The sequence below is a fragment of the Allobaculum fili genome (assembly GCF_020969955.1).
Taxonomy (GTDB): domain Bacteria; phylum Bacillota_I; class Bacilli_A; order Erysipelotrichales; family Erysipelotrichaceae; genus Allobaculum; species Allobaculum fili.
In genome coordinates this window covers 1-45,336 of the sequence record NZ_JAHDSX010000017.1, presented here as the reverse complement: position 1 = coordinate 45,336, position 45,336 = coordinate 1, and the positions used below count along the sequence as shown (strand labels likewise).

Annotated in this window: 34 protein-coding genes, 2 pseudogenes and 1 other annotated feature; of the genes and pseudogenes, 31 read left to right on the top strand and 5 right to left on the bottom strand. The window is 52.3% G+C overall.

Annotation, left to right across the window (positions count from 1 at the left end; all coding sequences use genetic code 11):
• Nucleotides 1-298: 298 nt before the first annotated feature.
• From Afil_RS11365 to Afil_RS05490, 14 genes and pseudogenes are all read left to right on the top strand, one after another.
• Nucleotides 299-364 (top strand): annotated as a pseudogene (locus Afil_RS11365) (zinc-ribbon domain-containing protein); the annotation flags it as partial.
• 75 nt (nucleotides 365-439) lie between these two features.
• Nucleotides 440-1,234 (top strand): hypothetical protein, encoded by a 795-nt coding sequence (locus Afil_RS05550; protein WP_230267576.1) that lies wholly within the window; start codon nucleotides 440-442, stop codon nucleotides 1,232-1,234.
• Nucleotides 1,235-1,339: 105 nt separating this feature from the next.
• Nucleotides 1,340-1,639, top strand: coding sequence for a hypothetical protein (locus tag Afil_RS05545; protein ID WP_230267575.1), 300 nt, complete (start codon nucleotides 1,340-1,342; stop codon nucleotides 1,637-1,639).
• Nucleotides 1,640-1,645: 6 nt separating this feature from the next.
• Entirely contained in the window at nucleotides 1,646-2,215 is a 570-nt protein-coding gene (locus Afil_RS05540) for a hypothetical protein (protein ID WP_439647321.1), read from the top strand.
• Nucleotides 2,216-2,559: 344 nt separating this feature from the next.
• Complete coding sequence (locus Afil_RS05535) at nucleotides 2,560-3,183, top strand: gamma carbonic anhydrase family protein (protein ID WP_230267573.1); 624 nt, start codon at nucleotides 2,560-2,562, stop codon at nucleotides 3,181-3,183.
• Nucleotides 3,184-3,509: 326 nt separating this feature from the next.
• The gene (locus Afil_RS05530; RefSeq protein WP_230267572.1) at nucleotides 3,510-4,007 is read left to right on the top strand and encodes a GNAT family N-acetyltransferase; all 498 of its coding nucleotides are present in this window, start codon (nucleotides 3,510-3,512) and stop codon (nucleotides 4,005-4,007) included.
• 334 nt (nucleotides 4,008-4,341) lie between these two features.
• Entirely contained in the window at nucleotides 4,342-5,535 is a 1,194-nt protein-coding gene (locus tag Afil_RS05525; protein ID WP_230267571.1) for a helix-turn-helix domain-containing protein, read from the top strand.
• A gap of 181 nt (nucleotides 5,536-5,716) precedes the next feature.
• Nucleotides 5,717-6,313, top strand: coding sequence for a CDP-diacylglycerol--glycerol-3-phosphate 3-phosphatidyltransferase (gene pgsA, locus Afil_RS05520; protein WP_230267570.1), 597 nt, complete (start codon nucleotides 5,717-5,719; stop codon nucleotides 6,311-6,313).
• Nucleotides 6,314-6,379: 66 nt separating this feature from the next.
• Nucleotides 6,380-7,021, top strand: a complete 642-nt coding sequence (locus Afil_RS05515; protein WP_230267569.1) for a CinA family protein — start codon at nucleotides 6,380-6,382, stop codon at nucleotides 7,019-7,021.
• A 306-nt stretch (nucleotides 7,022-7,327) separates the two neighbouring features.
• A pseudogene (gene recA, locus Afil_RS05510) lies at nucleotides 7,328-8,356 on the top strand (recombinase RecA); the annotation flags it as partial.
• Between the two features lie 577 nt (nucleotides 8,357-8,933).
• Entirely contained in the window at nucleotides 8,934-13,943 is a 5,010-nt protein-coding gene (locus tag Afil_RS05505; RefSeq protein ID WP_230267568.1) for a glycoside hydrolase family 2 TIM barrel-domain containing protein, read from the top strand.
• A gap of 324 nt (nucleotides 13,944-14,267) precedes the next feature.
• Nucleotides 14,268-14,888: a cysteine hydrolase family protein gene (locus Afil_RS05500; protein WP_230267567.1), complete on the top strand. Its 621-nt coding sequence runs from the start codon at nucleotides 14,268-14,270 to the stop codon at nucleotides 14,886-14,888.
• 6 nt (nucleotides 14,889-14,894) lie between these two features.
• Complete coding sequence (locus Afil_RS05495) at nucleotides 14,895-16,340, top strand: nicotinate phosphoribosyltransferase (protein WP_230267566.1); 1,446 nt, start codon at nucleotides 14,895-14,897, stop codon at nucleotides 16,338-16,340.
• A gap of 240 nt (nucleotides 16,341-16,580) precedes the next feature.
• On the top strand, nucleotides 16,581-17,357 hold the full coding sequence (locus Afil_RS05490; protein WP_230267565.1) for a uracil-DNA glycosylase family protein: 777 nt from the start codon (nucleotides 16,581-16,583) through the stop codon (nucleotides 17,355-17,357).
• 99 nt (nucleotides 17,358-17,456) lie between these two features.
• On the opposite strand, the gene Afil_RS05485 is transcribed toward Afil_RS05490, so the two are convergent.
• Entirely contained in the window at nucleotides 17,457-18,146 is a 690-nt protein-coding gene (locus Afil_RS05485; protein ID WP_230267564.1) for an alpha/beta hydrolase, read from the bottom strand.
• Nucleotides 18,147-18,777: 631 nt separating this feature from the next.
• Between Afil_RS05485 and Afil_RS05480 the strand changes: the two genes are divergently transcribed.
• From Afil_RS05480 to Afil_RS05455, 6 genes are all read left to right on the top strand, one after another.
• On the top strand, nucleotides 18,778-19,056 hold the full coding sequence (locus Afil_RS05480; protein ID WP_230267563.1) for a hypothetical protein: 279 nt from the start codon (nucleotides 18,778-18,780) through the stop codon (nucleotides 19,054-19,056).
• Nucleotides 19,057-19,324: 268 nt separating this feature from the next.
• Nucleotides 19,325-19,867: a hypothetical protein gene (locus tag Afil_RS05475; RefSeq protein ID WP_230267562.1), complete on the top strand. Its 543-nt coding sequence runs from the start codon at nucleotides 19,325-19,327 to the stop codon at nucleotides 19,865-19,867.
• Nucleotides 19,862-20,093: a binding site (T-box leader), on the top strand. (Overlaps the previous gene by 6 nt.)
• A 62-nt stretch (nucleotides 20,094-20,155) precedes the next feature.
• Entirely contained in the window at nucleotides 20,156-21,199 is a 1,044-nt protein-coding gene (locus Afil_RS05470; RefSeq protein ID WP_230267561.1) for a methionine ABC transporter ATP-binding protein, read from the top strand.
• Entirely contained in the window at nucleotides 21,183-21,860 is a 678-nt protein-coding gene (locus Afil_RS05465) for a methionine ABC transporter permease (protein ID WP_230267560.1), read from the top strand. Before Afil_RS05470 ends, Afil_RS05465 begins: the two co-directional genes overlap by 17 nt.
• 220 nt (nucleotides 21,861-22,080) lie before the next feature.
• Entirely contained in the window at nucleotides 22,081-22,947 is an 867-nt protein-coding gene (locus Afil_RS05460; protein WP_230267559.1) for a MetQ/NlpA family ABC transporter substrate-binding protein, read from the top strand.
• Nucleotides 22,948-23,187: 240 nt separating this feature from the next.
• The gene (locus tag Afil_RS05455) at nucleotides 23,188-26,679 is read left to right on the top strand and encodes a transglutaminase domain-containing protein (RefSeq protein WP_230267558.1); all 3,492 of its coding nucleotides are present in this window, start codon (nucleotides 23,188-23,190) and stop codon (nucleotides 26,677-26,679) included.
• Nucleotides 26,680-26,880: 201 nt separating this feature from the next.
• On the opposite strand, the gene Afil_RS05450 is transcribed toward Afil_RS05455, so the two are convergent.
• On the bottom strand, nucleotides 26,881-27,429 hold the full coding sequence (locus Afil_RS05450) for a hypothetical protein (protein ID WP_230267557.1): 549 nt from the start codon (nucleotides 27,427-27,429) through the stop codon (nucleotides 26,881-26,883).
• A gap of 998 nt (nucleotides 27,430-28,427) precedes the next feature.
• Between Afil_RS05450 and Afil_RS05445 the strand changes: the two genes are divergently transcribed.
• Nucleotides 28,428-29,120 (top strand): HAD family hydrolase, encoded by a 693-nt coding sequence (locus Afil_RS05445; RefSeq protein ID WP_230267556.1) that lies wholly within the window; start codon nucleotides 28,428-28,430, stop codon nucleotides 29,118-29,120.
• A 104-nt stretch (nucleotides 29,121-29,224) separates the two neighbouring features.
• Here Afil_RS05445 and Afil_RS05440 read toward each other — a convergent pair whose 3' ends face one another.
• Nucleotides 29,225-30,046: a M15 family metallopeptidase gene (locus Afil_RS05440; RefSeq protein ID WP_230267555.1), complete on the bottom strand. Its 822-nt coding sequence runs from the start codon at nucleotides 30,044-30,046 to the stop codon at nucleotides 29,225-29,227.
• Nucleotides 30,047-30,320: 274 nt separating this feature from the next.
• Between Afil_RS05440 and Afil_RS05435 the strand changes: the two genes are divergently transcribed.
• Nucleotides 30,321-31,181, top strand: a complete 861-nt coding sequence (locus Afil_RS05435) for a zinc-ribbon domain-containing protein (RefSeq protein WP_230267554.1) — start codon at nucleotides 30,321-30,323, stop codon at nucleotides 31,179-31,181.
• Nucleotides 31,182-31,500: 319 nt separating this feature from the next.
• On the opposite strand, the gene Afil_RS05430 is transcribed toward Afil_RS05435, so the two are convergent.
• Nucleotides 31,501-32,427 carry a class I SAM-dependent methyltransferase gene (locus Afil_RS05430; RefSeq protein WP_230267553.1) on the bottom strand — a complete coding sequence of 309 codons (927 nt, stop codon included), beginning with the start codon at nucleotides 32,425-32,427 and terminating at the stop codon, nucleotides 31,501-31,503.
• 185 nt (nucleotides 32,428-32,612) lie between these two features.
• Between Afil_RS05430 and Afil_RS05425 the strand changes: the two genes are divergently transcribed.
• Nucleotides 32,613-33,797, top strand: coding sequence for a hypothetical protein (locus tag Afil_RS05425; RefSeq protein WP_230267552.1), 1,185 nt, complete (start codon nucleotides 32,613-32,615; stop codon nucleotides 33,795-33,797).
• A gap of 291 nt (nucleotides 33,798-34,088) precedes the next feature.
• Here the strand turns inward: Afil_RS05425 and Afil_RS05420 are convergent, their stop codons facing one another.
• Nucleotides 34,089-34,820: an SIS domain-containing protein gene (locus Afil_RS05420; RefSeq protein WP_230267551.1), complete on the bottom strand. Its 732-nt coding sequence runs from the start codon at nucleotides 34,818-34,820 to the stop codon at nucleotides 34,089-34,091.
• A gap of 513 nt (nucleotides 34,821-35,333) precedes the next feature.
• On the opposite strand from Afil_RS05420, the gene Afil_RS05415 reads away from it, so the two are divergent.
• From Afil_RS05415 to Afil_RS05380, 8 genes are all read left to right on the top strand, one after another.
• Nucleotides 35,334-37,613, top strand: coding sequence for an ATP-dependent helicase (locus tag Afil_RS05415; RefSeq protein ID WP_230267550.1), 2,280 nt, complete (start codon nucleotides 35,334-35,336; stop codon nucleotides 37,611-37,613).
• A 275-nt stretch (nucleotides 37,614-37,888) separates the two neighbouring features.
• On the top strand, nucleotides 37,889-39,892 hold the full coding sequence (gene ligA / locus Afil_RS05410; protein WP_230267549.1) for an NAD-dependent DNA ligase LigA: 2,004 nt from the start codon (nucleotides 37,889-37,891) through the stop codon (nucleotides 39,890-39,892).
• Nucleotides 39,879-41,000 (top strand): CamS family sex pheromone protein, encoded by a 1,122-nt coding sequence (locus Afil_RS05405; protein ID WP_230267548.1) that lies wholly within the window; start codon nucleotides 39,879-39,881, stop codon nucleotides 40,998-41,000. Before ligA ends, Afil_RS05405 begins: the two co-directional genes overlap by 14 nt.
• A gap of 137 nt (nucleotides 41,001-41,137) precedes the next feature.
• Nucleotides 41,138-41,431 carry an Asp-tRNA(Asn)/Glu-tRNA(Gln) amidotransferase subunit GatC gene (gatC, locus tag Afil_RS05400; protein ID WP_230267547.1) on the top strand — a complete coding sequence of 98 codons (294 nt, stop codon included), beginning with the start codon at nucleotides 41,138-41,140 and terminating at the stop codon, nucleotides 41,429-41,431.
• A complete protein-coding gene (locus Afil_RS05395) occupies nucleotides 41,432-42,811 on the top strand; it encodes an amidase family protein (RefSeq protein ID WP_230267546.1) in 1,380 nt (459 codons plus the stop codon). It begins immediately after the preceding gene.
• Nucleotides 42,796-44,217, top strand: a complete 1,422-nt coding sequence (gene gatB / locus Afil_RS05390) for an Asp-tRNA(Asn)/Glu-tRNA(Gln) amidotransferase subunit GatB (protein ID WP_230267545.1) — start codon at nucleotides 42,796-42,798, stop codon at nucleotides 44,215-44,217. The genes Afil_RS05395 and gatB overlap by 16 nt, the downstream gene beginning before the upstream one ends.
• Nucleotides 44,218-44,397: 180 nt before the next feature.
• Nucleotides 44,398-45,132 (top strand): hypothetical protein, encoded by a 735-nt coding sequence (locus Afil_RS05385; RefSeq protein ID WP_230267544.1) that lies wholly within the window; start codon nucleotides 44,398-44,400, stop codon nucleotides 45,130-45,132.
• Between the two features lie 5 nt (nucleotides 45,133-45,137).
• On the top strand, nucleotides 45,138-45,336 hold a 199-nt coding region (locus tag Afil_RS05380; protein WP_230267543.1), incomplete at its 3' end, for a hypothetical protein.

Sequence of the window (45,336 nt, the reverse complement as noted above, 5' to 3'; positions counted from 1 at the left end):
GTTAATCGTAGTTATGGTCATTGAGCCAGGGGAAAATTAAAAAGAGAGCCTCGGAAAAAGGCTCTCTGATGGGATGAAATTTCAAAAACGAGCGATTTGTATAGTTAAGCTCATTGGGAAAGTTCTAATTGAATAAAACTGGATAGCTAAAGCCGTTTTTGTCTTTTCCTTTTTTCGAAAAACACTCTGTATCAGCCTCTGCTTGTCTGTACAAACGGGAATCGATTTTTACAAAAGGTTAAGAATCGAGACAGAAAAAAGCCCAGATTCATCAGTAATATACAGTTGAGGTGATGCTATGAGATGTCCAAATTGTGGCCGGAACAATCCGGCAAGCGAACGCAGATGCATTCATTGCGGAGCCCCGTTGCCCAGAAAGTCGAAAAATACCAGGGGTGCCCGTATTCGTACCACCCTTTTTAACGCATTGATTCTCCTCATGGCCTTTGGCCTGCTGGCAGCCCTTATGGGCTTTTTCAAGCCGCTCTTTTTCGGAAGCAGCAGCACGCCGGTTTCGGATATCGCCACAGCCGTTTTAGAAGAAAATGAAGAAGCCGTCTATGGCGAAAATGAAGACCAGGCGTACGCCGAATCCGCCGAAGAGGCGGCCAAAGTGCAGGAAAACGAAGCGGATATCGATTCCCTCGAGGATGAGGCAGCCGATTCGGATCTTCAGCAGGAAATTTCGCCGCAAATCCGGGATAAGGCAAACGCCTATGCTAGCGGTGAGCTCAGTGACAGCGCCAAAAAGCTGCTGACGCGCTATGACAAACAGACCGGCATTCTGACGCTGCCGGGAAGCGAGCTGAGGCTCTCGCTTGGCTTAAAGGAAGATGCACGGGTTTCCGTTGCCGATGAAGGCCATATTCTTGTGGTGGAAGGCGAAACGCCGGATGGAAAGCTGATTTCCGTTTCGTGCACACAGACCGAACTGCCGCCCACTACGAAAACCGAGCTGCTGGAAACGTCCGACAGCGCGCTCTATTCCAGCATTGGCGGCCGCGACACGCTTTACTACTACAGTTTCAATCCAGCGGGAACTACGGCTTCCGGCAAGGCGGCGCCAAGCGCCCGCACGGTTTCTGGAAATATCGTCGACTGCGAAAACAGCTGGCTGACCAGTATTTCCATCACAAACCTGAACGAAGAATCCAGTTCTTCATCCAGCCCGAACGAACTGGTCCAGAGCGCCTACCAGAAGCTCAATTCCATTCTGGCCGGCCTGGATTTATAACGGATCAAAGACGGCAGGAGAACCGGGCCTTTTGCCTCTCTTGATTTGGATCCGAACAAAAGCTTTTTTCCATGTCATGTCCTTTAAGAAATGAGGAGGATTCTTATGAACCACAGAAAAAGCTTCGCCCTCGTTTTTATGAGTACCGCATTCGGGCTGTCCGTCCTGGGACTTGGCGGATGTGCTAAGTCGACGGAAAAGATATCCGAAAATCCGGATTCGACGGTTGATGTCAGCCCGACCCGTTTTGAAGTAACAAACCCGGAAATGTACCAGAAACTCTCTCCTGGAATGACCGGGGTATTCCAGATTCGCATCGATGACATCGACGGCGTTGACATGGAAGCCGATTACCATCTGGAATCGGATCCGGAGCTTCTTAAAGTGAATGCCGACAATACGTAGAAAGCCATTCAGCCTGGCACAGGTTCGCTTGCCATTTCCTTCGAATACACAAAAGATTCTCTGGAGCGCCTGGAAAAGGCAAATCCGGGAAAGAATCTGGAGGCCATTGCGATTGCTCCCGTACTGAATGTGATTGTCGGCGAACCGGTTTACCACTTTGAAAATCCGCAAAGCGGCCAGCACATCTTCACATGCTCTGCCAGCGCGCCGCAGGAATCCGATTATCCCGGCTGGACTCTGGCTGGAGCCGTCTGTCTGAACGCCCCATCGCAAAATATTCGGGACGATGAATCTTCGTATTCCGATATTTATACGGCCAGAAACCCGGAAACGGGAGATATCTTCTACTCCGTCAATGCCGCTGAGATCGAACAGCTCGTAAACGAAGGCTGGACAGAAGAGGAGAGCTTTGGAAAATCGTATGCGCAGGGCGAACCGGTCTATCGCCTGTACAATGCCGCTTCCGGTTTCCGTACGTACTCTCCCGAAAACGATGAGCTGAACCGCCTGGAAGAAAACGGCTGGACAAGAGAAGGCGTGGCCTGGTACTGCCTGGCGCCTTCCGTATCCGAATAAAGTATTCGGGTAAAGCGAGTCGAAAAACCGATGCAGAACTCTTTTCAGGATGACCCGATTTCAGGGATGAGCCGCCGGTCTGCACAGATGAATGAATTTGCATGAATGAAATGGAAAGAAAGCCGGGAGCGCTTCAAACGAAGCCATCCCGGCTTTTCCGCGGATTTTTGCCTATGGAAGCAGACGTTTCGCAATGCTGCGTCTGCCGGGCGGTGTCAAATTCTGCTGAAAATGGGAAATCAATCAATATCTGCGCAGGAGCCTGCGGATCCATCTAATATGGATGCAGAAAAGAACCGGACGAAAGCCCAGGGCCAAAGCCAAAAAAGAAGCGGAGGATAACTATGCACAAAGAACATACTGAATATTTCCAGACGGAAAACGACGGGTCACAATGGAAGACGGAGGGATCCCTTCTGGAGAAAAGCGCGAAAGAAAAGCCTACGGCGTTTGAAAAGGAGCCGTTTTATCGCGGCGATTTTGCGGTGATTGACGGCGATGTGCGCTTTGGCGCTGACGTTTCGGTATGGCCGCATGCGGTCATTCGTACCGAAAGCGAACCGATTACGATCGGCGACCGTTCCAATATTCAGGACGGATGCGTTCTTCATACCGATGCAGGCTATCCCATTGTGATCGGGCAGGATGTTACCGTCGGGCATCGGGCGATTATTCACGGCGCCACGATCGAAGACGGCGCGCTGATCGGCATGGGGGCCATTTTACTCAATGGATCTGTAATCGGAAGAGGCGCAATTGTCGGTGCCGGCGCGCTGGTCGGCGAAGGCAAGAAAGTCGAACCGGGAACGCTCTATCTTGGCATTCCGGCTCGAAAAGTACGCCAGCTCAGCAGTCAGGAGATTGAAAACGGGATTTTTTCGGCCCATCACTACGTCGAGCTGGCACATGTAAAAAAGCAGGCTGGCCGGACCGCAGAACCCCAGAAACGTTCTGCAGATAAAAACTAGCGGCCAGACGGCAAAAAAATTCCAGAACGCCATAGGAGGCCGAAAAGAAATCCGTAAAGAATTGCACAAAAAACAAACGCCGAAGTCCAAAAAGTACAAATCTTGCGCGGGACAGGGCAAGTTCGCTTATTCGCTTTGGTATAATCAGCGCATATCACCGTAAAGGGATAAGTTTTCTGTACACGAAGGATCCGTTTTGCGACTGTACGTTTCTGGAGAAGATCTCTCGGCCCAAAAAATGGGATGGGAAAAGAGTCGATTCCAGAAAAAGGTGCAGAGCCGCCTGATGCGGCGACGGAATCTGATGCAAACTGGAGGAAATTAGAATGCTTGAAATTCGAAGTGCCCGTCCGGATGATCTGGATCGGATTTACAGCCTGGAAAAAGAGTGCTATCCGCAAGCGGAAGCCGCAGGCTATGAGGCGCTCAAGGAAAGACTGAATGTATTTCCCAACCATTTCTGGCTGCTCGAACGTGACGGTCAGCTGGTGAGCATGGTGAACGGCATGGTATCCGACAAACCGGATCTGGAAGATGAAATGTATGAGAAAGCGGTACTTCACGACGAAGACGGCAGCTATCAGCTCATTTTCTCCGTAGCCACCAGTCCGGAATTTACCGGCCGCGGCTACGCCTCGATCCTGATGAAGGAAGTCATCAAGGACTGCATCGAAGACTCACGCAAGGGAATCATCCTGCTTTGCAAGGACAAATACCTTCCTTTTTATGAAAAACTCGGGTTCCAGAACCAGGGACGCTCGAAATCCACCCACGGCGGCGAAACCTGGAATATCATGAAAATGGATCTCGAAAATCGTGAATAAACCATCAAAGCATCCGCAGAGATGCTTTTTTATTGGCTTTGCAACGACGCGAAAAAAGCAGAACATCTTAAAAAGAAAAGAGAAGAAACGAAGCGCCGGGCGAAGAACCTGGCGCTGCATCGTGTGGACTGCGCGTTAAAACGGCGTGCAAACGGGACAGAAAAACGGAGAAATTCCGCTCCTTTGGGTCTTCTAAAAAATGGGATATAGGCCAAAAACGCTTTATCTTTAGGTGGCGTCCCAAAATATATTGACAACTTCACATACTGCCACAGCCAATCCCGATCGGATCATGGAAGGTGTTTTGCTATAATTGAGAACCGAGGGAGGAGCTATGCCCTATTATCAGACACTGAAACATCGACGGGAAAGCCTGCACCTGTCCATTGAAAACGTATCGGCACAGACGCGGCTGAAGCCCGAATTTATCCGCGCGATTGAAGAACACAATCTGGATCTGTTTTCAGATGACTTTTCGTATGTCCGCTATTTTATTCATGCGTACTGCGATGCGATCGGTGTCAACTGGGACATGATCCGCAAGGAAGTCGATGAAGACGTTTCCCGCTATGCCCAGGCGCGCGATCAGGCGCTTTATCAGGCCCAGATCCAGATGATCGAAACGATGCCGCAGGCCAAATCGACTAAAGCTACGGTGCGCAAGGGAAAACGCCGCCGCAAGAAATCGTTTCTCGAACGCAGCGCCGGATCGCTCTCGCGAAAGCTCAGCTGGGGCGGCAAGAAAATTTCCAAAGGCATGATTCTTCTGATCGTGGCTGCCGTAGCCGGACTGTTCGCCTTAAGCGCCTATCAGAATTCCGTCGCGCAAAAAGCCTATGCCGCGCGTGCAAAGCAGATGGAAGAAGAGCGGCTGGCCAAGGAAGAAGAAACCCAGCGCCTTGCGCAGGATCTGCAGTCCAAGCGCAGCTCGGATGCGCAGCCGGAAAGTGAAAAGCCGACGCTTCGCATCAGCTCGCTCGAATCCGAAAACACTTACCGCGTTGAAGGCTTTCTGTCCTCCCAGCCGCAAGTGCAAGTACAGTTTTACGCGGTCGGCAGCCAGACCGTGACCATTACGTGGAACGGCGCGCCCGCCTTTTCTCAGGTCGTCAGCGGGGAATATACGTACACCCTGCAGGCGGGACAGAGCGGCACGCTGTCCGTCGTCTTCTCCGGTCCGTCGGTTTATAACTGGCTGCGCATTGACGGCAGTGAAATTCCAGCCGACTATACGCTGTACTCCCAGTCCGGAGGAAACCGCATTGATCTCGATCTGATCTTCTCCGGAACGCCGGAACCAGCCGATTCCACGCAAAGCAGCGACGAAACGGTACCGGAAAGCCAGCCGCTTACCGATCCAGCCGGTCAGGATCTCAATACGCCATACGTCGAGGATGCCTACGATGCCCCGATTAACGAAAACGGCTACTACACCGATCCAAACGCCTACGATCCCAATGTGTACGGTGACCGCACGGAGATCTACGGGGATACGGATGGTGCCGAAGCTTTGCAGTATTTGCAGTAAAGGTTTGGAAACACAGGATTTGTACAGGAAATACGAATATGGCTTTATACTGAAAAGGATCGAATGCCGCCTCATGGCGGGCTGTTCGATCCTTTCTGGCTGTCTGGGGGACGGGCGCGTGTTCGTCTTTGCCCTGGGTTTGTGCAGCCGAAATTTTGAAGTCTGAAGAAGGAGAAATGAAATGAATTTCTGGAAGCAGCTTAATCTGCCCAATAAACTGACTGTGCTTCGCATGGTCATGGTCCCGGTTCTGTGGATCGTCTATCTTTGCATTCCAGCCGACTGGCTGCTCATGTCCAAGGAAGCCGGATTCGGTCTGCGCAATCTGCTTGCGCTGCTGCTTTTTGCGGCCGCCTCGATTACCGATCTGCTCGATGGCAAAATCGCCCGTTCGCGTCATCTGATTACCTCGTTTGGCAAGTTCCTTGATCCGATCGCGGACAAGATGCTCGTCAACAGCACCCTCATCCTGCTCGTTTACACCCATTCGGCAGCCGTGCTTCCGGTTCTGCTGATGATCAGCCGCGACCTCGTTGTCGACGGTCTGCGCCTGAGCGCGGCCTCCAAAGGCAAAGTCGTTTCCGCAGGGTTCCCGGGCAAGCTGAAAACCGTTCTGCAGATGATCTCCATCATTCTTCTGCTTATGGGCAACTGGCCGTTTGTTTATCTGCACTTCCCGCTGGCACAGATTACCCTGTGGGCGGCGGCGCTGGTTTCGCTGTATTCCGGATGGATTTATTTTGTAAAACTGCGCAAATACGTCATGGAGTCAATGTAGAGCGCATCTGATTTCTCTTTTTCCCGGGAATCGTCAAAGATGAAAGAGGAAGAAGGAGAGTTAGATATGAATGCAACACAAAGTGAAGAAAAAGCTATTCAAAGTCACGGTGGTCTGTCCGATGAAGCGTACGAAGAAATCGATCAGCTGACGATCGAGCCTCTGCAGGACGACGGCCTGATTTCGGATGACGATCTGTTCGATGCGGCCAGAGCGCTCGTAGAATGTGCCAGCGCCTTTTCGCAGACGGTATGTTCCTGCGAAAGCTTCACAGCCGGTCTGTTCTGCGCTACCATCGGCAGCGTTCCCGGCGCCTCCAGGGTTCTTCGCGGCGGACTGGTCACGTACCAGACTCCGCTCAAAACGCTTCTTGCCGATGTAAGCCCGGCGCTGATCGAAGAGTTCGGCGTTGTAAGCGCCCCGTGCGCGGCGGCGATGGCTTACCATACCCGTCAGAAACTGCAGGCTGACTACTGCGTGTCCTTTACCGGCAACGCCGGACCGGACGCGATGGAAGGCAAACCGGCCGGACTCATTTACTGCGGGCTGAGCGGTCCAGGAAAAACCGTTGTCTTCAAGGCCCATCTTCAAAGGGAGCGAAACGGTATGCGCAAGCTGGCTGTACGGTCCATGCTGATTACGCTGCGTCAGATGATGGAAGACGATCTTCTCGATGGGGCCGCACAAAAGCAGGATGAGCAGGCCTGAAAAAACACGTTCCCAAGCGGCTGAAAAGCCGCTTTTTTGGTGCATAATGAGTAAAAAATGCGTATAATATCAGAGTGATATGCGCGAAATTGATTCAATTTACGCAACAAATAAGCACTTTACGCAAATCGAAAGAGATTTTAGATAAGCGGCGCGATTCAAAAAGAATACGAAGAATCGCGCTTGTCTGCGTATACTGAAAAGAAGAATCCCTTTTTCCAGAGGCAAGTCTGGAAAACGGCAATTATCCTTGGGATTCAGAATCTTCTGCATCCCCGATCAAGAAAACAGGGAAAGGAGAATTTTATGGCTGTAAAAAAAGCATCTGTAAAAACGATCGCGCAGAAGCGATCGGAAAAAATCAAGAATAAATCGAAAGACGAACTTTTAGGCGATGTCGTCAAGGCGATTGAGAAAGAATACGGAAAAGGTTCGATCATGAAGCTGGGCGATCGCTCGAGCGTCGACGTTGAACCGATTCCATCCGGCTCGCTGCTGCTCGACCAGGCGCTGGGCATCGGCGGCTATCCAAAAGGCCGTATTATTGAAATTTACGGTCCAGAGTCTTCGGGTAAAACGACCCTCGCGCTGCACGCGATTGCGGAAGTGCAGAAAAAAGGCGGACGCGCGGCGTTTATCGATGCCGAAAACGCGATCGACCCGGTTTACGCTAAGCATCTGGGCGTCAACATCGATGAGCTCATTCTCTCCCAGCCGGATTCCGGTGAACAGGGTCTGAACATCATGATGATGCTGATTGAAAGCGGCGCCGTGGATCTGGTCGTTGTCGACTCCGTTGCGGCTCTCGTTCCGCAGACCGAACTGGACGGCGAAATGAACGAGCTGCAGGTCGGCGCGCAGGCGCGAATGATGTCCAAGGCGATGCGTAAAATCGCCGGTATCATGAACCAGTACGACTGCACGGCGATTTTCATCAACCAGCTGCGTATGAAAGTCGGCAGCATGTACGGCAACCCGGAAACGACCCCGGGCGGCGTGGCGCTGAAGTTCTACGCTTCGGTACGTATCGATATCCGCAAGAGCGAAACGATCAAGGCCAACGGCGAATCCATCGGTAACAAAGTCAACATCCGTGTCGTTAAAAACAAGGTGGCCCCTCCGTTCCGTACGTGCCAGCTGGAAATCATTTACGGTGAAGGCCTCTCGGCCATTTCCGAGCTGATCGATCTGGCTTCCGAATACGATGTCATTAAGAAGTCCGGTTCCTGGTATTCCTATCAGGGCGAAAAGATCGGCCAGGGCAAGGAAGCGGCCAAGGCATTCCTGAAAAAGAACCCGGAACTGTACGAAGAAATCGTTAAGAAGGTTCAGGAAATCATGCGCGGCACAACCCTTTCGGACGATATCGACAAGGACGATCAGAAAAAGGAAACCGACAAAAAAAACAAGACGAAAAAGGCCGATGTGAAAGCCGATGAGGACGACGCAGAGGACGAATTCGATCTGGCTGAGGGCGATTTTGAAGACGATGACGAAGACTTCGACGATGATCTCGACGGAAACTTCGTGGACTTCGATCTTGAAACCGGCGAAATCCGCGAATAATCCGTTTTTCGCAGAGTTCACCTAGAGAAACGATTAAAATCCTGTACAAAACTCCATGAATACGGCTCTGCCTTCTGCAAGGATGATTCCTGCAGAAGACAGAGCTTTTTTGCGTGCGCGCCTCGCCGCTGCAGTCTGAAAAAACGGATTAAAAACGACTGAAAAGTGTGTGGGAATTGGGAATGGATTTGCACGGATACAAGCATTCTATTCAGTTTCCTCCGGTATTTTTGTAAACTTTTAATGTAACGGGTTTCATCGCAGACGACGGCAGTGGCATATTCGGGCAGCTTTACACGTCATGACCGCTCTTCTGCGAATCAGTTTTTCTAGAAAGGAAACATAAATGAGAAAAAATAAAGCAAGGCTTGCTTTCGGTTCCGCGATTTTAACGGCAGCCATGGTTGTGTCTTCCGTTCCTTCCTTCGCCCTGCCGGTGGCAGCCGTGGAAGATGCGAAGACCGGGACCCAGTCCGGACAGCTGGATACCCCATCCTACACACATCCCGTGCAGACCGTCAGCGCCCAGGATGCATCGAAGAGAAGTCTGAACTTCAACGAAAGCTGGAGCTTCCACTTTGGCGATGCAGCCGGTGCCGAGCAGCCGCTCGCTGACGATGCCAGCTGGGAAATCGTCAATGTACCGCACGACTATTCCATCACTCAGGATTACGACCGCAACCTGGAAGGCGAAAGCGCCTATAAGCCAGGCGGTCTGGCCTGGTACCGCAAGTCCTTTACGCTGGATGATGCCCTGATGGGAAAACAGGTCCGTATTGACTTTGACGGCATTTACATGAATTCCACCGTCTACATCAACGGACACAAACTCGGCGATCATCCGTATGGCTATTCGCCGTTCTCCTATGATCTGACACCGTATCTCAACTGGGGAGGCGAAAACGTCATCAGCGTTCGGGTCAACCACCAGATTCCATCCTCCCGCTGGTATTCCGGAAGCGGTATCGGACGCAACGTCCATCTGACCGTAACCGACGACGTTCATGTCGATCTCAGCGGAACGCAGATTACCACGCCAAAACTCGCAGAGCAGCACGACGGCGATGTTGATACCAACGTCAAGACGACGATCGTCAACTCCAGCAACGAAGCGAAAACCGTAACGGTTCAGCAGTTCCTGTACGAAAAAGGACAGGAAGACGGTGAACCGGCCGCTTCTTCCGCAAAGAGCGATGCTGTAACGCTCGAAGCCGGCAGCACGCAGGTTGTGGATCAGACCTTCCAGGTCAGCAAGCCAAAACTCTGGCATACCACGAACAGCTTTGAAGAAAAATCACAGCTTTACACCGTTGTGACGAAAATCTTTGAAGGCGAAAACGAAGTCGACAGCTACTCTACTGAATTTGGCTATCGCTATTTCAACTTTGATAAGGATACCGGCTTCTCGCTGAATGGCGAAGACATGAAGCTTAACGGTGTCTGCATGCACCATGACCAGGGCGCCCTCGGTTCGGTCGACACGTATCGTGCCGTAGAACGTCAGGTTGAAATCCTGAAAGGCATGGGCGTCAACTCCATCCGTACGTCCCACAACACCCCAAGCAAGGTTCTTGTCGATGTGTGCAACGAAAACGGCATCATCCTGATGGAAGAAATTTTTGACGGATGGGATCAGCACAAAAACGGCAACACGGAAGATTACGCCAGCTACTTCAGCGAACCGCTTCCGGAAGACACCGAACTTCTGCATGCGGATCAGGCGGAAGTCTGGGCGCAGTATGACCTGCAGGAATCCGTACGCCGCGACCGCAACGATCCGGCCGTCGTGATCTGGGATATCGGCAACGAAGTTGAACACGGCTCTACCTTCCACTTCCCGACGATCTGTCAGAACCTGCTCGACTGGATCAAGGCCATGGACGATCGCCCAGCCGTTTTAGGCGATAACAAGACTTTAGGCAACGCCACCCCCGTATCCAACCAGATGCGTGACGCCATTCACGCCGCCGGCGGTCTGATCGGTTCCAACTACGGTCTGCCCGAAGCGCTGCTGACACGTTTCCGCCTCGACCATCCGGAATGGCGCTTTATCGGTACCGAAACCGTTTCTTCTGTAAACTCCCGCGGCATTTACGATCGCATCGGCAGCCAGGCCGACAAGAATGGCGACCGTCAGCTGACCAGCTACGACTACTCCTGCGTAAGCTGGGGCCATCGTGCAGCCCAGGAGATGATCGGAAGTCTTCAGTACGACTGGTACGCCGGTCAGTACGTATGGACCGGATTTGACTACCTCGGCGAACCGACGCCCTGGAACGGCATTTCCAATACCGATCATGCCAACTATGGCTGGCCGGCTCCGAAAAACTCCTACTTTGGAATTATCGACACCGCCGGTCTGCCAAAGGACACCTACTATTTCTACCGTGCAATGTGGAAACACGATGATACGACGCTCCATATGCTTCCGGCATGGAAGTCGGATCTGGTTTACACCGGCAACTCCAAAGGCGTTCCGGTTGTCGTCTACACCAACGCGCACAAAGTAAAACTGGAATTCACCGATACCAATGGTCAGACCAGGGAAATCGGAACGAAGGAATTCACCGAAAAAACAACCGAAAACGGCTACAAGTGGCGTACGTACGAAGGCGCGGATAAAGAAGGCGCAGACTATATGAATCTCTACTTCACCTGGTACGTTCCATACGCTGACGGCACGCTGACCGCGACCGCCTATGACGTCAACGGAAACGAGATCGAAAAGACCGTTGGACGCAATCAGGTAACGACGTTCGGCGATGCGGCCAAACTCGACGCCGAAGCCGACCGCACCGAAATCAAGGCCGACGGCAAGGACCTTTCCTACATCACCGTCGACATTAAGGATGCAAAAGACAACGAAGTAGCCAACGCGACCGACCGCGTTTCCTTCAGCGTCGAAGGCCCTGGCGAAATTGTCGGCTGCGACAACGGAAACTCCATTGACTTCCAGCCGTATGACGAAGACAACCGTGCCGCATTCTCCGGCAAGATGGTGGCTATCGTCCGCTCTACCGGCGAAGACGGCGAAATTCGCGTCACCGCTTCTGCCGACGGTCTGGCGTCGGATACCGTAGTCATTAACGCTTCCGGAGCCCAGGCGCCAGAAGCCAGCGATCTGATCAGCGCCGAATACGCGAAAGGCTGCTACCTGCGCAGCGGCGCCGTTCCGACACTTCCAGCCACCGCGAAACTGACGTACGCGGATGGAACCGTTAAGGAAAACGTTCCAATCGTCTGGGAAGACTTCTCCCTCGATAACCTGACGTTCGACAAGCCGGCCGTTGTCAACGGCGTGGCTGACGGTCAGAAACTCACGTACTACATCAACCTCGTAGCCGATCAGGGCGCTGTCGCCAACTACTCGGCAGTTGTAAAACCAAACGAAAAACCGTCTTTGCCTTCTTCCCGCCCGTTCCTGTCTCAGGATGGCGATGTGATGCCGTTCCTGGCGCCAGTCACCTGGAAAAACGTACCGGAAAGCGGCTGGGCTGACGAAGGCACGTACACGATTGAAGGTACAGCCGATGTTCTCGGCAAGGAATACCCGGTAACCGCAAGCATTCGCGTCGGAACTGAAACCCTGACCCAGGGAGCCAACGTTGTTCCAAACCTTGGCTATAAGATCGAACAGAATATTCCAGCTTCTCTGCAGTCCGATACGCTGCTCGCCATTAAGGACGGAAATGTCGCACCGTCTGCTCAGGGCGGAACGAACAAGACGATCTGGACCAACTTCAACGCGACTAACGCGACCGGCGAGAATAAGATGCTCGACACGGAAATCAAGGTATACCTCGATACCGCGCAGCTGATCAACCAGACGAGCATTTACTTCATCAAGGACACCTGGTCCGCCGTTTACCCGGCAGCCGGCGCTGTAAAACTGTACGCATCGGCAACGGGTGAAGACGGAACCTGGACCGAAATCAATGCGACCGAAACGATCGGCGACGAACAGGGTGATGAAGCTCCGTTCTACAAGGAATATAAGTACACCTTCGATCCGATGTCGATTACCGTTCTGAAAATTGCCTTCACTACACCGGAAGGACAGGGCCTTGGCGGTGCGGACGTACACGTTTGCCACGGCATTTCCGAAGTCGAAATGTATCCCGTTACTTCCGCTCTGGAAGCCGGATCGACAACCGATCTCGAAACGCTCATTCTGAACGGCAAGGACGAAGATCTGACGGCTACGCAGGCAAGCCTGCTCAAGTCCGTAGCGTACCTTGTGGATACCCTCGACGTGAAGGGTGCCGAAAATGCGGCGGTAACCGTCGTTCGCCAGGATGACGAAAGCGTTCTGCTTTACGTGGAATCCGAAGACCACAGCGCGACCCGTCTCGTGACGGTAAAACTGCGCACCCCGTATGAACGTGAACCGGAAACTGATGAGTACGATCTCGATCGCACGACGATGACCGCTTCTGCGACGAGCGTATACCCCGGTACAAATGAAGGACCGGCGTCCAACGTTCTCGATAACAGCACCGGAACCTGGTATCACACCAACTGGAACAATTCCGAAGGTTCCAAAGTGGAAAACCGTCACATCGATCTGACCTTTGAAGAACCGCAGACGATCGCGGCTCTGCGCTATCTGCCAAGAAACAGCTCCGGCAGCGGCGGACGCAACGGTCAGGTTGTTACATACAAAGTGCAGTACAAGGAAAGCGATGACGGCGAATGGAAAGACATTTCCGAAGGCGAATGGCCGTATACCACCGGCTGGAAAGTCGCGGAATTCGACCATACCGTTACCGCGAAAGCGGTTCGTTTCATCGGTGTCGAAACCATGACCAACGGTGGCAAAGCCAATACGGACATGTCGGCAGCCGAAGTGCGCGTGGCGACAGAATTCCCGAAACGGAATCTGACAGCGCTTGAAGGCTTTAGCGTAACCTGGCCGGAAACGATCGACGATACGTTCGTTCTTGGTCAGACCGACCTGCACAAGGACATCACCGTGAGCGCCAATGAAACGCTCTATTACGGAAGCGACTACTACTTCGATTACGAAGCCAATCCGGAAACAAACGAAGTGACTGTAACCCTCAAAGGAAACGGCTACTATTCCGGTTTGGTTTCCAAAACGTATAAAGTGGCTTCCATCATCGCCATCGATACGACCCAGCTCGAACTGGCAATCGCCGAAGCCGATGATCTGCTCCAGAACGCCCAGGCGTATAAGACCGTTGCTCCGGTAACGGCAGCTCTGCCCGAAGCCAGAACGGCTCTGGACAAAAAGGAAAGCCAGAAGGCGGTTAACGACGCGGCCCTCGCGCTCAACCACGCTCTGCTTTCTGTACGTCTTCAGCCGGGCAAAGACGCACTGGACGCCCTGAAGTAGTCGATCCAAACGCATATCCAGAGATCCAGAGCGTTTTAAAGATTTCTTCGAATTCAGGACATACAAAAGGCTCCCCATTTGCACAGTACTGTGCACGCGGGGAGCCTTTCTTATTGGGCCGCAGTGTGCTGCAGGAAAGCGGACCGTTCCGGTTTCGAGGCATTTCGTAACGAAAACGGCACGAATTGAAAAGATCGAAACCTCAGAAATTGGCCGGCACGATTTAGAGTATAATAATGCACAAACTCAGGCGGCCCGCTTTGTGTCCCCTTTTTCTGTGCCTCAAACCGACGCAGAAGGCCGCCAAAGAAAGGAAACTGAAGTATGGCTCGTCTGCAGCGTTCAAAATCATCGTCTGTATCGCTTGAATCGCTTCACCATCCCGTTGTGTTTGTGGTCGATATGATTAACGGCTTCGCCCGTGAGGGCGCGCTGGCCGATCCGGCGATTCTGCAGGCTGCCGCACCGATTCGAAAGCTCATTGAAGAATCTCAGGCGCCCGTCTGGTTCATCCGGGATTCGCATACGCCCGATGCGGCGGAATTTCAGTCGTTTCCCGTGCACAGTCTGGAAGGCAGTGAAGAATCCATGGTGATCGATGAACTGAAGGATCTTGAAACGGCTTCGCATACCCTGTATAAAAACTGCATCAGCGCCGCGGCCAGCCCGCAGTTTGCCTCCATGCTCGAAAGCCTTCCAGAAGAAGGCGCCGATCTGATTGTGACCGGATGCTGCACCGATCTTTGCGTACTTCAGCTCGCCCTGCCGCTTCAGAGCTGGATCAATCAGACCAATCGAAAAAACATGCGCGTGATCGTGCCGGAAGACTGTGTGGAAACGTACCACATCCCGGATGTACACGATGCCGCCAAGTGGAACGAAACCGCGCTGGCCATGATGGCCGCAAATGGAATTCTCATCGCAGGTTCCGTTGAAGAGGAATAAGGAAAAATGAAAGATGGAAGAAATCTGACCCTGGTCATGGATTTTTACGAACTCACCATGAGCCAGGTCTACTTTAATCAGCACAAAAACGAAGAAGTTGTGTTTGATCTGTTTTATCGACGCAATCCCGAAAAAGGCGGCTTTGCCATCTTCGCCGGACTGAATCAGGTCATCGAATACATTCAGGATCTGCATTTCTCGCCGGAAGAAATCGACTACCTGCGCAGCCGCGGGCAGTTTACGGAAGAGTTTCTCGAATACCTTTCTCAGGTGAAATTTACGGGCGATGTCTGGGCGATTCCGGAAGGAACGCCGGTCTTCCCGTACGAACCGCTCATTCGCGTCAAGGCGCCGCTGATTGAAGCCCAGCTGCTCGAAACCGCGCTCCTTCTTGCGGTCAACCACCAGACGCTGATCGCCACCAAGGCCAGACGCATTGTGCAGGCGGCCAAAGGCAAGGCGGTTATGGAATTTGGAGCCCGCCGTGCCCACAACTTCGATTCCGCCATTCAGGGCGCACGTGCGGCGTATATCGCCGGCGTAGCCGGAACCGCAACGACGGAAGCCGGCAAGCAGTTCAGCATTCCCGCCCTTGGCACGATGGCTCATTCCTTCGTGCAGAGCTTTGACAGCGAATACGACGCCTTCCTGGCGTATGCCAAAATGTATCCGGACAGCTGCACGCTGCTGATCGATACGTACAACACGCTGCGCTCCGGTCTGGAAAACGCTATTCGCGTTGCCAAGGAATACCTTGAACCCAACGGCCATCGCCTCAAAGGCGTGCGCATTGACTCCGGCGACATGGCGTATCTGTCTAAGAAAATCCGCCGCCGTCTCGATGAAGAAGGCATGCAGGACTGCTCCATCGTCGTTTCCAACTCGCTCGATGAATACCTGATTGAATCGCTCGTAGACCGTCAGGGGGCCAAGATCGATGCGTACGGCGTCGGTGAAAACATGATCGTCTCCAAGGACTCGCCGGTATTTGGCGGCGTGTACAAGCTGGCGGCCATTGAAGAAAACGGCGTTATGGAACCCCGGATCAAGATTTCGGAAAACGAAGAGAAGATCACCAACCCGGGCTATAAAAACCTGTACCGCATTTACAACAAGGAAGACGGCAAAGCGGTCGCCGACCTGATGACGCTTTCGGATGAAGTGCTCGATGAATCGGAAGATCTGACGATTTACCATCCGATGAACAAGTGGAAAAACAAAGTCATCGAAAAGGACACGTACGAAATCCGCGAACTTCTCGTGCCGATTTTCATTAACGGCGAACTCGTGTACCGCCAGCCGTCCCTGCTTGGCATTCGCGACTACTGTGCCAGAGAGCAGGAAACGCTCTGGGAAGAGATCAAGCGCTTCACCAACCCGCAGATCTACTACGTCGACCTTTCCGAAAAGCTCATTGACCTCAAGCTCGACATGATCAAGTCCAAGCGCTGAATGAAACGCTGAACTCCGATCGAAAATACATTTGCCCGGATCCAGACGGATCCGGGTTTCTTCGTCCGTCTGTGCGGATCCTTTACCGGGGGCAGAAAGCAACGCATATGCCCCTTCCTGCGCAGACTTTATTTACGCTATGACTAAAGCGGTGGAAGCGGTATCCCGCTTTCAATGCGCTACACTGTCAGAAGAGCCGAAAAGACAGGCACGATTCACAGAAAGAGCAGGTACCGTTTTATGGAAACCGATACAGCGTTACAGGCGGACAAAAACCAGACGCCGGCAACTAAACCGTCCGATTTCAATCAATCCGAAAGGATCGATACGCCCATCGACTGTCTTCAGAAACAGATTCTGGCCTGCCGTCAGTGCCGCCAATTGTTTGGTTTTGAACCGCGCCCGGTCGTCTTTGGCGGCCCGCATGCGAAAATCGTTCATATTTCTCAGGCGCCCGGACGTCTCGTCCATGAAATCGGCCGCCCCTTCGCGGATCCTTCCGGCAAGCGTCTGCGCCAGTCCTGGTATTACCTGAGCGAAGAGCAGTTTTACGATCCGAAAAACTTCTACTTCACTGTTATGGGTCACTGCTTTCCCGGCAAGGGAAAGACCGGCGACAAGAAACCGCCTGCCGTATGTTACGAGCGCTGGACGAAAAAAGAGCTTGAGCTTCTTAAGGAAGCCGAGCTGATTCTGATCGCCGGCCGAGAAGCCGCCAGCCGGATTTTTCCGGGAAAGACGCTCGATGAGCTCGTCTTTTCCCATCTCGAATACGAAGGCAAGCCCTGCTGCGTCCTGCCGCATCCCTCGGGATTAAACCGCGGCTGGTTTATGAAGCACCCGGAATTTGAAGAAAAGGTCGTACCGGAAATCCGTCAGAAAATTCATGACGTGCTCAGTATTCCGATCGATCCCGACTTTAAAGACCATCTGCCCAAACGCGAAAGCTGGCAGAAAACCGCCTCGAGAAAGCCGGCAGGATCAAAGACAGACGATACGCAGAACAAACCAAAATAGCAGCGGCCAGACGAAAGCATAAATCCAGTCCGCAGATCCAGCCGGGCGGCATAAAAAAGACCGCCTCAAAATGAAGCGGTCAATCGGTCGAGATAACAATCAGTGAAAAGGCGTCATCTCATTGCGGAAGTAATCGCGAATGATCGGAAAGACGATCGATTCGTACGTGCCGTCATACAAAAAGCGATGTTTCGCTCCATACAGATAGAGCAGACGCGTATGCGCCGGATCAAGCAGGGAAATCATGCGTTCGGAAGATTTGGCGCTGATGACCTCATCCGCCGTTCCGTGCAAAATGAGAACCGGACAGTCTACCTGCAAAATCGAATAGCGATACGTCGAGACGACTTTCAGAAACGTCTGGGTATGATTGCGGCTCAGACTGCCGGAATCCCCGTCGCTGAAGGGAAAGAGCGCTTTTCTGGCGGCGCGTTCCACCTGATAAAAATCGAGCGGGAAATAGGCCGGTGCGCAAAGCAGCAGATGCTTCACCTTGAATACGGAAGCCAGATAGGAAGAAACCACGCCGCCCATGGAAAAGCCAAGCAGGTGAACGGGACGACCCGTCGCAATCGCCTGGCGCAGTTTTTCTTCACAGCGGCCGATCCAGTCTTCCATGCGGGTATCGCCTGGATCCTGCGGATCAAAGTAATCAAAAGTCCAGACTTCAAAGCCCTGCTTTTCCAGCCACGCTTTGAGCGGATCCATCTCGTGAGAAACTCTTCGCCCGAATCCGTGAATGGTGACGACAATATCCGGACGGTGAATAAACGGGAAATGTAAGTTCATGGCCGAATTATACCATGGGCAAAGATCCGGCTTCTGTCCGCTTTTCGAAGAAGGCCGTCCGCCCTGTCCAAGACGATCATCAAAAAAGAGACTGGCGGGAAAGATAACGCATAAATCCCATATTCTCGTCAGAAATGGACGAAAAAAAGACGGTGAAAAAAGTGCCTGAAAAAGACGAAATTTACTAAAACATCAGGCGATTTTTAACCGTTCTGTACGCGGGCAGGGAAATTTCTCAAGCGGAGAATGAGACAAAAAGAGATAGATTAGACAACGAAAGTATAGACATATTTTGGCCGTTGTGGATTCGATTGTCAAAACGGGTCGAAAGACAGAAAATCGATGCCAAATATGAATTTCGGCATATATGGCATTTATTCATTATTTTCTTATCCGATTATGATGATTAATTGACTATTTTCTATCTTAATACGAACTTAATGCTAATTAATGTGTTCTTAATGCAAACTTTACCCTGGTTAAATTTCCTGTGTATCCGCCTTTTCCTCGAAATATGGCATCTGATACACTTTAACCGTCAAAGAAATCAGCAGGTAAAACCTGAAGAGAACTTAGACATTTGAGAGAAATAGAAAAAGGGAGCACAGCAGCCATGAAAGACGATAGACGAATGAAACTTTACCAGCTCAATTCCAACAGCCGAAACCTCCGGGCGAAAATGGTAAAATCCCTCCGCATGATGCGCGATGGAGAATTTGAAAGGGCGAATCAGGTTCTCAGCGAATCCAAGGAGGAATTCGATGAACTCAGAGAAGAAAACCGTTCCATCCAGGACGATTCCTTTGAATCTTCCATGGGATTTACGGAAGTCTTCCACGAGGCGATCGCACAGGCCAATCGGCTTTGTTCCCGCAACTGCTCGGCGATCAAATTCCACGTATACAACTGATCCATCATAATTCACACACGCCGCAGCGCACTTTGCATTTCCAGTCATAATTCGATTTATCTCTGGCAAAGGATCGTGGGTTGAATCGTCAAGCTGTGCCAGAAAGAAATCTGCTGCGAAAAAGAGTCCATGGGCAATGGGCTCTTTTTTCATGCCCGTTTCTTTTGAGAAAACAAAGCGGACCGGATGGGGGGGATAAGAAATACGGGTGCAAAGAGAAATAGAAGAAATAGAAATATGAAATAGAAATTCAGGTTTTGAGAGAAAAATGAAGTTTGAGAAAAATAGAAAAGGGGACAGCCGATGGACATCGGCCGGTTTGGGGGACGCAGAAATTCTGGGGTTTTGCCTGGATTGGACAGGCGCTCAGCAGGCTGCTTCTCCGGAAACGCGATTGAGCCTTAATATCCTCTTTATGCGGAGTCAAGAATTTTTTTACACAGTCGAAAAAAGGGAAACTGCAAGCGCATTTGAGACAGGCACGCATAGCCCAGATTTCAAAAGAGGACGCATGCGATCCGCCGTTCCGTCTGGATGGGGTCTGGATTCTGTCTGCTGGTACGAATACGCTCCAGAAAACCAGACGTATCTTTTGGGGTATACACGAAACCTTAAAATTAAGACTTTGTTTAAGAAGAATGGACAGAAGACGCAAAAATGCGCCGTTTCGATTCATCCTGGACGTTTGAAAAAAGGGAGAAACCCGCTCAAAAACTGCATTCGAACCCGGAAAAATTCACATAGTTCCCAAAATATTCTGTTTTTTCTTTTGCCATTTTCAAGAAGCGTGATAGAGTATGCGCATAAATAAGCGAAGAAGAGAAGAGTAAGACATTCCTAGGGTGCAGAGAGTTTCTGGCTGGTGAAAAGAAATGCCGAAGATGTCCGAACATGGTCTTGGAGCAGCATGGCCGATTAACAGGTCTGACGGGAACGCCCGTTACAGCGTTAGAGTATGTTTGTACTTGATGAGGCGTATCTGGCGACAGGTATGTGAATTTAGGTGGTAACACGAAGTGTCAGCTTTCGTCCTAATGTGATGAAGGCTTTTTTTGTATCCGGATTTTCCAATCTGGATTCTGACAGGAAGGAGAAAACTGTGATTGAGCTTGAACATGTCACAAAGACGTTTCAGACAAAAGACGGAACCGTCAGCGCGGTAAAAGATGTTTCGCTCCATATCAAAAAAGGACAGATCTACGGCATCATCGGATTTTCCGGTGCCGGTAAATCCACGCTGGTTCGCTGCATGAACCTTCTTGAGCGTCCGGATGAGGGAAAAGTAATCTTTGACGGCGAAGACTTAATGGAAGCATCGCCCAAAGCGCTGCGTAAAGCCCGTTCGAAAATGGGCATGATTTTCCAGCACTTTAACCTGCTGCCGGCCCTGACGATTTACGAAAACATCGCCCTGCCGCTGCGGCTGGAAAAACGGCCAAAGGAAGAAATCGACGCCAAGGTCATGGAACTGCTGGCGCTGATCGATCTGGTCGAGCGAAAGGATTCCTATCCTTCCCAGCTTTCCGGCGGTCAGAAACAGCGCGTGGCGATTGCCAGAGCGCTCGTTAACGATCCGAAAGTTCTGCTCTGCGACGAGGCCACTTCGGCACTCGACCCGCAGACGACGCAGACCATTCTGAAACTGATTAAGCGCATCAATACCGAACGGCACATTACGGTGGTTGTCATTACCCACGAAATGTTCGTCGTTAAGGAGCTGTGCGACGAGGTCGCTATTATGGCCAATGGCCGCGTAGTGGAACAGGGAGACATCATCCCGATCTTCACCAACCCTCTGCAGGAGATGACCAAGGAGTTCATCGCAACCGCGTCCAACGCCAACAAGGTAGATGAACTGATTCGTCAGAATCATCCGCTGACCCGCCTGAAAGCCAACCAGCAGCTCGTCAAGCTGCAGTACGATTCGAGCAGCACAGCCGAAGCAATGATTTCGCACATTTCCAGAGAATTCGGCATCGACTGTTCCATTATTTTCGGAAGCGTCGAAATCTGGAAAGACGAGCCGATCGGCCAGCTGGTAACGATCTTTACCGGAAGCAACGAGCAGATTGAAAACGCCGTTGCGGATTTGAAAAACAGTCATATTCGAGTGGAGGTGATCAAGCGTGGACACATTGAGTAACTGGATTCCAAACGTCATCGCGTTTGCGGACGAATTCCCCCAGGCCATTGTGGATACCCTGATCATGTTAGTGATCACCGGAATCGTCAGCTTTATCATCGCGCTGCCTCTTGCGGTGCTGGTGGTCATCACCAAGCCCGACGGCATTGCCCCGAATAAAGCGGTCTTCTGGATCCTGGATAAAATCATCAACCTGTTTCGCGCCATCCCGTTTGTCATCCTGATTCCGCTGATGATGGGGCTGACCCGTCTGATTTTCCATACGACGATCGGTATCAAGATGGCCATCGTTCCGCTCATTGTCGGTACGATCCCGTTCATGGCGAGACAGCTGGAATCGGCGATGGAAGAAATTCCCGACGGCATTGTCGAAGCCAGCATTTCCATGGGCATGAGCACCTGGGAAATCATCTGCAACGTCTATCTTCGTCAGAATATTCCCGGCATGATCCGCGGTCTGACGATCGTTCTGATCGCCGTAATCGGGCAGATCGCCATTGTCGGTACCGTCGGCGCCGGCGGTCTGGGCGACCTGGCCATCCGCTTTGGCTGGCAGAGACAGATGTGGGATATCACGTTTGTCGTTCTGATCCTGCTTCTGATCATCATTTCGATCATTCAGTGGATCGGCGACTGGCTCGTGCGCAAGACAACGCATTAATGAATTAAAAACGCTTAAAACAAACGCTTTCTCCGGCAAATGAAAAAATGCGGACCATAAAAAATTCCACAAAGACGAAAGTGTCTGAATCCAGCCGGAAAGCCTGACTTCATTTCAAATTTGATCTGTATCCTTCTCGCCTGACCGGACCGGCTGCGCATCCTGACCGGCCAGAGCGAGTCCGATAAAAAACATTTCCAGTAAAAGGGAGGAAAACAAAATGAAAAAACTGACTTCGCTTCTTGCCTGCGGCGCACTCGCGCTCTCGCTGGCTGCCTGCTCGAACAGCCAGCCTGCCGCCTCTTCAGCTGCTGCTTCTGCATCCAGTGCCGAAGGCGAAAGAACCACACTGACTGTGGGCGCAACGACCAGCCCGCACGCGATCATCCTGGAAGAAGCCAAAGACGCACTGGCCGATCAGGGCATCGATCTGAAAATCGTGGAATTCTCCGATTATCCAAACATCAACCCGTCCACATCCGACGGCTCTCTGGATGCCAACTACTTCCAGCACGAACCGTATCTGATCAGCTACGATGAAGACAACGGCTACAAATCCGGAGATGACGGCTACCTCGTAAGCGCAGGCGCCATCCACTACGAACCGCTCGGTCTGTATTCCGAAAAGCACAAGTCTGTTGATGAAATCGAAGACGGAGCAACCATCGTCGTTCCAAACGATGCGACCAACGAAGCCCGCGCTCTGTACCTGCTCGAAAGCCTTGGCTGGATCACGCTTGATGAAGACGCAACCATTTCCACGGCAACCGTTCGCGATATCGTCGACAACCCGAAAAACCTCGACATCGTTGAAATTGCGGCGGACCAGGTGGCTTCCAAGCTTCCGGATATCGATTACGGCGTAATCAACGGCAACTACGCCCTCGCTTCCGGCGTGGAAGACAAGCTGCTCGAAACCGAAGCTGCGGACTCGGTAGCTGCACAGACGTACCAGAACGTCATCGCCGTTAAGGAATCCAGAAAAGACGATCCGGCGATCAAATCACTTGTCGATACCCTGAAATCCGAAGAAATCAAAAACTTCATCACTGAAGAATTCAAAGGAATCGCCTTCCCGGCGAAGTAAGACACGCCCTTAAAGCAAAATCCAGGCGGATGCAAAAAACGGCTCAAGCAGAATGTAACTTCTGTCTGAGCCGCTTTTTTTATGGGGTGAAAAATCAGAGCTCCAGCAGGGCGCAAAAAATTGCTCGCAATAGGAAAAGGCAGCTTTCGAAGGAAAGAGCAGATTCGTCTTTAAAAACAGTCTTTCATAGCGAAAAAATATGGAATATGTTGTTCAAATAAAAAAAGACGATTTATAATAATGTCCAGGCAATTCACACTGGAAAGGAAAAAGAAAGCCTATGCATGCGAAGAAAATACGAAAGAGAGCCTTCGCCGGTTTTTCGGCGATCCTCTCGGTTTCCCTGTTCCTCTCCTCGAGCGTACTCCCGGCCTTCGGGCACGAAGAACCGAAAAACGAGCCCGTCGAAAGCCAGCCGATTCGGTCTGCTGGTCAGATCAGCCGGGATTTCGTTTTGAAATCGAAAAAGCCTGGTCGGATGAACATTCGTCTCAGAAGATTCTTCTCCATCTGATCTTCCTGAAAGACGCTGGAAGAGTGGAGAAGGGCGATACGGTACGACTCCCGATTCCCGAGGCGATTCATGTCGAACACACGCATAAGCCGCAGCCGATCTGGCTGGAAGGCGAAGTTCTCGCCGGTCAGTGGACGATGGAAGGAAACGAACTGGTCATAGAACTGAATGCACGAAGCGGGAAGGACCTTCAGGACCCGCTTCCTCTTACCCTTCCTGTAGAAGCGGCAGCCGAAGATCTGCCGTTTTCCTGGAAACTGAATGCGAATGAAGAGCCAGCTGTTCTTACGTTTGTCGACGAGTCGGAAGAAGACACGGAAAACGAAGAGAAGCCGTCCTCGTCAGAAGATACGGACAGACCGGATTCCAGAGCGGACCAGTCCGAAGACAATGCGGCGACAGACCGTCCGGCGCAGGAAGACAGCGGAAGGCCGGAAGCCAGCCGGCAGACAGAAGAAAATTCGAATTGTGAAAATGATCAGACGGGCAGAGACCTGCTGAAAGAAAACCAGATTCAGCTCAAGCCAGAACAGATCGGCTCTACCGTTTTCCTGAATCTCGAATATCCTTCTTCTTATAGATGGCAGGACGGAGATCATTTCTCGCTTCGTCTGCCGGATTTTGCGTCTGTATGGGTCGCTAATGAATTTGAGCCCGGTGCAGAATCGGGTTTTGAGACGAAAACCGAAAATGGAACGATGCGCGTCGCGTTCAAGGACGGCGGCAATCTGCCTTCCTGCATCGCCTTCCAGCTTCAGAGCGACGACCCAGAACGGGAGCATGCCCTCTGGGTTCTGTATCAGAGCGAAAGCCAGACGATTTCTCTGGATGTGGAATTCGTCAATCGGGAGGAAATCCCTTCTTTCACGGACAGCGACATTCTTCTGGAAAGCTATGCTCCGTCCATGAGCGATTTTGTCCGGATGATTGATAAAGATTCCTATTCCAGATACGAATGGAATGAGATTGCAAAAGCCTTTGGAACATCCGGTCAGCAGAAAGTATTCAATAAAGTTAAGGAAATCGTCAATAAAGGCAGTCTTACGTCTCTGGATAAACGGCCGCTGATCGACATTTCCGATAAAGTGCAGAAGCTGAAAGTTATTAACCGGTATCTGATTCAGACGATCGATTATGAAAATAACTACAAGAAGCTGAAAGATGGCGGACAGACCGCCTACAGTGCTTTAATCGGCCGCAAAACGGTCTGCTCAGGATATGCCCATGCGTTCAGCCTGCTGGCCAACGCGTCGGGCGTGGAAACGTATATCGTCGGGGGAACCGGAAATGCGACCGGCAAATTTGAGCCTCATTCCTGGAATATTTCAAAACTTGGCAATTACTACTATTCCATCGACGTGACATGGAATGACTCCTTTAATGCGGAAACCCGGTGGTTTTTATTGGGTAAAACGAACATCAATAAGGACCACAGACCGGATCCTGCAAATTTCAAGACGCCAGGTACAAAGCTTGCAAAAGAGGGAACCTGGCTTGCCGCCAGCAATTTTGTACACGTGTCGGGTGTGTCCGCGTCCTATAAATCGAAGACGGTTCCCAACAACGGCAGGCTGACGCTGGAACTTGGAGGTACGTATTCGATCAGTCTGTCCACATCCAGCGGTTCCAGATACTCCCTGACGTGGTATTCTGGCGATACGAATGTTTTTACCGTCAATTCATCCAAAGGCGCCGGAGCCGTCATCAAGGCGACCCCTGTGAAAGCCGGATCCGCAGAGCTGAAAATTTATTCCCCGCACCGAAGGGAATACACCATTCAGGTGCAGGTGCCAGACAAAAAGTTCACCATCAAGTATGAGGCTAACGGCGGAAAGGGAGCGACGATGAAAGATACCGTCGTCCATTACGGCCAGAAGGTAACGACCACAAAATGCACATATACGCGAGACGGATACAGCTTTGGCGGATGGTACGTATACAGCGACAGGAAGAAGCAGTACATGTATAAAAGTTCATCCGGAAACCGGTTCATGTCCGACGCCGAAGCCGCCAGACACAAATATCCAAAATCGATTTACTCCAACGGCACCCCGCTGGCCAAAACGACAGACATAGACGGAGATGTCCTCCGCTTTAAAGCCGCGTGGAATGCGCTGCCGTCTTTGAACAGCGCTTCCGTTACCCTGTCTTCGACAAGCTATACGTATACCGGAAGCGCGATTCAGCCGGGCGTAACGGTGAAACTCGGAAACAAAACCCTCTCATCCGGCAAGGATTACACCGTTTCCTGTTCCAGCAATATCAGTGCGGGAACCGCGACCGTTACCATTACCGGAAAAGGAAACTATACGGGCTCCGCAAAGAAAACTTTTACGATCAAACCCGCCTCTCTGAAGACGGATATGATTTCGGCAATACCGGATCAGACCTGGACAGGCCAGCCGATTGCGCCGTCCGTAACCGTCAGCCATGGCAAAACGCGTCTGATACAGGACAAAGACTATACCCTCAGCTATTCGGGTAACCGGGAACCTGGAACGGCCTCACTGAGCATCACGGGGAAAGGAAATTACACGGGAAGTGCAGTCAGGAAGTTCGAGATTGTTCCTGTCCGCCTGAGTGAAGACATGGTCGGTCAGATCGCTGAGCAAATCTGGACAGGCAGGGAGATTCAGCCGTCTTTAACGGTCCGCAGCCGCGGCGCAGATCTGATTCCAGGTCAGGACTACACCGTAAGCTATGCCAATAACGTGAACGTCGGAACAGCCAGTCTTACCATCCAGGGCACAAACCATTACACAGGAAGCGTAACGCGGACGTTTTCCATCCGAAAAGAGGCGGCCGTGCCGCGCGTCGCCATGTTCCGTCTGTACAATCCAAACTCGGGCGAACACTTCTATACGGCCCAGGAGAGGGAAAAGAACAGCCTGATTCAGGCAGGCTGGACGTATGAGAACATTGGCTGGTACGCGCCGCAAACGTCCCGTACGCCGGTATATCGTCTGTACAACCGCAATGCGGGCGATCATCACTACACGATGTCGGTCAATGAACGCGATCATCTGATCCGCGCCGGATGGACGGACGAAGGCATCGGCTGGTATTTCGATGATGCCCAGGGCGTCCCGCTCTATCGTCAGTACAATCCCAACGCGAAAAGCGGAAGCCATAACTACACGACCGACCCGAACGAAAACGCCTTCCTTGTCCGAAACGGATGGAACGCGGAAGGCATTGGCTGGTACGGCTTAAGATAGCCAGACAGATCAATCCAGTCTTTCTCTTAAACAGAACAAAAAAACAGCGCTTTCCAGGCGGATCCGGACTGCATGTCCTGCATGCGTTCCAGCCGCCTCGAAGGCGCTTTTCATTTTTTTGGATGCTGCGTCAGACATAGGCACTTCGGTGAAGGACCTCAAAATCGCTGCAGGACTTAGTCGAGCATCTTATCGTAAGCCTTATCTGCGAAAATCACGATGCCTCTTTGACCGCTGCAATCGAGCGTATATACCGTGCAGCGAATAAATGCTTTCATACAATCTGGATCCATCGAATACTGGAAGACGGCATCGTCTCCCTCTTTCCAGTAAAACCCGCTTTCTTCGTCGATATTGTTTCGAATGGGTCTGGCTGTTTCCTCCCTGACCGGGCTGTATGGCAAACGCATGGAAATCAATTCCGGAAGTGCTGGCCGCACGAATTTCAAATTCAGAGTCGCCATCCGGCTTTCCCCGCTTCAGGCCAGATTCCATGAACAGTACGTCACGGAACGCCAGAGAACGGACAAAATTGAAAACGATGCCGTTTCGATCCTGGTCATAAACTAAAGGCTGCAGCCTGTCCTGATCTTCTGCATGTTCAAAGTCTAAACTGAAAGAGCGATTGAACGCCTCCAGCAGTCGAGCGCGGCGGCTGGAATAGAAATAAAACGGCGAAGAACTGCTGCCATAATTCATGGTGCTGCCAGGCATCCCCATAAGACAGCCATAATAGTCTTTTGCCGGCATATGCAGATCTTTGACTTCAAATTCGCAGAACATATACAGGGCGATGGCGCGCATTTCCTCACACAGCCTGTCCTTATATTCATGCCGCGCCTTCGTATCCAGTATCTGCAGAGGAATAAATCCGTCGAAAACGGTTCCTTCCTCGCTGGCCGTCCAGCGGGCACCCAGCGTGCGGCTTAAAGCCTCGAGAAAAGCCTGTTCATTTTCCTTTGAAAAATGGTCAGCCGGTTCGATCTTCAGATCGTCCAGCCCTTCGCTTCGAGCATCCGCATCGTCAATCAGGTGCGTATGCGTAAAGTACTGGAATCGTATGCGTCAGAAAATTCCAGCGGATACTTTTCACGGATCTGGTCGAAAAGTGCGATCCGACGGCTGAATTCATTTATGTTGTAGTCTGCCGAAAAGGTTTTCCGCTGTTCCGGTCAATACTGAGAGGCCCTGTCCTTTGACGATTTCAGCAGATCCACAAACTCCCGGATCCATTCCTTGAGTTTCGGATCCTGAAATAGCGGTCATAAAAGGGTTCAGGATGCTCCAGTTCTTTCTCAAACATTTCTGAGTAAGCTGTCATCTGCTCTTTCTGACTGTTTACGAGTCTTGTGGTTCAGTGACGAGTCGGCCTGGACTCCAAAGCGTTCAGACATTCCTGATCGCTTCCCTTTGTCCAGGTTTCCACCAGACCTGAGCCAACCAGGCCTGCAAGCGCGACAGCCGCCGCCAGCCCTGCCAGCAGAATCCATTTCGTTCTGGGCGCAGACGGCTGGGAAGTATCCGATCCAGAATCGGACTGCGCACTGGGAATCGGCCTGGATGGCAAAGGCGGAGGCGGCAGCAGGAAAGAAGCAGAGGATTCACTGAAAGCAGAACCTGGATCGAGAGGATCCGTATTTGTCTGCAGGAAAAGCATGGGTTCGATAAGATAGGACTGAACCGATAAATCCGTCTGCTCAAAGAAAGAGCGATGGACAAGAAAGCCATAAGCCAGAGAGGGGATCCGAATGAAAGGTGTAATTTTCGATTTTAATGGAACGCTGTTTCTCGACCACGACAAGCATGTCAAAGCGTGGAACCAGATCAGTCTCGAACTGCGAAACCGTCCGGTGACACAGGAAGAACTCGTTTTGCATATGAATGGAAAGCCGAATGTGCAGATCATTCGCTACCTCAATAACGGGAAAATCGACCCGGCAAGGGAAGAGCAGCTCTCCCAGCGCAAGGAAGCGCTGTATCGCCAGTGCTGCGCAGAAGATCAGGCGTCTTTTCATCTGATCGAAGGCAGCGAAGCGCTGTTTGATGAACTGACCCGGCGCGGCATTCCCTTTACGATCTGTTCTGCTTCCATCTGGGAAAACATCGAGTTTTTCGTTCGCAGCTTTCATCTCGATCGCTGGATTCGAGAGGAAAACATCGTCTACGATGACGGAACATACGTAAATAAAATCGCCATGTTTGAGCGGTCCGCCGAAATTCTCGGCCTTCCGTTAGAGGAACTGACCATTCTGGAAGATTCTGTGGCGGGAATAAACAGCGCGATTGAAAGCGGCTGTCAGGATGTGCGGCTGCTGGATTCGTCGCATATTGCCTCACAGATGGCCGGCAGAAAACAGATCCGTCAGGTCGTGCATTCCATGAAGGAGATCCGCATTGATCTGCCAATCGAAGCCATTCCATCCGAAAAGGAGAACGATTAAGGAAAATCGATTAAAGAAAAGCAATAAAAACGATCGGCGATAGAAAGCCGATCGATCAGAAATATGGGGAACGGTACGATCCGTTCCCGTTTTTTTTAATGGCATTATTGGGCGTAATCGCCGCCGTCCACGCCAAGATATTCTTCCAGGCAAAGACCGCTTTGCGCGATGGCCTGCGCTTTGTCGCCGATATAGCGCAAATGCCAGGGCTCCGCCTGATAGCCGGTAATTCCTTCTTTTCCTTCCTGATAGCGAACGATGAAACCATACTTCCAGGAATTGTCCAGAAGCCACTGGGCTTCTGTGGGTCCGGTCAGCAGCGCGCCGCTGCTGTGCTTCAAATCGAACGCCAGTCCGGTCTGATGTTCCGAATATCCAGGTCTTGCAGAGAAGGTATCCGCCTCAGCCTGACCATAGCCGGCGACATAGTTGTTGTAAAGGCCGGCCTGCGTGTCGTAGCTTCGAAAATTGGACGTGTCATAGCTTACGTCCATGCCCTGCGCGATCATGTCCGCAATCAGAGCGGAAACCTGCGCGCTGGCGGTCGGATCGACGCCTGGGGCATAATCCGCCGGAAGACCGTGCTTTTTATTCGCAATCAGAATGCCGTCCTTATAGTAAATGCCGTCGATTGTCTCTTCTTTTAGAGCAGTAGCCTGCCCGTTTTCCGGAAGCGTTTCAGCGGGAACCGAATCCCCATCCTGGGGACCGTCAGGCGACTGGATGGCTTCTTCCGCTTTGCGTCTGGCTTCGGCAATTTCTTCGAATGTTCGTTCCGAGCGCTGAGCCGAGGGAACGGTCTGGCTGCTCGGATCCGCCTGGGAAGAAGTGCCTGACCTGGAAGAGCTGCAGGCGGCCATTCCAAAAATGGAAAGCGCAGCGAGCTGGGCGGCTAAAATCAGTTTTTCGATTTGACGTCCTTTCATGCGAAGGCTCCTTTCGACCGCATCCGCTTCTGGCAAAACTGCGGACGCAGATGTTTTCTCTTTTTCATACGTGTTGAATGTATTGCCCTGGAAGAGGAAAGACCAGACCGATCAGTTCCGGCTCCTGTTTTATCAAGCAGACCGTACACTTTTTGCACCGAAAAAGGGATACGGGCTTGCTGGATTCCGGTGGAGTTCAGGCTGTCTTGTTTTATCGGTTTTGGCAATGATAAGATGATTATAACTAATTAATATTCATATTCAGGGAGGTTCTATGAAAAACTGTCCATCCTGTCATTATTCCAACAAGGATGAGGCTCGATTCTGTGCAAAGTGCGGGACGCCGCTGCCCAATTCGAACTTCAGCGCAAATCCGAATCCAAACCCAGCGGATCGTCCAAATCCGGCATCGTCTGACGGCCTGCAGACCGGGCAGAGGCCAAATCCTCAAAATCCGTCGTCCAACAGAGGATTTTCGCCCCATTACGGTCCGAACAGCGCAGGGCCAAATGGCTATGCTGAACCGCCGCGTCAGCCCGGTCCGCAAAACTATGCCCCAGTGCCGCCTGCACCCGTTTCCGGTCCTTCCGCTCCTCAGCCCAAAAAGTCTGGCTCTGCAGGGAAAATCGTTCTGATCGTTCTGGCTGCTGCACTTCTTTTAGGGGTCGGCGCCTTTGGCGGATGGTTCTTCTTCACCTATAACGGGGCTGGCAGGCAGGATGTGGCCGTCATCTCCTCCGATTCGTCCGCGAAGGATTTTCTGTCGGACAAATCGTCGGATTCTTCCCAGAAGCCGAGTGCCGAATCGTCTTTAAAGGCTTCTGAAGCTCCCGCATCCGACGAAAAAGCATCCGTCAGCTTGCAGGCTGCGCAAGCAGAAGAGCCGAAACCTGAACCAAAACCGGAGCCAAAGCCAGAACCCGCAAAGACGCAGTATCGCCTCAATTATGTGATGAAGGTTCGCAGCGGACCGTCTCTGGATCATTCCCAGGTCGATCGTCTTAGCGAAGGCACCATCATTACCGTGCTTGAAGAAGAAACCGCGGGTGACGGCAGCGTCTGGGGGCGTGTTGGCGAGGACAAGTGGGTCTGCCTTTCGGATGACGACTATGTTTACGCTTCCCGCGCAGGCTGATTCTCATCCGTTTTCCTTCTGCGTACGATCGCGTTTGAAAACAGGCCGTTTTCGGATCTGTTCCAATTTCTTCAAAAAGATTGCCGCTTTATCTGGACAGAACGCCGAAAGCATTAATTAAAAACCTTACCACTGTATTTACAATTCATAAAAATTATTATTCATACAATACAACAGCCAGCAAGCTTCCCTCTTCATAAGGAAATCCTGCTGGCTGTATTTGAATGCATAGTTTGAAATTGTCTACGAAGTATCATCGGGCGCTCAGGCCTTCTTTTTGTACGCAGAAGGTCAGATTTCGCCAGGTGATGACTCAGCTCTAGCCGTTTTTCGCTTCGGCGATGGGGTCGGGATGTTCGGGACGAAACGAGGTCCACCGTCCAAACAGACCGCATGGCAGTACCGCGTCGCCGGCCTGAATCGGCAGAAGCGTTTCGCCGGTTTCCACATAGCCGTCATGCTGGCGAACAACCGTGCGCTCCAGGGTCTGCGAAAGGGTCGAGAGCGGGAAGCCGGTAGTGTACAGATTGACGATAAAGAACAGCGCGTCATCGGCTAGCAGCTTCTGCGCTTCGTCGATCAGTTCATAAATGTTGTCTTCCAGTTTCCAGACTTCGCCGTTCGGGCCGCGTCCGTAAGAAGGCGGGTCCATGATAATGCCCTGATACGTCCGTCCGCGGCGCAGTTCGCGGCGTATGAATTTCAGCGCGTCATCGATCAGGAAGCGGATCTTTTTATCCTGCAGATGGTTCAGTTCCATGTTTTCTCTGGCCCAGGCGTTAATGCCTTTGGAGGCGTCGAGATGGATGACTTCATCGGCACCGGCTTTGGCAGCCGCCATAGTCGCCCCGCCGGTATAGGCGAAAAGGTTCAGAACGCGGATCGGCGCTTCGGGCGCTTTTTTCTTCCGTTCGCGGATGGCCTTCATTATAAAATCCCAGTTGGACGCCTGTTCCGGAAAAAGACCGGTATGCTTAAATCCGGTCGGGGAAATTTTAAAGCGAAGATCTTTATAGGAAATCGTCCAGAAATCCCGGACGGATTTTTTGAATTCCCACTGTCCGCCGCCTTTGTTCGAACGATGATAGACGGCGTCCGCTTTTTTCCATGGCCGTTCGTCATCGATCGGCCAAATGGCTACCGGATCCGGGCGGCGCAGAACGACATGGTTCCAGCGCTCGAGCTTTTCTTTATTTCCTGCATCAAGGACCTCATAATCGGTCCAGTCTCTGGCAATTTGATTCATAATCGATACCTCTAATCAACAACAGTATAATCGATTCAAAGAAAATGACCGGCCGCAACGATGTTTCGTTTTTGACCGCGCCCGGATCAGGCCGTACCGCATGAAAAAAGGCAGATCGGGCATGAGCCCAATGGGCGATGCCAAAAAATGAAATAATACTTGTGGTCCTATTTAGAACAGAAAGGATGTTAATCATGTTTGTTCAGCTGATCTGTAAAAACAGAGAAGAGAAACAGATGGAAGAACTGTATGAAGTGCTCGGCGCACTTTGCGAGCGGGAAGGCGTTCAGATTGAAGAGCGCGGCGGCCATGTTGAAATTCTGGTCTGCCCGCAGGGAAAAATCGTCGCCAGAGAAGATGGAAAGGATCTGATTCTTTCTTCCAATACCCGTCACGGCGGTCCTGGCTTCCACGCGTTTGTGGTCGATCTGTTTAAAGACATTGAAGAAGAAATTCCCGGAGACTATGAGCTCGATGACGATCTCGACTATGCCAGGGACGAAAATTTTGACCGTCTGGTGCAGCAGTACGAGCAGGAGATCGATTATGTCCGTCAGCTCGTTCTGGAAGAACCCGGATTTAAAGATCGAAACTATATGTTCGATGAAACGTACTATCTGCCCAAAGCAGAGGCAGGACAGATTCTGACCGCCAGCGGCGACATGGATGAACACGAATTCCGCGCAAAGGATGCGGCTGAACTCATGGATCATTTTTATGTCTGGAACAACTGGGATCGCGACGGACGCTTTTTCCGCAACGCAGCCCTGACGCTTCTGGCCAAGGAAAGCTACGGCGAATTTTCCAAAATGAACGAACAGACGGAAAAGGTGGCCAACGAAATCTGTGATGATCTCGAAATCGCCTTCCGTCTTGACCCGACGTTTGGACTTCCAATTGACGCCTATAAGAAACTGATTTCTGTTCTCGGACGCGACAACAAACTGGAAGGAGCCATCGAAATGGACGGGGAAGCTGTCTCGTATCGGACACGCGAAGTCTACCACATCTTTGAAGACGTGCGGATTGTAGCTGCGGGTACTGCAGAGAGAAGCTACGATCCAGCCACACAGTCCGTTTTCCTGACTTCTCCATTCAAAGAAGAACAGGAATGGGCCTGGCTGCTGCAGGCTTCCAAGCAGCCGTCCATTCTTCCTGACTTGAAAAGCGTACAGGAACAGGAGCCGGAGTTCCGCAAGGACGACAGCGTCCTGTGGCTGGAAGAATACAAGCAGGATGGCATTTACACGATCGATGCCATGATCCGCGACAACATGCGCGATCTCTATATTCATGGCGTAGCGCGCAGCGAAGCGGAACGCGACTATTTGAAGACGTGCATTGAAGAATCCGGCTTTACCACCCTTTAGTCAAAGCAAGAAGAAGTTTTGAGACTTCATACCTGCAGGATGTGCGGGATGATAAAACCGAAGACCCTCAGCCAAAACGAAGCAAGACAGGGAAGCCGGCGTATAAACGCGTCTGGCTTCCTTTTTCTATGCATGACCCGGCAGATTTTGCGCACCGATCCGCCGGGCAGATTCGCACAGCCGATCCGGCAAAAGCATTCGCCAAAAGTTTTCCAGCCTGAGATTTCCCAAAAACAAAGCGGCCGTTCTGTGCAGAGCAGAGCGGCCGTCTTTTAAGACAGAGGCAGGTTTTTATTTCCAGTAGCCGTAATACGTTTCGAACAGTCTGCGGTTGACTTCGTCGCCGCCGTCCACGTTCGAGCTGACAAAGACGGGCGGCTTCCTGCCGGCTTTGGCGAGGTTTTCAATGACCTGCGTCATCATGGCATCCATCAGGAAAATGCCCAGGAAGTTGGAAACCGGGCCGACGGGCGTATCGCAGCCTTCAATTTCCAGAGAGGCATCGCCTTTGGGGGCGTGGTTGTCGAGAACGACATCGGCAAGCTCAAAGAGCCGCTTGCCCGACGGCGCGCGGGACGTGCACGCTTTCGAGTGAGCCAGAGAAGTCAGAGCTATGACTTTGGCACCTTTTTCTCTGGCGGCCTGCGCCATTTCCACGGGTACGCTGTTTCTTCCGGAGTTGGAGATGATGACAATCGTGTCCTTTTCATCGAGCTTGTACAGCTCAAGCAGCGAGGCGGCATAGCCGGAAATGCGCTCGAGACCGGTCGACTTGGTCGGGAAGTCGATGACCATCAGCTCCTGGGGAAGGATAGCTTTAATGAGCGCCAGTCCGCCGGCGCGGGCGTACACTTCTTCAGCCATCATGTGCGAATGGCCGGAACCAAATACGTAAATTCGTCCGCCCTGCAGACAGCTGTCTGTCAGCAGCGAGGCGGCTTGCTGAATGTGAGCTTCTTCGTCTTCAAATGTCTGATCGAGAAGGCTGGAAGCATGCTGGTAATACTTTGCGGCTGCATTCATGAGGATCCGTTTCCTTCTTTCTTTCCTTTTTTACGGGGATGAGCAACAGTACCATCTTTTGCTGCGCCGCCTGGAGTGCGGATTTCTTTTCAGGAGGCGGAGAGATTGGCAGGCGCAGGTGCGGACACAGATCCGGCTGCCGGATCCATGCCGGAAGATGGTAAATCGCTTCCTGCTGTCTTTACTTTAGCCGACAAAAAACAAAGCGGTAATCCTTTGTATGCATATGCAGACAATTGGAGCCGCCAGGATCCGAAAAACGGCGTTTTCCGTATACGATAGATGTTTTATTATCCATTCAATGAAGAAATAAATTCATACGGACTAAATTGTTCAAACATTCCGCCAGGTAAACGAAAAGAGTACCCACATTTGTACAGACCTGCGCCTGCCTTTCGGGCATGGGGGAGCATGGTATAATAACAGGACGATTCTTACCGCCCGAACGGGCAAAACGATGCGGTCAGAGATCGGATTTCGACCGCTTTTTCGAGAAAAGAAGAGGGAAGCAGAATGAGCGAGTTGATGGAGAAACTGAACCCGGCACAGAAAGAAGCGGTGTGCTGTCTGGACCGGCCGCTGCGCATTGTCGCCGGCGCCGGATCGGGCAAGACCAGCGTACTGATGGCCCGCATTGAATATCTGATCCGTGAAGCGGATGTGTACCCCAGCCGGATCATGGCGATCACCTTCACCAACAAGGCTGCCCGGGAAATGAAAGACCGCCTTGAGGCAATCCTGCCTGAAGAAGCGGGTGACGTGCGCATTTCGACGATTCACTCGCTGTGCGCCCGCATTTTGCGCATGGACGCCAAAGCGGCCGGCTATCCGTCCAACTTCACCATCCTCGATGGGGACGACCAGAAATCCATGGTCAGCCGCATTCGCAAGGAAAAAGGATTCGATAATAAGAAATATCCCGCCGGGCAGATTCTCAGCTTCATTTCTTCATGCAAGCGCGAACAGGTCGATCCGGAGAAAGCGCGCGTTCTGGCCGATACGCCGGACGGACACGTGCTGACGACGATTTATGCCGAATACCTTCGCGAACAGAACGAAATGTTCGCCATGGACTTTGACGATCTGCTTCTCAATACGGATGCTCTCCTTACCGAAAACGAAGTCGTCCGCACCAAGTGGCAAAACCGTCTTGACTACATTCACGTCGACGAGTTTCAGGATACCGACCCGATCCAGTATTCCCTGATTCGAAAACTCGTTCGCCCCGATGCCCAGCTCGTGGTCGTCGGCGATCCGGACCAGACTATTTATTCGTGGCGCGGCGCTTCGGTTTCCATCATCATGGATTTCGAAAAAGATTTCCCCGATGCAAAAACGATTATCCTCGATCAGAACTACCGTTCAACACAGGTCATTCTCGACGCGTCCAACGCGCTGATCGCCAACAACCGCAACCGCGTGAAAAAAGATCTGTTTTCCACGCGTCCAAGCGCGCAGCCGATCCTTACCTTTGGGGGCATGGAAGACGAAAGCGAAGCCAGCTTTGTGGCGATGATGATCGCCCGTCTTCATTCGATCGGCGCCAAGGATCTCAAGCCCGTTCCGTATAAAGATATTGCGGTTCTGTACCGGGCCAACTATATTTCCCGTATTTTTGAAAAAGAACTCGTAAAGCAGAAAATTCCGTACCGCATTCTGGGCGGCATCCGCTTCTTCGAGCGCAAGGAAATCAAGGACATCCTGGCCTACCTCTTTCTTCTGCGCAAACCGGATCCCGATGATCCGGCGTTCATGAGCCAGGATCTGTATCTCGAGCGCATCATCAATGTGCCAAGCCGCAAAATCGGTCCAAAATTCATGGATACGCTGCGCAAGGAAAGTCAGGATCGAGGATTAAGCATGCTCGATGTGCTGCGTGATCCAAAAACCGTCAATGCGGCCAGGGCCAGATCCTTTATCGATGTGCTCGACCGCATTCAGGCGCGCTATGAAAAGTACGGTCTGCTCGGTCTGGTCGACGCGGTCGTCGAAGAGACCGGCTATAAGAAATCGCTGGCGATGGATGAAGTCGAAGAGCGCATGCAGAACATCGGTGCGCTCGAGAGCGATATTACCGCCGCCTATTCCAACGACGCGACCCTCACCCTCGATGAATACTTAAGCAATCTGGCGATTTACACCGGCCGCATCGACGAAGAAGACCGCAACGCCGTCACCCTTTCTACGGTCCATACCGCCAAGGGCATGGAATACCCGGTGGTGTTCGTGAGCGGCCTGTATGAAGACACGTTTCCGTCCATGCGCTCCGTTATGGAAAGCGGAAAAGAAGGCATGGAAGAAGAGCGGCGCCTCATGTACGTCGCCATGACCCGCGCAAAGGACCTTCTGTTTCTGACGTGGAACACCGGCTATATGTACAGTCAGCAGGGCAATCGAATTCCTTCGCAGTTTATCGACGAAATTCCCGATACGCTGACTGCCCACATGCGCCGTCCTGGTCCCGTACCGGAACTGAGCGATTTGGAGCAGGAGAAAAAGGACGTCAAAACGTCGAGACAGACCGGCGAAAAGATCGCCAAACTGGTCGAAAATCGCGAGAAGCGCATGAAGTCGGCCCGTACCCTTGCGGCACGCGCCAAGTCCAGACCGAAAAAGGTGACGTACCATAAGGGCGATCGGATTTTCCACAATAAGTTCAAGCAGGGAACGATCCTCGACGTTTCCGGCGATATTATCCAGATTCAGTTTGACGGATACGATCACGTCAAAAAGATTAACGCGAACTTCATTACGCCGTTAGCCGACGTCGATCCCGAAGATCTCGCCAGCTGAAACCCGTCCTTAGCCGCCTGCGACAAGCGGGGTGCACTTTGATACAATGGACGATGGTTTCATTTCCTTTTCAGGCCCGCCGCGCAGTATGCGGCAGGCTGTAATCCGAACAGGAATAAAGAAATACATAAGAAAAGAATATGTACGAATAAATACATGGAAACGGTCTGTACAAGGACCGTATTCCCCTCCCGTTTTCCCTGGCTGACCGGCTTTTACATTCGCAGTCGGCCGCAGGAGACCGGCAGGAGGAGCAGAGACAGGAGGCATGCCGTATGGATGAAATCAAACGCATTGAAGAACTTCGCCGTCTTCTTGAACGGTATTCAAGAGAGTATTACATCAACGACAATCCGACGGTATCCGATGCGGAATACGACGCGCTGCTCGAAGAGCTCAAGGCGCTCGAAGCCAGACATCCGGAAAGCTACGATCCCAATTCGCCAACGCAGCGCATTATCGGAAAAGTGCTCGACGGCTTTGAAAAAGTCGTCCACGACCAGCGCATGCTTTCTCTGGATGATGTCTTTTCCAAAGAGGAACTGAAAGAGTTCTGCGAACGGATCTGGAAAGAATTTGGACGGGCATCCTTTGTGTGCGAATGCAAGTTCGACGGACTGGCCATGGCTCTGATTTATGAAAACGGGTCCTTTGTTCGTGCGGTTACGCGCGGGGATGGATCGGTCGGCGAAGACGTGACGGAAAACGTCCGCACGATTTCTTCGATTCCGATGCATATCGACGAGGCGGGCCATGTAGAAGTGCGCGGGGAAGTCATCATGCCCAAGGCGAGCTTTGAAAAGCTCAATGCGCTCCAGGAAGAAATGCATCTGCCGCTGTTTGCTAATCCGCGAAACGCCGCGGCCGGCACGATCCGCAACCTGGATACGTCCATTGCCCGCAAGCGCCGCCTGGACATGTTTCTTTACTATTTCCAGAACGGCGAAGAGCATGGCGTAAAAAGCCAGGCCGAAGCCCTCGAACAGCTCAAAGCCATGGGCTTTTCGGTTTTCCCCAACTGGAAGCTCTGCACTTCCTTTGAAGAAATCTGGGACTTTATTGAAAGCATTTCGAAGATTCGTTCGAGTCTTCCTTTTGAAATTGACGGCATTGTCGTCAAACTGAACGATTTTGCGATGCAGCATGAGATCGGTGTGACTGCCAAGTATCCGCGCTATTCCATCGCCTATAAATTTCCGGCGGAAGAAGTCGAAACTACGCTGATGGGTATCGAGCTGACCGTCGGACGCACCGGCAAAATTACCCCAAACGCCATTCTGGCGCCAGTTCGCGTAGCCGGCACGCTCGTCAGCGCCGCGACTCTGCACAACCGCGATCGCATCGACGCCTACGATCTGCGTATCGGCGATCAGGTCATCATCCGCAAAGCGGGCGATATCATTCCGGAAGTCGTACGCGCACTGCCCGAAAAGCGAAACGGAACGCAGGTGCCCTACGAATGGCCAAAGACGTGTCCGGTCTGCGGCTCGGATCTGGTGCGTCTGGAAGGTGAGGCGGACTATTTCTGCCCGAACCCCAACTGTCCGGCCCGCATCGTGCGCAGCCTGATTCATTTCTGTTCGCGCGAAGCCATGGACATCGACGGCTTTGGCGACAAGCGCGTCGTCTGGCTGCACGACAACGGCTTTTTAAGCACGATTGAAGCTATTTATCATTTGCATGAACGCCGCCAAGAACTGCTCGCGCACAAAGGCTGGTCCGAAAAAGGAACCGACAAGCTGTTTGCGGCCATTGAAGCCTCCAAAAAGCAGCCGCTTGACCGTCTGCTTTTTGCCCTGGGCATTGAGCAGGTCGGAAGCAAGGCCGCTAAACTGCTTGCGGACGCCTTCCATTCGATGGATGCGCTCATGAACGCCAGCGAAAGCGAACTTTCCGCGGTGAAGTTCATCGGGGACGTATCCGCCAGAAGCATTCATTCTTTCTTCGCGCAGGAAGAAAACCAGAAGCTGATCGCGGCGCTCAAGACGCTCGGTCTCAATATGGAAGAAGCCCCGAAAGAAGCGGTCAATTCCGATTCCTTCTTCGCCGGCAAGACGGTTGTGCTGACCGGTACGCTTGAACAGATGCCGCGCTCGAAAGCCAAGGAAATTCTGGAATCGCTGGGTGCTTCGGTCGCCGGATCGGTTTCGAAAAAGACCAGTCTGGTCATCGCAGGCGCCAGTGCGGGAAGCAAGCTGGCCAAGGCCGAAAGTCTGGGCATTCCTGTATGGAGCGAAGACGACTTCCTCAAGGAGATTTCTCACGATGAAGCGGCGTAATACCGATACAAAAGCGTCCGTCAGACGCTCGGGCGTTCTGAAAAAGGCGCTGGTCTTCGCGGCTTCGGCTTCGATGCTGCTGAGCGGCTGTTCGGAAGAAGGCGCCCGCGTCGTGCAGGGCCTTCGCCCCGGCGACTATGGCGCGGTGCTTCCGTATGAAACGAGCGATACGCGCGGCAAGCATATCGGTCTGATCAGCGACATCGACATTCGAAGCCAGCTCGAATCCGGCCTGATGGATTTGTCGAAGCAGTACTTCTCGCCCTCGGACGTCAACTTCCGTACCCACGTGTTCCTCGACTACGATGAACTCGACGCGACCGACGGCAGCCGCGGCCTGCTTGGTACGCTGCGTGACGGCAACCCGAACGGTCTGAACCCGTCGGCGGATGAAGAATTCGATACCGGCAACGGCATCGTGCGCGGTCCGATTCTTGTCAACGACATTTACGAACTCGACTTTTATTCGGGCGATACGCTCAAGGGCATTTCCATTGGCCTGGCCGTCTCCGATGCGGTGACGCAGGATGGTCAGCGCATTGAAATCGCCCCGGAGAAAATGGAAAACTTTCTTACCCAGACGGGAACGAAAATCGTGTCCTATTTGCGCGAGCGCTTTAACGAGATTTCACCCGATGTGCCGATTTTCATCGCGGCTTACCAGCTCAACACCGATGAAAACAGCCACTCCAAGGGCGGCTATATTTTCACCGAATACTTCCGCGGCCAGAACTCGCAGGTCAATACCCTTCACGAAGAGTATCTGATCGTTCCATCCAGTCAGTTCAGCCAGGCCCATCCGGAAATGGCGCAGGAATTTGAAACGTTCCGCCAGCAGGTCATGTCGATTTTGTCCGACGCGACGTATACGACCGGCGAAGCCAAGGTGCAGGACGGCACCATCGTGCGGCTGACGATTCATATCACGGCCCACGGAAAGACGGTCAGCGAGATTCTCGCGGTCATTCAGTCCGTGCGCGAAGATCTTTCGGCGTTTACCGATACGACGTGCACGTATAAAGTGATTATCGAAAACAACAGCGACGTCTGCGCTCTGCTCGAACGCGCACCCGATTCGAAGAGCGTCAAGGTCATGAGCATTTACTAAGACAGAAACGAGAGGCTTCTGCTTTTCGGATCCGGCGGCTTTAAAAGCCCTTTGAATCCAGCGAAACGTACAGGCCGCTCGTTTTCAGCCGGTTTTCCGGCCAGATAAACAGAACAGCACAGAAAGAAAGGAAACCGATGGAAAAATTTTCAACCGAATATTTTCGCAAACTGGCCTCGGATCTGAAATTTGATCTGAGCGATGCGGAAATTGAAGAGCTTAAAAAGGACTTTCAGGCGGTGGAAGCCCAGGTTGAACTCTTCGAGAGTATCGACACCGAAGGGGTGGAACCGATGATTTATCCCTTTGAAGACGAAACCGTATTTTTACGGGAAGATACCGTATGCGATGTGCTCTCCCGCGAGGAAGCACTTGAGAACGTGCCGGATGTACGCATGGGACACGTTCATGTTCCAAAGGTGGTGAAATAAATGAAAACCCGTCTGACTCCAAACGAATCCGCAGCCCAGATTGAGGCGCTCCAGCCGACGCTGAACGCGGCGGTCACCATCGTAAGCGAACCGCAGGAAAATCCCGTTCAGGGCCTTCTTTCTGGCATTCCGGTTGTCCTCAAGGACAACGTCAGCACAAAAGGCATCCGTACGACCGCCAGCTCGAAAATTCTCGACAACTACGTGCCGGTCTACGATGCCACGATCGTTGAAAAACTGAAAAACGCTGGCGCCGTCATCGTCGCCAAGTCCAGCATGGATGAACTCGGCATGGGCGGGACCAACCGCAACGCATCGACCGGTCCGGCCTGCAACCCGTGGAATCCCGCCCACATTACCGGCGGTTCTTCCGGCGGAAGTGCGGCCCTGATGGCTGCCGGCTGCGCGCCCCTTGCCATCGGTACCGATACCGGCGACTCCATCCGTAAGCCGGCTGCCTTCTGCGGTGTCGTCGGCTTCAAACCGACCTATGGACGCATTTCCCGCTACGGCATCATTCCGTATGCCTCTTCGCTCGATACCGTCGGCTTCTTTACCCGCACTATCGAAGACGCGGCCGAAGCGCTCGAAGTGCTCGCCGGCCGCGACGATCATGACATGACCAGCTCCTTTCTGCCGGTCGAACACTATAAAGAAAATCTCAATCCGGATTTAAAGGGCAAGCGAATCGGTATTTTCCGTACCGTCAGCGATCGCATCGCCCGCCCGGAACTGAAAAAGGATTTTGACGAACTCGTTGAAAAAATTCAGGCAGCTGGTGCAGAAGCTGTGGATCTGTATATGGATGAAAAGCTGATGAATCTCATCGCGCCCGTATACAAGACGATTGCCAACGCCGAAGCGACGGCCAACCATTCCAACCTGGACGGCATCCGCTTTGGTGTGCGCAAGCCGGGTGGATCGGTCGAAGAAGTCATGACCAATTCCCGTACCGCCGGTTTCTCAAGCTACGTGCGCGCCCGTTTTGTGATCGGCTCCTACACCCTTTTTGAAGAAAACCAGGACCGCCTGTTCCGCAAGGCGCAGAAAATCCGCCGTCTGCTCGTCGACGCCTGGAAAGAACTGTTCGACTCGTGCGACGTGCTGCTTGCCCCGGCCGCACCGGATACCGCGCCGCTCATTGAAGAAAGCAGCGATGTCCGCTTTGGCAAGGACCGCTTCGAAGAAGAGCATATGCAGCTGGCCAACTTCTCCGGCTATCCGTCTTTGACGATGCCGCTTTCTCTGGCCGATAACGGTCTGCCGTTTGGCATTAACCTGAACGCCCCTGCCTTCCAGGAACAGGAACTTCTGGATGTGGCCGCTGCGCTCGAGAAAATCATTGACTTTAAGGAGGAACCGGCATGCCGCGTGAAGTAACCATTGGAATTGAAATCCATTGCGAGCTGAAAACAAAAACGAAAATGTTTTCCGGAGCGCTGGTAGCCTTCGGCGATCCGGCCAATACCAACACTTCGGTCATCGACCTCGGTCATCCGGGAACGCTGCCCTGCGTCAACAAGGAAGCGGTCCGCCTGGCTATTAAAGCGTGCACCGGTCTGCACTGCACGATCGACCCGCTCGTCAAATTCGACCGGAAAAACTACTACTACTCCGATCTGCCCAAAGGCTTCCAGATCACCCAGCAGTTCCACCCGATCGGCAAGGACGGCTATGTGCTCATCCAGACCGATGAAGGGGAAAAGAAAGTGCGCATCGAGCGCATTCACATGGAAGAAGATACGGCCAAGCAGTTCCATAAGGACACCGGCACGTACATCGACTTCAACCGCGCCGGCACGCCGCTTGTCGAAATCGTTTCCCGACCGGATATGCATTCCGCAGCCGAAGCGGCTGCATATGTCGAAGCGCTGCGCCGCACGCTCTTCTATCTGAACGTTTCCGACGTCAAGATGGAAGAAGGTTCCATGCGCTGCGACATTAACATTTCGCTTTCCGACGATCCCGAAAAACTCGGAACGAAAGTCGAAATCAAAAACCTGAACTCGATCGCCAACGTGCAGAAAGCCGTTCAGGCGGAAATCGAACGCCAGAACGCTGCGCTGGATGCCGGCGAAGAAATCGTACAGTCCACCCGCCGCTACGATGAGCCGACCAAATCGACCGTGCTCATGCGTAAAAAAGAAGGCAATGTCGACTACAAGTACTTCCCGGAACCGAACATTTTCCCGATCCGTCTTGATGAAAAGTGGATCGAGGAAATCCAGAACTCGCTCGAAGAACTGCCCGAACAGCGCCTCGAACGCTTTAAAAAGCAGTTTGGCCTCAACGATTACGACGCGTCCGTTCTCGTCAACGACCGCGATATGGCCGACTTCTACGAATCCGTGATGGCTGATGCAAAAGACGCCAAGAAGGCCGCCAACTGGGTCATCGGCGATCTGAGCGCCTGGCTCAATAAAAACGGCCTGAACTTTACGAAAAATCCGGCTTCCGCCAAGGCGATCGCCCGTCTGGTCAACCTCATCGAAGAGGGTACCATTTCCGGCAAGCAGGGCAAGGAAGTCTTTGAAGACGTCATGCAGGGCGCCGATCCGGATCAGGTGATCAAGGACAAAGGCATGCAGCAGATGTCCGATGACGGCGCGCTGCTCGAGCTGATCAACACCGTACTCGATCAGAACCCGAAATCGATCGAAGACTTCAAGAACGGCAAAAACCGTGCTGTCGGCTTTCTCATGGGTCAGGTCATGAAGGCGTCCAAAGGCCAGGCCAACCCGAAAAAGGCCAACGGTCTGCTCGTTCAGGAACTGAACAAACGGTAAATTCTCCCTTTGAACAAAGGGAAAACCGGAGTTTTCTAACAGTTTGTTCACGCGGCCGGCCTCAGCCATCACAAAAGTCTTCGTGTGATATGATTGTGTTGGTTTTTGAGAGAGCTCAGAACCGGACACGAAAAAATACTGCTGCCTGAGGCAGCTGATGGAAATGAATTGGAGAGAACTATGCCCGATACACCTAAAAAAACGAAACGGGTCAGAAAGCCGAAAAAGGAGAAAGTCAAACAGGGCCACAAGCTCGTCTGGTTTACTCTGATCATCATTCTGATTCCGTTCCTCATTGTCGGTTACGTCCTGCTGACCAGTGCACAGGGCAACAACCACCCCGTTGAAGGAAATCGCTTTGGCGTCAACGACCTGCAGCCGCGCATTCAGGATTCGCAGATGAATGCCATTCAGGGCGATCTGCTTACGATCGGCGGCGTAGAAAGCGCCACGATCAATCTCGAATCCGCCACCCTGCGCGTCAACCTGAACATGGTCGACAATGCGGACAACGCGATTCTCGAAGAAGCGTGCCGCCAGGCGTACGACATCGTCAACAACTACCTGCCGATCGATACGTACTTCACGAATTCGGAAAACGGTAAAAACTACGATCTGGAAATTTCCGCTTACAACTACATCGTCGACGATCAGCATCCCGCCGACGGCTGGCACTTCACCAAGCTGCTGAAAACCGCGGCCGCCAGCGACTTTGTGGTGGATCACATTACCCAGCCGAAAAATCCGGAACTCGCCGAACAGGTGCGCAAGAAGGAAGCTCAGACGCCGCAGGCGCCTGCGCAGGATTCTGCAGCCGAACAGCCGGCCGAAGATCCCAACGCGCAGCAGGAAGCTCTGCCGGATGAAAATCTCGGCTACTACGACGAATACGGAAACTTCATTTACTACCAGTAGAACATTTGAAACAGACAGCCAGCCGGAATCCCCGGCTGGTTTTATTTTGGAGCAAGCTCGCAAACGAACGCGCTGACCGTAAGCGTCAAATAAAAGACGGGTATTTTCTCGACCGCCTCCTTGGGATAATTCCTTTATTCAAGGAGGCTTTTTCATGGAATCAATCATCCCTGCAATCGATCTCGGTATCGATTTCTCCAAAGT

Coding starts and splice junctions, on each gene's coding strand:
- Afil_RS05550 (WP_230267576.1), top strand. CDS start 440: ATGGCCTTTGGCCTGCTGGCAGCCCTTATGGGCTTTTTCAAGCCGCTC.
- Afil_RS05545 (WP_230267575.1), top strand. CDS start 1,340: ATGAACCACAGAAAAAGCTTCGCCCTCGTTTTTATGAGTACCGCATTC.
- Afil_RS05535 (WP_230267573.1), top strand. CDS start 2,560: ATGCACAAAGAACATACTGAATATTTCCAGACGGAAAACGACGGGTCA.
- Afil_RS05530 (WP_230267572.1), top strand. CDS start 3,510: ATGCTTGAAATTCGAAGTGCCCGTCCGGATGATCTGGATCGGATTTAC.
- Afil_RS05525 (WP_230267571.1), top strand. CDS start 4,342: ATGCCCTATTATCAGACACTGAAACATCGACGGGAAAGCCTGCACCTG.
- pgsA (WP_230267570.1), top strand. CDS start 5,717: ATGAATTTCTGGAAGCAGCTTAATCTGCCCAATAAACTGACTGTGCTT.
- Afil_RS05515 (WP_230267569.1), top strand. CDS start 6,380: ATGAATGCAACACAAAGTGAAGAAAAAGCTATTCAAAGTCACGGTGGT.
- Afil_RS05505 (WP_230267568.1), top strand. CDS start 8,934: ATGAGAAAAAATAAAGCAAGGCTTGCTTTCGGTTCCGCGATTTTAACG.
- Afil_RS05500 (WP_230267567.1), top strand. CDS start 14,268: ATGGCTCGTCTGCAGCGTTCAAAATCATCGTCTGTATCGCTTGAATCG.
- Afil_RS05495 (WP_230267566.1), top strand. CDS start 14,895: ATGAAAGATGGAAGAAATCTGACCCTGGTCATGGATTTTTACGAACTC.
- Afil_RS05490 (WP_230267565.1), top strand. CDS start 16,581: ATGGAAACCGATACAGCGTTACAGGCGGACAAAAACCAGACGCCGGCA.
- Afil_RS05485 (WP_230267564.1), bottom strand. CDS start 18,146: ATGAACTTACATTTCCCGTTTATTCACCGTCCGGATATTGTCGTCACC.
- Afil_RS05480 (WP_230267563.1), top strand. CDS start 18,778: ATGAAACTTTACCAGCTCAATTCCAACAGCCGAAACCTCCGGGCGAAA.
- Afil_RS05475 (WP_230267562.1), top strand. CDS start 19,325: ATGAAGTTTGAGAAAAATAGAAAAGGGGACAGCCGATGGACATCGGCC.
- Afil_RS05460 (WP_230267559.1), top strand. CDS start 22,081: ATGAAAAAACTGACTTCGCTTCTTGCCTGCGGCGCACTCGCGCTCTCG.
- Afil_RS05455 (WP_230267558.1), top strand. CDS start 23,188: ATGTCCAGGCAATTCACACTGGAAAGGAAAAAGAAAGCCTATGCATGC.
- Afil_RS05450 (WP_230267557.1), bottom strand. CDS start 27,429: ATGCCGGCAAAAGACTATTATGGCTGTCTTATGGGGATGCCTGGCAGC.
- Afil_RS05445 (WP_230267556.1), top strand. CDS start 28,428: ATGAAAGGTGTAATTTTCGATTTTAATGGAACGCTGTTTCTCGACCAC.
- Afil_RS05440 (WP_230267555.1), bottom strand. CDS start 30,046: ATGAAAGGACGTCAAATCGAAAAACTGATTTTAGCCGCCCAGCTCGCT.
- Afil_RS05435 (WP_230267554.1), top strand. CDS start 30,321: ATGAAAAACTGTCCATCCTGTCATTATTCCAACAAGGATGAGGCTCGA.
- Afil_RS05430 (WP_230267553.1), bottom strand. CDS start 32,427: ATGAATCAAATTGCCAGAGACTGGACCGATTATGAGGTCCTTGATGCA.
- Afil_RS05425 (WP_230267552.1), top strand. CDS start 32,613: ATGTTAATCATGTTTGTTCAGCTGATCTGTAAAAACAGAGAAGAGAAA.
- Afil_RS05420 (WP_230267551.1), bottom strand. CDS start 34,820: ATGAATGCAGCCGCAAAGTATTACCAGCATGCTTCCAGCCTTCTCGAT.
- Afil_RS05415 (WP_230267550.1), top strand. CDS start 35,334: ATGAGCGAGTTGATGGAGAAACTGAACCCGGCACAGAAAGAAGCGGTG.
- ligA (WP_230267549.1), top strand. CDS start 37,889: ATGGATGAAATCAAACGCATTGAAGAACTTCGCCGTCTTCTTGAACGG.
- Afil_RS05405 (WP_230267548.1), top strand. CDS start 39,879: ATGAAGCGGCGTAATACCGATACAAAAGCGTCCGTCAGACGCTCGGGC.
- gatC (WP_230267547.1), top strand. CDS start 41,138: ATGGAAAAATTTTCAACCGAATATTTTCGCAAACTGGCCTCGGATCTG.
- Afil_RS05395 (WP_230267546.1), top strand. CDS start 41,432: ATGAAAACCCGTCTGACTCCAAACGAATCCGCAGCCCAGATTGAGGCG.
- gatB (WP_230267545.1), top strand. CDS start 42,796: ATGCCGCGTGAAGTAACCATTGGAATTGAAATCCATTGCGAGCTGAAA.
- Afil_RS05385 (WP_230267544.1), top strand. CDS start 44,398: ATGCCCGATACACCTAAAAAAACGAAACGGGTCAGAAAGCCGAAAAAG.